The sequence below is a fragment of the Bythopirellula polymerisocia genome, assembly GCF_007860015.1.
Lineage (GTDB): Bacteria > Planctomycetota > Planctomycetia > Pirellulales > Lacipirellulaceae > Bythopirellula > Bythopirellula polymerisocia.
In genome coordinates this window covers 230,687-288,357 of the sequence record NZ_SJPS01000005.1, presented here as the reverse complement: position 1 = coordinate 288,357, position 57,671 = coordinate 230,687, and the positions used below count along the sequence as shown (strand labels likewise).

Annotated in this window: 47 protein-coding genes and 1 tRNA gene (1 of these 48 cut by a window edge); 27 read left to right on the top strand and 21 right to left on the bottom strand. The window is 52.2% G+C overall.

The genetic code is table 11. The features are described from left to right. Together Pla144_RS17040 and Pla144_RS17035 are read left to right on the top strand one after the other, a co-directional pair. On the top strand, nt 1–275 hold the end of the coding sequence (locus Pla144_RS17040; RefSeq protein WP_146451900.1) for a glycosyltransferase. It extends 1,132 nt beyond the left edge of the window; 275 of the gene's 1,407 nt are visible here — the last part of the coding sequence; the start codon falls outside the window, past its left edge; the stop codon is at nt 273–275. An 84-nt stretch (nt 276–359) separates the two neighbouring features. Beyond that, nucleotides 360–1,256 (top strand): FkbM family methyltransferase, encoded by an 897-nt coding sequence (locus Pla144_RS17035; protein ID WP_146451899.1) that lies wholly within the window; start codon nt 360–362, stop codon nt 1,254–1,256. A gap of 23 nt (nt 1,257–1,279) precedes the next feature. Here the strand turns inward: Pla144_RS17035 and Pla144_RS17030 are convergent, their stop codons facing one another. Beyond that, a complete protein-coding gene (locus Pla144_RS17030; protein WP_146451898.1) occupies nt 1,280–4,903 on the bottom strand; it encodes a S8 family serine peptidase in 3,624 nt (1,207 codons plus the stop codon). Nucleotides 4,904–5,420: 517 nt separating this feature from the next. On the opposite strand from Pla144_RS17030, the gene Pla144_RS17025 reads away from it, so the two are divergent. Continuing rightward, entirely contained in the window at nt 5,421–7,166 is a 1,746-nt protein-coding gene (locus tag Pla144_RS17025; protein ID WP_146451897.1) for a serine/threonine-protein kinase, read from the top strand. Between the two features lie 5 nt (nt 7,167–7,171). Here the strand turns inward: Pla144_RS17025 and Pla144_RS17020 are convergent, their stop codons facing one another. Both Pla144_RS17020 and Pla144_RS17015 read right to left on the bottom strand, forming a co-directional pair. Beyond that, entirely contained in the window at nt 7,172–7,366 is a 195-nt protein-coding gene (locus tag Pla144_RS17020) for a hypothetical protein (protein WP_197530765.1), read from the bottom strand. A gap of 68 nt (nt 7,367–7,434) precedes the next feature. Next, nucleotides 7,435–8,259 (bottom strand): rhomboid family intramembrane serine protease, encoded by an 825-nt coding sequence (locus tag Pla144_RS17015; RefSeq protein ID WP_146451896.1) that lies wholly within the window; start codon nt 8,257–8,259, stop codon nt 7,435–7,437. A gap of 186 nt (nt 8,260–8,445) precedes the next feature. On the opposite strand from Pla144_RS17015, the gene Pla144_RS17010 reads away from it, so the two are divergent. The 5 genes from Pla144_RS17010 to Pla144_RS16990 all read left to right on the top strand — a co-directional run bounded on the left by Pla144_RS17010 (nt 8,446) and on the right by Pla144_RS16990 (nt 14,203). After that, nucleotides 8,446–9,507 (top strand): ABC transporter ATP-binding protein, encoded by a 1,062-nt coding sequence (locus Pla144_RS17010; protein WP_146451895.1) that lies wholly within the window; start codon nt 8,446–8,448, stop codon nt 9,505–9,507. 91 nt (nt 9,508–9,598) lie between these two features. Further along, nucleotides 9,599–10,414, top strand: a complete 816-nt coding sequence (locus Pla144_RS17005) for an ABC transporter permease (protein WP_146451894.1) — start codon at nt 9,599–9,601, stop codon at nt 10,412–10,414. Between the two features lie 86 nt (nt 10,415–10,500). Further along, nucleotides 10,501–11,322 carry an ABC transporter permease gene (locus Pla144_RS17000; RefSeq protein WP_146452016.1) on the top strand — a complete coding sequence of 274 codons (822 nt, stop codon included), beginning with the start codon at nt 10,501–10,503 and terminating at the stop codon, nt 11,320–11,322. Nucleotides 11,323–11,333: 11 nt separating this feature from the next. Beyond that, complete coding sequence (locus Pla144_RS16995; protein ID WP_146451893.1) at nt 11,334–12,017, top strand: FAD-dependent oxidoreductase; 684 nt, start codon at nt 11,334–11,336, stop codon at nt 12,015–12,017. Between the two features lie 20 nt (nt 12,018–12,037). Continuing rightward, complete coding sequence (locus Pla144_RS16990; protein WP_146451892.1) at nt 12,038–14,203, top strand: prolyl oligopeptidase family serine peptidase; 2,166 nt, start codon at nt 12,038–12,040, stop codon at nt 14,201–14,203. A 78-nt stretch (nt 14,204–14,281) separates the two neighbouring features. Here the strand turns inward: Pla144_RS16990 and ispH are convergent, their stop codons facing one another. The 3 genes from ispH to Pla144_RS16975 form a co-directional block, all read right to left on the bottom strand. Next, the gene (gene ispH / locus Pla144_RS16985; RefSeq protein WP_146451891.1) at nt 14,282–15,214 is read right to left on the bottom strand and encodes a 4-hydroxy-3-methylbut-2-enyl diphosphate reductase; all 933 of its coding nucleotides are present in this window, start codon (nt 15,212–15,214) and stop codon (nt 14,282–14,284) included. 98 nt (nt 15,215–15,312) lie between these two features. Then, nucleotides 15,313–15,528: a hypothetical protein gene (locus Pla144_RS16980; protein ID WP_146451890.1), complete on the bottom strand. Its 216-nt coding sequence runs from the start codon at nt 15,526–15,528 to the stop codon at nt 15,313–15,315. 219 nt (nt 15,529–15,747) lie between these two features. Next, on the bottom strand, nt 15,748–16,809 hold the full coding sequence (locus Pla144_RS16975; RefSeq protein ID WP_146451889.1) for an EF-hand domain-containing protein: 1,062 nt from the start codon (nt 16,807–16,809) through the stop codon (nt 15,748–15,750). Nucleotides 16,810–17,079: 270 nt separating this feature from the next. Between Pla144_RS16975 and Pla144_RS16970 the strand changes: the two genes are divergently transcribed. The 4 genes from Pla144_RS16970 to Pla144_RS16955 all read left to right on the top strand — a co-directional run bounded on the left by Pla144_RS16970 (nt 17,080) and on the right by Pla144_RS16955 (nt 22,677). Beyond that, complete coding sequence (locus Pla144_RS16970; RefSeq protein WP_146451888.1) at nt 17,080–17,535, top strand: hypothetical protein; 456 nt, start codon at nt 17,080–17,082, stop codon at nt 17,533–17,535. Nucleotides 17,536–17,885: 350 nt separating this feature from the next. Further along, entirely contained in the window at nt 17,886–18,989 is a 1,104-nt protein-coding gene (locus Pla144_RS16965) for a hypothetical protein (protein ID WP_146451887.1), read from the top strand. Between the two features lie 186 nt (nt 18,990–19,175). Next, nucleotides 19,176–20,195 carry a hypothetical protein gene (locus Pla144_RS16960; RefSeq protein ID WP_146451886.1) on the top strand — a complete coding sequence of 340 codons (1,020 nt, stop codon included), beginning with the start codon at nt 19,176–19,178 and terminating at the stop codon, nt 20,193–20,195. Between the two features lie 277 nt (nt 20,196–20,472). Beyond that, a complete protein-coding gene (locus tag Pla144_RS16955) occupies nt 20,473–22,677 on the top strand; it encodes a carboxy terminal-processing peptidase (RefSeq protein ID WP_197530764.1) in 2,205 nt (734 codons plus the stop codon). Nucleotides 22,678–22,720: 43 nt separating this feature from the next. Here Pla144_RS16955 and Pla144_RS16950 read toward each other — a convergent pair whose 3' ends face one another. Continuing rightward, the gene (locus Pla144_RS16950) at nt 22,721–23,527 is read right to left on the bottom strand and encodes an MBL fold metallo-hydrolase (protein ID WP_231936416.1); all 807 of its coding nucleotides are present in this window, start codon (nt 23,525–23,527) and stop codon (nt 22,721–22,723) included. A gap of 32 nt (nt 23,528–23,559) precedes the next feature. Beyond that, nucleotides 23,560–24,588 (bottom strand): anthranilate phosphoribosyltransferase, encoded by a 1,029-nt coding sequence (gene trpD, locus Pla144_RS16945; protein ID WP_231936415.1) that lies wholly within the window; start codon nt 24,586–24,588, stop codon nt 23,560–23,562. A gap of 171 nt (nt 24,589–24,759) precedes the next feature. Between trpD and Pla144_RS16940 the strand changes: the two genes are divergently transcribed. Then, nucleotides 24,760–25,680, top strand: a complete 921-nt coding sequence (locus Pla144_RS16940) for a nucleoside hydrolase (protein WP_146451884.1) — start codon at nt 24,760–24,762, stop codon at nt 25,678–25,680. Nucleotides 25,681–25,703: 23 nt separating this feature from the next. Here the strand turns inward: Pla144_RS16940 and Pla144_RS16935 are convergent, their stop codons facing one another. Then, nucleotides 25,704–26,840: a S1C family serine protease gene (locus Pla144_RS16935; RefSeq protein ID WP_146451883.1), complete on the bottom strand. Its 1,137-nt coding sequence runs from the start codon at nt 26,838–26,840 to the stop codon at nt 25,704–25,706. 81 nt (nt 26,841–26,921) lie between these two features. Beyond that, nucleotides 26,922–27,335: a TraR/DksA family transcriptional regulator gene (locus Pla144_RS16930; protein ID WP_146451882.1), complete on the bottom strand. Its 414-nt coding sequence runs from the start codon at nt 27,333–27,335 to the stop codon at nt 26,922–26,924. A 795-nt stretch (nt 27,336–28,130) separates the two neighbouring features. Here Pla144_RS16930 and Pla144_RS16925 point away from each other — a divergent pair. Continuing rightward, complete coding sequence (locus Pla144_RS16925) at nt 28,131–32,183, top strand: FHA domain-containing protein (RefSeq protein WP_146451881.1); 4,053 nt, start codon at nt 28,131–28,133, stop codon at nt 32,181–32,183. Here the strand turns inward: Pla144_RS16925 and Pla144_RS16920 are convergent. After that, on the bottom strand, nt 32,180–33,193 hold the full coding sequence (locus Pla144_RS16920) for a sugar phosphate isomerase/epimerase family protein (protein ID WP_146451880.1): 1,014 nt from the start codon (nt 33,191–33,193) through the stop codon (nt 32,180–32,182). The genes Pla144_RS16925 and Pla144_RS16920 overlap by 4 nt on opposite strands. 69 nt (nt 33,194–33,262) lie before the next feature. Then, nucleotides 33,263–33,619: a preQ(1) synthase gene (queF, locus tag Pla144_RS16915; RefSeq protein WP_146451879.1), complete on the bottom strand. Its 357-nt coding sequence runs from the start codon at nt 33,617–33,619 to the stop codon at nt 33,263–33,265. A 112-nt stretch (nt 33,620–33,731) separates the two neighbouring features. On the opposite strand from queF, the gene queC reads away from it, so the two are divergent. Further along, the gene (gene queC / locus Pla144_RS16910; RefSeq protein ID WP_197530763.1) at nt 33,732–34,427 is read left to right on the top strand and encodes a 7-cyano-7-deazaguanine synthase QueC; all 696 of its coding nucleotides are present in this window, start codon (nt 33,732–33,734) and stop codon (nt 34,425–34,427) included. Then, nucleotides 34,424–35,110: a 7-carboxy-7-deazaguanine synthase QueE gene (locus Pla144_RS16905; RefSeq protein WP_146451878.1), complete on the top strand. Its 687-nt coding sequence runs from the start codon at nt 34,424–34,426 to the stop codon at nt 35,108–35,110. The genes queC and Pla144_RS16905 overlap by 4 nt, the downstream gene beginning before the upstream one ends. A gap of 67 nt (nt 35,111–35,177) precedes the next feature. Here Pla144_RS16905 and Pla144_RS16900 read toward each other — a convergent pair whose 3' ends face one another. Further along, complete coding sequence (locus tag Pla144_RS16900) at nt 35,178–35,579, bottom strand: 6-pyruvoyl trahydropterin synthase family protein (protein WP_146451877.1); 402 nt, start codon at nt 35,577–35,579, stop codon at nt 35,178–35,180. A gap of 175 nt (nt 35,580–35,754) precedes the next feature. Between Pla144_RS16900 and Pla144_RS16895 the strand changes: the two genes are divergently transcribed. From Pla144_RS16895 to Pla144_RS16875, 5 genes are all read left to right on the top strand, one after another. Then, on the top strand, nt 35,755–36,846 hold the full coding sequence (locus tag Pla144_RS16895) for a M24 family metallopeptidase (protein ID WP_146451876.1): 1,092 nt from the start codon (nt 35,755–35,757) through the stop codon (nt 36,844–36,846). A 96-nt stretch (nt 36,847–36,942) separates the two neighbouring features. Beyond that, nucleotides 36,943–37,431 (top strand): acetyl-CoA carboxylase biotin carboxyl carrier protein, encoded by a 489-nt coding sequence (gene accB / locus Pla144_RS16890; protein WP_146451875.1) that lies wholly within the window; start codon nt 36,943–36,945, stop codon nt 37,429–37,431. 72 nt (nt 37,432–37,503) lie between these two features. After that, complete coding sequence (gene accC / locus Pla144_RS16885; RefSeq protein ID WP_146451874.1) at nt 37,504–38,850, top strand: acetyl-CoA carboxylase biotin carboxylase subunit; 1,347 nt, start codon at nt 37,504–37,506, stop codon at nt 38,848–38,850. 171 nt (nt 38,851–39,021) lie between these two features. Then, nucleotides 39,022–40,350: a 6-phosphofructokinase gene (locus Pla144_RS16880; RefSeq protein ID WP_146451873.1), complete on the top strand. Its 1,329-nt coding sequence runs from the start codon at nt 39,022–39,024 to the stop codon at nt 40,348–40,350. A gap of 27 nt (nt 40,351–40,377) precedes the next feature. Further along, nucleotides 40,378–40,989 carry an inorganic pyrophosphatase gene (locus tag Pla144_RS16875; protein ID WP_146451872.1) on the top strand — a complete coding sequence of 204 codons (612 nt, stop codon included), beginning with the start codon at nt 40,378–40,380 and terminating at the stop codon, nt 40,987–40,989. A gap of 51 nt (nt 40,990–41,040) precedes the next feature. On the opposite strand, the gene Pla144_RS16870 is transcribed toward Pla144_RS16875, so the two are convergent. The 5 genes from Pla144_RS16870 to Pla144_RS16850 all read right to left on the bottom strand — a co-directional run bounded on the left by Pla144_RS16870 (nt 41,041) and on the right by Pla144_RS16850 (nt 46,046). Further along, entirely contained in the window at nt 41,041–42,168 is a 1,128-nt protein-coding gene (locus Pla144_RS16870) for a lactonase family protein (RefSeq protein ID WP_146451871.1), read from the bottom strand. A 125-nt stretch (nt 42,169–42,293) separates the two neighbouring features. Next, nucleotides 42,294–42,366, bottom strand: a tRNA-Glu gene (locus Pla144_RS16865). Between the two features lie 123 nt (nt 42,367–42,489). Further along, nucleotides 42,490–43,416, bottom strand: coding sequence for an ABC transporter ATP-binding protein (locus Pla144_RS16860; protein WP_146451870.1), 927 nt, complete (start codon nt 43,414–43,416; stop codon nt 42,490–42,492). 66 nt (nt 43,417–43,482) lie between these two features. Beyond that, entirely contained in the window at nt 43,483–45,729 is a 2,247-nt protein-coding gene (locus tag Pla144_RS16855) for a hypothetical protein (protein ID WP_146451869.1), read from the bottom strand. Continuing rightward, the gene (locus tag Pla144_RS16850) at nt 45,726–46,046 is read right to left on the bottom strand and encodes a MazG nucleotide pyrophosphohydrolase domain-containing protein (RefSeq protein ID WP_146451868.1); all 321 of its coding nucleotides are present in this window, start codon (nt 46,044–46,046) and stop codon (nt 45,726–45,728) included. Before Pla144_RS16850 ends, Pla144_RS16855 begins: the two co-directional genes overlap by 4 nt. A gap of 208 nt (nt 46,047–46,254) precedes the next feature. Between Pla144_RS16850 and Pla144_RS16845 the strand changes: the two genes are divergently transcribed. Further along, nucleotides 46,255–46,593, top strand: coding sequence for a Rieske (2Fe-2S) protein (locus Pla144_RS16845; protein ID WP_146451867.1), 339 nt, complete (start codon nt 46,255–46,257; stop codon nt 46,591–46,593). On the opposite strand, the gene Pla144_RS16840 is transcribed toward Pla144_RS16845, so the two are convergent. Both Pla144_RS16840 and Pla144_RS16835 read right to left on the bottom strand, forming a co-directional pair. Continuing rightward, entirely contained in the window at nt 46,594–47,499 is a 906-nt protein-coding gene (locus Pla144_RS16840; protein ID WP_146451866.1) for a hypothetical protein, read from the bottom strand. Between the two features lie 3 nt (nt 47,500–47,502). After that, on the bottom strand, nt 47,503–48,921 hold the full coding sequence (locus tag Pla144_RS16835) for a glucose-6-phosphate isomerase (RefSeq protein ID WP_146451865.1): 1,419 nt from the start codon (nt 48,919–48,921) through the stop codon (nt 47,503–47,505). A 178-nt stretch (nt 48,922–49,099) separates the two neighbouring features. On the opposite strand from Pla144_RS16835, the gene Pla144_RS16830 reads away from it, so the two are divergent. The 5 genes from Pla144_RS16830 (at nt 49,100) to Pla144_RS16810 (ending at nt 56,470) form a co-directional block, all read left to right on the top strand. Next, on the top strand, nt 49,100–49,363 hold the full coding sequence (locus tag Pla144_RS16830; protein ID WP_146451864.1) for a DUF4404 family protein: 264 nt from the start codon (nt 49,100–49,102) through the stop codon (nt 49,361–49,363). Nucleotides 49,364–49,425: 62 nt separating this feature from the next. Continuing rightward, on the top strand, nt 49,426–50,898 hold the full coding sequence (cls, locus tag Pla144_RS16825; protein ID WP_146451863.1) for a cardiolipin synthase: 1,473 nt from the start codon (nt 49,426–49,428) through the stop codon (nt 50,896–50,898). 159 nt (nt 50,899–51,057) lie between these two features. Next, nucleotides 51,058–53,418, top strand: a complete 2,361-nt coding sequence (locus tag Pla144_RS16820) for a hypothetical protein (protein WP_146451862.1) — start codon at nt 51,058–51,060, stop codon at nt 53,416–53,418. Between the two features lie 213 nt (nt 53,419–53,631). Then, entirely contained in the window at nt 53,632–55,398 is a 1,767-nt protein-coding gene (locus Pla144_RS16815; RefSeq protein ID WP_146451861.1) for a DUF7453 family protein, read from the top strand. Between the two features lie 112 nt (nt 55,399–55,510). Then, the gene (locus Pla144_RS16810) at nt 55,511–56,470 is read left to right on the top strand and encodes an alpha/beta hydrolase (protein ID WP_146451860.1); all 960 of its coding nucleotides are present in this window, start codon (nt 55,511–55,513) and stop codon (nt 56,468–56,470) included. 43 nt (nt 56,471–56,513) lie between these two features. On the opposite strand, the gene xerD is transcribed toward Pla144_RS16810, so the two are convergent. After that, nucleotides 56,514–57,452 (bottom strand): site-specific tyrosine recombinase XerD, encoded by a 939-nt coding sequence (xerD, locus tag Pla144_RS16805; RefSeq protein WP_146451859.1) that lies wholly within the window; start codon nt 57,450–57,452, stop codon nt 56,514–56,516. Between the last annotated feature and the right edge of the window lie 219 nt (nt 57,453–57,671).

Sequence of the window (57,671 nt, the reverse complement as noted above, 5' to 3'; positions counted from 1 at the left end):
CCGCTGGAGTTGTGGTGTCGACGAATCAAGTGACTTCAATTGCCGAAGCGATCCGGGAAAACTGTCTCGAAGACAAGATTCGACTCAAGTGTGGACTCCACGGTCGAGCTTGGGCAAAGCGCTGGGGTGATATTCATCAAGAACGAGAGCGATTTCGCCAAGCATTGGTTAATGCCTTAAAAATCGACAGGAGCCTTGAAATTAAACAATCTACTCTCCGCATGACACCATTCAACAAGGATCACTCAATTGCGTGGCGCTCAAGGGCGAGTTAGATTTCGTTTCAATGTATCGACGACGCCTGGAGTTCCGGGCGTGATCAGATAGGAAATACATCAATCTCACGAAAGGATCGAATCATGGATCTTGCTTGGAAAATGCTTGAACGGGTGCCACCATCTTTAAAGGCTTCAGTGAAACGCTGCACGAGTACCGAATTGAGACTCTGGCTGCGGGATCGTCTCGGCGTAAGTGATCGCTCAATTCCTGATAAGATTGTAACAGTGAAAGATGGGCGCCGATTTCATATCGGTCCCGACTATATCTACCTGCCACTATTCGTATCAGGCGAATTCGAGCCTGCCGCTACAACTGTAGTCAAGAGATTGCTCCGAAAGGGCGATCATGTTGTCGACGCCGGCGCGAACTATGGTTGGTATACCACGCTTTGTGCAGAAATTGTTGGATCTAAGGGCTCCGTCTACGCTTTCGAGCCAGTTCCCTCAACTTTCGATCGCCTGAATGAACACATCACACTCAATAGCAATAGTGACTGTGTAGTGGCAGAACAACTCGCACTAGGAATAGAGCAGGGTGAGACCTACGTCCACCTCTTCAACGATCTATCTCACTCAAGGTCGTCGATTTCCAACTTGGGAAGAAATCATTTTGTCGTTCATTGTGTGCCTATGACAGATCTCAAATCTTATTTGGAATCCCGTCGAGTCGATCACATTGATTTTCTCAAATGTGATGTAGAAGGATCGGAATTGATGGTACTGCAAGGTGCAGGTGAAATCCTTGATAGAGTCAATGCTCCAATAATACTAATTGAGCTCAATGAGGAAACCGCACCAGAGTTTGGATATCAACCCATCGATATCGTCAACTATTTACGAGACCGAGGATACGATTCCTTTTACGGTATCGAAGCAAAGAATACTATCTGTCGGATCAAGGATCCGCAAAAAGTTGCTAAGCTCAATCCTCTGTTGTGCTGCAAAGGCGATCGTATTGAGAAACGCATGGGTAGCTGAATGGAATTACTCCCCAGTAATGCTCAACTACCAATCTGTGTAAACAGATAGTCAACCGCGTTGAGATCAACCGTGTCTGTTCCCCCGTTTTCAAAGTGAGCTTGCACACTTTCGAAACCGGTTGCAAGGTTTCTAAAGTTCGTTCCCGTAAGTCGAGCAAGATTCCCTTCACCATAGAATAGATCATTGCCCGCTGAATCGAACAAGTCAGCGGTGTCGTTCCCTCCAGCAGTGGCATATGCGTACACGCCATCGAAACCTTCAACGTAATTGTAATAGGTTCCTGCCTGGTCACGCATGACTCCATGGGAAGCGTATCCACTGAAGATATCATTCCCCACCGAGTCATATAGGGTGGCGTAGTCAATACCTCCTGCGGTGGAATAAGCTCTTACTGAGTCAAATGATTTGGCATAGTTGTAGAACTCTCCCGTCAAGCTCCGCATCAGTCCGTACGTAGGCCCAGAGATGAAGCGGTCGTTCGTCGCACCATCATATAGAAACGCTTCGTCAAATCCGAGACTAGCATAGCCAAATACTTCGTCGAAATTATCGGCATTGTTCTGGTAAGAATTATTGACAGCTTGCATGACTGCGGTGGTGGGAGTAGCGGTAAACTGGTCGTTCCCTGCCGAGTCGAACATTTGGGCACTATCAAACCCTTGCGAAGCATAGCCAAAGGCCTGCTTGAATCCCAACGCGTTGTTGTAAAACCCATCCCCGGACAGAATCGCTCGATCTGAATAAGCTCTGAAAAGATCGTTCCCGTTGGAATCGTAGAGATGGGCCTGATCTGTTCCACCGTTGATGCTATAAGCATAATTTTGAGCAAATCCGCTGACTGTATTTGAGAAGGTACCCACACTATCTTCCATGCGACTGTAGTCGCTTCGCCCCGTAAAAATGTCGTTGGCAGTCGAGTCGTAGAGGGTGGCGTAATCAAACCCCCCGTTTGATGATATCGCCGAGACCGAGTCAAAGCCATTGACATAATTCAAGTAAGAACCGATTGTGCTTCGCATAAAGGCAGAGGTGCTCTGCGCGTAATACCTGTCATCGGTCGCTCCATCGGTCAGATAGGCTTCGTCGCTGCCAAGGCTTGCATATGCGTACACTGTGTCAAAGCTATCAGCTTGATTAAAGTAAGCACCGTTTGTTGCCTGCATGCTGCTTGTTACTGGTCCGGCATCGAAGCGGTCATTACCAGCCGAATCGAAGTGAAAAACTACGTCATTACCTTGAGAAGCATATCCGTAGGTGGATTCAAATCCAGCGGCAAAATTTAGAAAGCCTGTTCCCGAGAGAATCACCCGATCAGAATAAGTTCGGTAGAGGTCATTTCCTGCCGAGTCGTACATATTGGCTCGGTCCACCCCGCCAGAACTGGCGTATGCATAAGTTTGGGAAAAATTGTAGGCCGAATTCTGGTATCCTGTTCCCGACATGGTTACGTGATTCGAGAATGTCTCATACAGATCGGCCCCAATCGAATCGTAAATATACGCGATGTCACCTCCACCAGCCCCGTAAACGGTCGAGTTTTCTACGCCTGATGCAGCAACTTGATAGCCGATCCCTATAAGAGTTGTGGATGAGGAGGCGATAATCGCCGTCTCTTTGGCGTTTGTTCCGGTTAGTGCTATCGTATCTGTCCCACTTCCGCCATTGAAGACTATGTTCGTCACTGCAATTGAAGCAAAGTTGTGCGTCACACCGTTTACGACAACCTGATGTGTGCTGCCTGCGGAAAATGTGAAAGTGTCATTGCCGGCAGTCCCTTTAACATTGACCGTCGTGCCCGTCACCGAGACCAAATTACTTAGTCGATAGTCGACATTGCTGTTGGTTCCTTGAACACAGACGAAGAACTCTTCACCCGCGGTTGCCAAGGCATCGACTCGCGTCGTGCCGTTGACGGCATTGCCGGTGGTTACCAGTTGCAGGTTAGAATCGTAGAGTTTCAGATTTACTTGTCCGCCCTGTGCGGCAAATGCACCTTCAACTGTCAAGTATCCTGCTTGACTGGATTGGACGCGATACCAACTCTCTCCTGCCACAGAGAGGCCGTTGAGTTGTGCGTAGGAAACGGTTCCCCAATCGGTGTAAGTAAAGTTGTTGCTGGATTCGAAGAACGCATTGAGATTGTAATGTCCTAGTCCGCCACTGGACGAGAAGCCGACTGTGTAAGTCTGTCCGGCAACTACGTCAAATGAAACCTCTTCACCTTGATTGCCAGTGACAGTGCCCGTGGCACCCGAAACCGTCCAAGCTGCCTGTAGCTCGTGGGTCATCCCGTTGGAGTCGAAGGTGACCGTGCCATTGCTGCCGGCGGTGAATTTAAAGTAGTCGATATCGTTGAGCGTGCTGATGATTCCGCTCTGGCTTGCGGTGGTCGTAAGCGTTCCCAAGTTGAAGGCTGTAGCCAAGGTTGAGCCGTAGTCGTCCGCCGGCATGAGTGCATCGATGGCCGCTTCGAGGTTCAGGCGTTTGAATGTTAGGTTGGTGGCCGAGTCAACAAACGAAGTTGCGGTCGCCATCATGTGGTTGTAGATAGTGTCCTGAGTTATCCCCGTGTAACCAGAAAATTCCATGGCCTGGCGGATGAGAACGCTTGCTCCGGCGATGTAGGGTGAAGCCATGCTCGTGCCGGACATGTAGGCATAGTCATCGTCAATGCCGTTGTTATTTCCCTTGTAATCAGGGACCGTACTGCGGATCGAGGAACCCGGGGCGGCAATCGCGCGAACATCGCGTTGGCTATATCCGGCAAGCGAACCATTGTCATTGACCGACATCACTGGCACCACGGAAGGGCTGGCGGCAGGATATCCCAGGCCGGGTGCATTGTAGGTAGCATAGGCATTGCCAGCAGAGACAGCGACGAAAATACCATCCGCCTTGAGCAAGGCAAACTCGTCTTCCAAAGTTGACCAGACGGGGACGGTAGTGGAGTTCCAAGAAGCAACTCCTAACGACAGGTTGATCGCGGTGATAGGATTCTCGAAACTATTGCGATTGAAGTGAACCCACTGCAAGGCACTCTCGACCCAACTGAAGTAGCCGGCACCGGAGTCGTCGAACACTCGCAAGCCGACCAAGTCCACTCCGGATGCTACGCCATGATCGCTGCCAGCATTCCCTCCTACGATCCCGGCGACATGGGTTCCGTGTCCACCGGCAGTGCCATCGTCGTAGGGATTGGCATCATTCTCGGTAAAGTCATAGCCACCCACAACTCGATAATTTGCTCCCAGACCTCCGCCGAGGGCAAAATGGTTGTAGGCGATACCACTATCGATGATTGCGACGGTTTGGCCTTTCCCGGTGAAGCCGTAGTCGGCTAACACTTGATTGAGGCCAGTTGTAGTGTGGGCACTGGCGAGCGTTTGCTCGATCTCGCCAATCTGCTCAGAAATCGTATATGGATCCGTGGGATCAATCCAGAAATCCGGACCCGTATCGAGGTGATGCTCGATTGGCGGTGCCTCTTCCACCAATTCGTGATGAACGATTGTTTCGTCAAAAGAGTGGTGGACGATCCCTTCGCCAAGCAATCCACCTATTGGATCAGCGGACATGACCCGGCGGTCTTCCAATGTCTCTAAGTGGCCCTTCCAATCGAACTGCTTCATAAGTGGCTTGTGCATTCAGTGGTGCCTCGTCAGCAACTCGTTTGGATAGCTGCCTGACAATCAACGCGCGAAACGTGATCGCAGACACAAGCAAATGAGTTGATATCCAGATTGGATGAACCGATGTTGTGGTCGCCGAGGAGAAACGACCTGGAAATGAAAAGTGGTGAAAAGCATGTGTGAGCCGAAGGGAATCACACTTAAAGCCTAGTTCATAAAGTCCAGGCCTAGAGGAAACTTTTCACAACAAGGCAGTCCGACCACCGACCGGGTCCAGTTCCGAGGTTCCTTCCGCAGAGCATGTTGCTGGCCATCCACTTTGCCGCTGAACGCGCTGGTTTTGGGCAACATCTTGTTGCACCTTTGCATCACCAAGTTACTAGTACGCTGTCCGGTTCAATCCGTTCGGGAGGGGGCCAAATAGCCGGACTTTTCTCATAGCCAGCATTCGCCCCTGCCCCCGAAAGGCCATCTGGAGTACCATGATAGGAATATCACTCAGCAACAGGACATTGTCCAGCAGTGAAAAAACATGGATCCAACAATCATCAATTCCGCCCCTCCGTCTGCCAACTCGCCGAGTCCCGACTCACCCAGTCTCGATTCGCCCAGTTATGCCGAGACGATTGAGTCGCCACTCTCGCTCCTAGAATTGTCAGATGCGACGCAGCCAAATCTGCGGGTTCCGGTTCGGCGAAATATTGCCCTGGTGGAGGGTAGCGCACCTGAATTAACCCAGGAAACACTGGATGTGTTGCGAGATCGGTTGCGGATAGTGTCCCTGCTTTTGTGTGGGGGATTTGCGGTCTTTCTGGCTAGGGCCATACTGTCGCCGACGCAGTATTTTGCCAGCCATTCGCTGACAACCCTCTGGTGCCAAGCCGGAGTGACCGCTCTGCTGGCATTGATAGCACAACGGATGTGTACTCGTTGCGATTTCGTGGTCAAGCATTTGCGTCTCACCGAATTGCTCGTCTTTGGTGCCCCTGCGTTGTTCTTTTTGTTATTGAACTACGAGCAACTTATCCAATGTTCGGAGTTAACAGATGGCCATTCGCATATTCCCAATATCACTGGAGTTTGGCTGCTGCTGATCTTCACCTACTCGGTTTTCATCCCCAACAGATGGCAACGTGCTGCGGTTGTGCTGTGTCTCATGGGCCTGGCTCCATTGTTGATGCTTTTGATTGTGTACTTCAGTTCACCTGCATTTGCGGAGTTGAGCCATATGGCACCCTTTCGAGGTGTATTTGTAGAACAGACGCTGGCGATACTTCTCATGGTCGTAGTGGGTACTGTCGGGGTAAAGACGATCGGCAATCTGCGGCAGGAGGCCTTCGCCGCCAAGCAACTTGGACAGTATCGCCTGCGGCAAATGCTGGGGAGCGGCGGCATGGGCGAGGTGTATCTGGCTGAGCACCACATGATGAAACGACCATGTGCGATAAAGATTATTCGCCCCGAAAAGACTCGCGATCCCAAGGTGTTAGCCCGTTTCGAGCGCGAGGTGCAAGCCACCGCCAAGCTCTCGCACTGGAATTCGATCGACATCTATGACTATGGTCGTACCGATGATGGTACTTTCTACTATGTGATGGAATTTCTGCCGGGCCACAACATTGGCGAAATGGTGAGTAACTACGGAGCCATACCTTCTGGTCGGGTGGTGTACTTGATGAAGCAGGTCTGCGACGCACTCGCTGAAGCTCACTCTCAAGGGTTGGTCCACCGTGATATCAAGCCAGCCAATATCTTCTGCGCCTACCGAGGGGGACAGTTCGACGTAGCAAAGCTCTTGGATTTCGGACTCGCCAAACCGACCAAGGAAGCCGATGACGTGGAATTGACCCAAGAAGGTTCGATTACCGGTTCGCCGCTCTACATGTCACCCGAACAGGCGACGGGCACTACTGAGGTCGATGAGCGAAGTGATATCTATTCGCTCGGGGCGGTCATGTATTTGATGGTAACCGGGCATCCACCGTTTGATTACCCTCAGCCAATCAAAGTGCTGATTGCCCACGCCAGCGAAGCCCCCGTCGCACCGCGGGAATGGAATTCGTCAATTCCGGTTGAACTCGAAGAAATCATTCTCCGCTGCCTCGAAAAACAACCAGAGGATCGTTTTCAGACCGTTGATGCTCTCCGAGACCAGTTAGATCAAGTCCCGCTGAATGAACCGTGGTCAAGCCGTGAGGCGTCCGATTGGTGGAACTGCAATGGGTGCCCCAAACGGAAGAAGCTCGCCGCGGAGCTTGTCGAAATGGCTGCTGGATAGAGTGCCTAGGATAGTTCACCCGGCGTTCGAGTCATGGCAAAGTAAATGACGTAAAACCAGGTGAGTACTCCAGCCAGAATCGCCCACAGAATCGATCGGTTTCGCTGCCAGGAACAAACGACGGCAATTGCAGAACCCAGGCCAATTCCTGATTGGGTAACTGTGTGTGTGGCCTCGGTAACCATATGAGCTAGGAGCATTGTTTCCTCCGTGTCTGTGCTAATTATCTCAAGCCGAATTGTACGGCAATTGATCCGCAGAACGCAACCTACGAACTAGCAGTCACTTCGACGACATGCTCATGATCCTGAATGTGCTCAGGACAATAACAGCATTGTCCATCACACTTGGAGCAATAGCGGAACGAAGTCTTCGGCGACGCATTGCTGTCGAGGCCACAGATGCGGCACTTGTGAACGGGGGCCTGACCAGCTTTTTCAGTTCGGGCTTGGTAAGAGCGACGGCGCTCTGCTTGCTTCAAGTCTCGCCAATGATCGCGGCCGAAAAATACCAGGTAGTTGAACACGGAGGCGACAATCAACAATCGCTGCATCCAGTCGCCGACGACTATGCCATAACCCAAACTTATCCACATCAAGAGGGCAAGCCATTTGATTTGGATTGGCAAGACAAAGAAAATGTTGATAACGAATTTTGGGAATAATCGCGCGAATGCCAAGAAAACTGTGCTGTACAGAAATTCGTTGCTGGCAACTTCTAAGGCACCGAATCGCCAGGCCACGAACGCAGCGAGAATATTGGCGATGAGACCAATTAATAGGAATACATTGTAGCGAGAAGCCCCCCATTGGTTCTCAAGAGTCGTGCCGCATAGATAAAAGATCATCCAATAGAAGAACGCCCATATCATGGCCATTTGTGGTGGGACAAATGCGAAAGTGAATAGTCGCCAGACTTCGCCCTGTAGCACCATGCCTGGATCAAGATAGATTTTTGCGAGAGCGTCAACTCCGAGATTGCCACCTGCCCTGGCCATCTGCACCAAATACAATAGCGCCTGACCAGCGATGAGGATCACAGTCAGGTTGGGGATGGCCCAGGGGCGTAAGAGAGATTCGAGGCGCTTGAGCATAGGTGGTGGGTGGTTCCTGGATGGTGGCTGGTGGTTCGTGGAAAGCGAGCATCTAGTTTAGACGTGGAACGACTATTGACCAACCGCCATTACCCAACCACTGACCACCAACCACAAGCACCAAGTACCAACTACCAATGAGAGGCTCTGTCCGATGAGGGAAAGAGGGCCTATAATCGCTAACCTATGAACGCCATCGAAATTCGCCAGCTCCAGAAGTCCTACCGCGTCTATCAGAAAAACGAAGGGCTGATGGCCTCCGTCCGAGGGCTGTTCCACCGCGAGTACCGTGAAGTGGCCGCTGTGAAGGCGATCGATCTTGACGTAGAGCAGGGTGAGTTTGTGGCCTTTCTAGGACCCAATGGCGCTGGAAAGACTACGACTCTCAAGTTGCTCTCCGGCGTAATCAGCCCCACGGGGGGTGAGGCCCGGGTGCTGGGGCACGTTCCATGGCTCCGAGAAAATGACTATCGCCGCCGCTTTGCCCTGGTAATGGGCCAGAAGAATCAGCTCTGGTGGGATCTCCCGGCGCAGGAATCATTCACACTCCACGAAAAAATTTATCGGATCGAACACGACAAATTTGTGCGGACTCGCGATGAGTTGTGTGATCTGCTCAATGTGGGGCACCTTCTCGGTCGCCCGGTCCGCGAACTCTCGCTGGGCGAGCGGATGAAGATGGAACTGACTGCCGCACTGTTGCATTCTCCAGATGTGTTATTCCTCGACGAACCAACCATTGGTCTGGACGTGATCGCACAGCACAACATTCAGAAGTTCTTGAAGTTCTATCAGCAGGAGCGGAAAATTACGATTTTGTTGACAAGCCACTATATGAAGGACGTGGCTGCTCTCTGCAAGCGGGTAGTAATCATCGCGCAGGGAGAAATCATTTACGATGGTTCACTGGCCGGGATTATCGACAAATTCAGCGGCCACAAAATCCTCTCGCTGCTTTTTTCGGATGGTCGAATGCCGAGCGACCTAGCCCGCTATGGTGATGTGCTCGAGATAGTCGAACCAAAAGCCAGATTACGAGTCGATCGCGGGAAGATTTCGCAGGTACTTTCCTCGGTGCTGGCGAACCACACGCTTGAAGATATCAGCGTGGAAGATCCTCCCCTGGAGGAAGTGATCGCCGAGTTGTTTTCGCACTCAGCCGAGGAGAGCGAGCGAGGAAAGACGGCCGAGGAGATACGGAATGGGGAAATGCGAACCGCGGGGGTAAGCGAGCGGAGCAATAAATGAGCTTCGAGTTTTGAGTCGCGGGTGAATAATCTATTTGCCCGTAACTCGCGCCTCGAAACTTGAAATTTTACAATTCGATAACTACCTAAATATGCTTGCACGTGCTGAAACTTGGTGGACGATCCTGAAGATCTGCGTCGAAGAACGCCTGGTCTATCGGGGGGACTTTGCGCTGGGGACCTTGATGCGGTTTCTCCCGATCGTAACGCAGATTTTTCTGTGGACGGCGGTGTTCGCGTCAGCCGGCAGCGGTCTCATCAAGGGTTTTACTCGCAACGACATCGTGGCTTACTATCTGCTCACCATGCTCGCACGCGCCTTCTCAAGTATGCCAGGGTTAGCTTCAGGAATTGCCCGACAGGTGCGGGAAGGGGAAATCAAGAAGTTCCTCGTCCAGCCAATCGACCTGATCGGCTATCTGCTGCTCGCCCGTATCGCCCACAAGGTGGTTTACTACTCGGTTGCGGCGGGGCCGTTTGCCTTGGTCTACTATATCTGCCGAAGTTACTTTCCAGGGTGGCCGCCAACTGAGGTGATGGTCGCCTTTCTGTTGTCGCTGGTGCTGGCTTTCTTGCTCGGCTTTTTCCTGGAAGCGACGATGGGAATGATTTCCTTCTGGTTTTTGGAGGTTTCTTCACTGCTCTTCGTTTACATGTTGTTTACATTCTTCTTCTCCGGACACATGTTCCCTTTAGAAATATTGCCAGAACCATGGAGGACGATCGTGGATTTCCTGCCGTTCAAATACATGGCCTATTTCCCGGCAGCGGTTTTTTTGGGCAAGGTGCAGGGTACGGAATTGGTTCACGGCCTGATGATTCAGACTGCGTGGGTATTGGGGTTTATCGTGCTGTGTCGCATGACAATGCAAGCTGGTTTCAATCGCTACAGCGGGTATGGAGGCTAAATGCAGCGATGAGTAACGAATAAGGCGTGGTGAATTTGCAATTTCTTTTGCCCATCACTCCTAGCTTTACACTCATCAATTCACTCATGTCCCATCATCCTTCCTATCTTGGTGTATTCCTCACGTTTGTCCGCAACAGTTTGGTGCGGGATATGACGTTCCGCGCGAATTTTTTGATCGACACGTTCTCGTCGATGTCGTGGATGATCATGAACCTGGGATTCTACGTACTCGTTTATCAGTTCACACCGAACATTGCCGGCTGGGGCAAGTTTGAGTTCTTTGTATTTATCGCCACGACGATGTTCGTAAACAGTCTGGTACAAGCGTTCTTCATGCCGAACGCCGAAGAACTTAGCGAACAAGTCCGCACGGGAGGACTCGACTTTGCCCTGCTGAAGCCCATTGATACGCAGTTTCTGGTTTCACTTCGGCGGATCAGTTGGTCGTCGCTAGGAAACTTTTTCGTTGCGATGTTGCTACTCTTTTATTCCGTTCCGCGAATCGAAGGGCTCGAACTCTCATTCTGGCAAGTACTGCTGTATCCCGTGTACATTTTGATGGGAGTCCTGATCTTGTACAGCGTTATGATAGCCTTGGCGGCGACAAGTATTTGGCTCGGGCGCAATCAGTCGCTCTACGATTTTTGGTTCTACATCACGAACTTCTCACGGTATCCGATGGAGATCTACCAAGGAACCTGGGGCACGCCTCTCAGGCAATTGTTCACTTTTGTGATCCCAATTCTGGTGGTGATTAATGTGCCAGCCCGACTCATTGCCAAACCATTGTCTTGGGAACATTCGTGGCTGGCGGCCTTCGGAGTGGTTGCTACATTGGGTAGTTTGCTGGGGAGCCGCTGGGTCTTTAAACGGGCTCTGTGGAGCTACCGTAGCGCGAGCAGCTAGGGAACTGATCAATGGACGACGATTCTCAACCACGGGTAGTGATTCTGGGAGCCGGGCCGATTGGGTTGGAGACGGCACTCTATGCCCGCTATCTGGGGTACAGCGCCGAAGTGATTGAACGGAGCGTGCAACCAGCGCAGAGTATGCATGATGCTGGTGAAATCTTGCTGAATGGCTCATTCGGTGAGCATGCTTCCACTTTGGGAGTTGCGGCGCTCAAGGCGCAGGATTCCAAGTGGCATTGTCCGGCAGGTTCGGCGAAGCTCTCAGCCTCGGAGTATTGTCAGTGTTATCTTAGGCCCCTGGCTGAATCAGATTTGTTAGCGGACTCGCTGCACCTGGGAATGGAAGTCCAGAGAATTAGCCATGACGATGAGGATGGATGGCGGATTAGCTGCCATAGTTCTAGCGGACACGAATCGGTTTTCACTTCGGAGGTTGTGCTCGACATTTCAGGGACAGACAGCGATCATTTTGTCAAAGTCGAAGGAGAAGACCAAGTTGACGAGTCGACCGAGCCACTGAGCTTTCTCAATCCGGCCCCAGATTACTACGTCTTAGGGAGCAAAAGTCGCCAGTCCAGTTTTGAATTTCGATTCGTTGAGGGTCTAGCGCAAATACGCGAGCTATTCGCCATACTCGGAGAGCGAGAAGACCTGGATGTTTATACTACAATGCCGCCGATTGCAGGATAGTTTCAAAGGAGAATTTGTATATGGAATGTTTGAGAAATGCAGTGATTGTGGCGATGGTGGCCTCATCTTGGGTGGTCGTTGATATTTCAAATGCAAAGGAGTCGAGGTTGGTGTATCCCGATGCGAGGCGAGGGGATCAGGTAGACACATTTCACGGTGTCGATGTGCCGGATCCTTATCGCTGGATGGAGGAGGATGTTCGAACTTCTGAGGAAGTGGCTGACTGGGTGGCTGCTGAAAATATAATTACTCGCAAGTATCTGGATGGAATTCCCGAGCGGGGTGCCATCGAAGAACGACTCACAAAGCTCTGGAACTTTGAACGCTTCTCAGTGCCCACGAAGACTGCGGGAAAGTATTTTTTTCTGAAAAACGATGGCCTACAAAATCAGGCCGTACTTTATGTGGCTGACACCGATGATGGCGCAGGTCGCGTTCTGATTGATCCGAATCAATGGTCAGAAGATGGAACGATCTCACTAGGCTTCATGGCAGAGAGTGATGACGCCAAGCATCTGGCCTACGGTCGCAAAGACGCAGGATCCGATTGGTCGACGATCTATGTGATGGACATCTCCACGGGAGAGCAACTACCCGACAAACTCGAATGGACTCGTTGGGGTGGCATCCAGTGGAATGCTGTGGGGACTGGATTTTTCTATACCCGGTACCCCGAACCGAAGGCCGAAGAACAACATCAGGCTCTGGCGATCAATCCAGCAATCTACTTTCATCAGCTAGGTGATTCGCAGTCAGAAGACACGCTCGTCTACAAGCGGCCTGATGAACCGACCTGGAGCTTTGAGATACGTCGATCCGACGACAACCAGTTCTTGGTACTCATGATCTCGCGTAGCACGGATCCGCAAAATCAGGTTTTCTTTCGAAGGGTGAATGATTCACTCGACGCGCCTTTTCGACCGCTTGTCGAGGATTTCGAGAATCAATTCTGGTTCCTGGGTAATGTTGATGAACAATTGTATTTCCTCACAGATTTAGAGGCTCCGACAAAACGAGTCGTTGCGCTCGATGTGGACAGCCTGGAAGGGGGCAAGTCGATCCGCGAGCAAATGACCGAAATTGTTCCAGCTACAGAAGCAACACTTGAAGGTGTAACTCTTTTCGAAGATCAAATCGTTGCCAAGTACCTCAAAGATGTGGTCTCACAAGTAATGGCGTTTGAGCTCGATGGGACGCCGATGCATGCGATTGGACTACCAGGGATTGGCTCCGCAGACGGATTCTCAGGGCGCCAAAGCGATTCCGTGACATTTTTTTCGTTCACGAGCTATGTTGCCCCGGCGAGCATATTTCGACTCGATCTCGAGACCGGCAAGAGCACGTTGATACGCCAGCCGGAAGTGGAGTTCGATCGTTCTCTCTTTGAATCGCGTCAGGCTTTCTACACAAGCAAAGATGGCACACGTGTGCCCATCATCGTATCGCATCGAAAGGGCTTGGAACACAATGGGCAATTGCCGACGCTGCTCTATGGCTACGGTGGGTTCGACATTTCTCTCTCGCCATATTTCTCGGTAGCTTATGCCACTTGGATGGAGATGGGAGGTGTCGTGGCCGTGCCAAATCTGCGAGGCGGGGGGGAGTATGGCGAAGCGTGGCATCAGGCGGGAAAGAAATTGAAAAAACAGAATGTATTCGACGATTTTATTGCGGCAGCCGATTGGTTAATTTCAGAGAAGTACACTTCAATGCCCAAGCTGGCGATCATGGGGGGGAGCAATGGTGGGCTACTTGTGGGAGCAGCCCTCACTCAACGGCCAGATCTGTTTGGTGCTTGCCTGCCGGCAGTGGGGGTATTGGACATGCTCCGCTATCAAAATTTTACCGCCGGGCATTTCTGGCGTGACGAATACGGAACGGTCGACGACCCCGACGAATTCCGCGCATTGCTGGCTTACTCACCCTATCACAACGTTCGACCAGGAACCGAATACCCTGCTACGATGATTTTAACCGCAGATACCGACGACCGTGTCGTGCCGATGCACAGTTTCAAATTCGGTGCGGCACTCCAATCAGCCCAAGCGGGCCCGGCGCCAATCCTCATGCGGATCGAAACGCGTGCTGGTCATGGTGCGGGAACTCCGACAACCAAGAAGATCGAAGAAACCGCCGACTGTTGGGCATTTCTGTGGAAGAATCTGGGGATGAGTGCAGGGGAGTGAGTGCTTTCGGCGACACAGTCAGCTTGACGAGAATTCCGCAATCGACCTCAACGAGAAACGGCGTCGAGACGAAACCCGCTAACTCGAAACCACTCGCAATTCGCGCGGCAGGGGAAAGGACACGTCCTCTGTGCGGAGGGAATGGACTTCGACGGTGGCATGAAAATGCTCTCGGAGGAAATCCAGCACCGCTTCGACGACCACTTCAGGAGCGCTTGCTCCAGCGGTTACGAGCACGGTTTCGACATGTTCGAACCAAGCTGGGTCGATGTCTTGGGCACCGTCGATCAGGTGGGCCGTCACGCCGCGTTCGCGGGAGAGTTCAGCCAGCCGCTGGCTATTGGAGCTGTTCTGACTACCTAGGACCAAGGTGAGGTCAACCGAGGAGGCTAAGACAGATACTGCCTCCTGGCGATTCTGGGTCGCGTAGCAGATATCGTCCTTGGGAGGGGATACAACCTGGGGAAATCGCTCTCGGATGCGCGAGATAATGCGGTTTGCGTCGTCGACACTAAGCGTGGTTTGTGTGAGATAGGCAACTTTGGACTCGTCGGCGACATCGAGTTGGGCGACATCATCGGGAGATTCTACGAGTATGATGGCTTCCGGCGCCTCGCCCATCGTTCCAATCACTTCGTCATGCCCTTCATGGCCGATGAGAAAGATCGTGTAGCCAAGGTTGGCATACTTGATGGCTTCGAGATGAACCTTAGTCACAAGTGGGCACGTGGCATCAATTGTCCTCAAATTGCGTCCTCGAGCTAATTGGCGGACTTCTGGAGAGACGCCGTGAGCAGAAAACAAGAGCGTTGAACCCTCGGGCACATCAGTCAAGGAGTCTACGAACACCACCCCCTGAGAGCGAAACCGGTCCACAACGTACTTGTTGTGGACGATTTCGTGATACACATAGATGGGGCCCGGTAGCGACTCAATTGCTAGCTCCAAGGCCTCAATCGCCATATTTACCCCCGCACAGAAGCCGCGTGGGCTAGCCAATAATACCCGCATTCAGTCGATACCTGGGGTTTGGGGAAGGGCAGAGTTAAAACTCCACTCATCATAACCGCAGGGTGGTTCGCTCGACAACTTGCCTGCAAGAACGCCACTCAGCGAGGCTTGCGAGATGCCTGTTGCCAGGTATCCCGGAAGTAGGGAATCTTGTGCTTGTCTGTGGCCCCATACCGCGTCTCCAAACGCTTGAGAGCCCGATTCAACTTCAAGCTGAATTCAAACAGGGCGTGACCGTCAACGGTTACCGGAGGTAACTCGTGACGCGAGTCAGCCGAACTGGGAGCCGGTGTGGGAGATTGTGAATTTGCCATTGTTTGCCTCCTCTTGACCGGACTTGCCGATCGTGCCAGGGACCTTGACCTGTTCCGCCGATCCCTCGTGCCTAAGGCGAACTATCCAGCTCGCGTGCCTTAATTCCATATTACGCGAGACACGCAAAAAGTGTTCACGGTTCAGGCGGAAAAATCGATCTCATTACATGCCAAGCGGGAGAATGGCGAGAATGTAACGCCCTAATATGAAGAAATCGTTTAGTTTTTGGGGCGTATGGAGGAATTCGTACGATCTTCGTTGGTTGGACGAGAAGCTTTCGCAGAAACGCTTTGTAACATAAGTAACTGAGACAGTTCCTGGTGATTCAGGAGCCCATCGCCATTGGAATCGACTTTGTCAAACCGCTCGGCAATAAATGGGGGCGCCTCTCGACGCGTGAGTTGCCCATCGCCATTGCGGTCGGCGCGTCGGAGTAGTTGGGCAACTCGCCTGGCTGACTGGGGACGCACGGGTTTATTTGCTGTCATTTTCGCCGCTTGTCCTCTGAAACTTAAAAACTCTTCCTCGGTGATACGTTGGTCGCTATTGTGATCGGCCCGCTCGAGCATCTCCGCGAAGCGTTCCCGCGGACCTTCGGGTAAATCAGCAATCAGAATCACTCCGTCTCCGTCCTGATCCAGTCGGGCAAAAAGGGCTTCTGCGTTGTCAGCACTCGCTAGGGCTTGGCCGGGCTCTACATTCTTGCGCAGACGCTCAACCATGGCGTGTTGTTGATCCGAAAGGAGCGACAATTCCAGCTCGACATCAATTTTCTGTCGTTGGGAATATCGCAACGCTTGTTGGGCAAAACCTGGAGACTGTTGTTGGAGTTGCCGCACACGAAATTGGCTGGAGTCCTTGGATTTGAGTTGCTGTTGAACTTGATCATAAAAGGGCTTGAGATGGGGAGGAACTTCCTCGGCTTTGATGGTTAGGTCGGAATTCTCATCCATCCAAGCCAAAATTAAAAGCAAAGCATCAGCACCGGGGAACTCGGCATTGCCCTTCTCAGTCAGCGGTTTTTCGGGACGTGTCGGAGAAATCCCTTCGCGAAACTCCTTAGCCGAAAGCAGCCCGTCAGAGTTTGCGTCGGCAGTTCTCAGGAGACGTCGGAAAAGAGTTGCGTGCTCGTCGGGTATCTCGGAAGTTGCGATTTGGCCGTCGCCATCCGTATCGAGCCTTGCAAATAGATCGGATTCTGCATTCACAGGGCTTGTCGACAACGCGAGCGCAAGGAGTACTGCGACAATTGCCCGAGTTCTAGTGGGGTAAGCTGGCATGCGATTGAATGTAAAAGAATACTTGCTTTGGGGAGCCTATGCGGCAGAACTGCTATCATACCAAACCCCGCTATTCATGGTGAAGTTTCGCATTTTCTCGGCTTTGCACCGATATTTGAGCATCTACCAGATTCATCGGTTCGCAATGGGGAAAACCACTCTGGACGCTGTTTGCGAGATTTGGAACACTTCCCTCCCAGATTAAGGCAAAGGGAAGGGGGCCCTTGGACAATTTCGCACACTCCGGCCTCAGGATGGGAGTAGACCGGCATGACTTATCCTCGATTTTTGACAATGACGTCCCTAGGCGTTGCGCTAACTCTCGGACAATTAGCGCAGGCTCAGATACTGAACTCGCAACCTAGTGGCACACATAAGTCCGTGGGTGGAGCCCCACAAATGCATCAGGACTCAGAAGTTCGCCAATCCAGTTGGCCATCGATTCCTCTGCCCAAGATTACCATGCCAAAAGTCTCCATGCCCAACATGTCCTCTCTAACAAATCCAGTAAAATCAGGATTTCAAAAGGTGAGTTCAGGCACCAAAAAAGCATGGGAAGGGACTAAGGAGATGTTTACCTTCGGTGGTGAGGAAGCGCCTGCTGCCCAGAATTCTTCCCAAGAGAAGCAAGGATTCTGGAGTAGTATCTTTTCGTCGGAACCTGAGCAACCCAGTGGCCCACAAACAGTGGGTGAGTGGATGGCACAACCACGCCTTGAACACTAAACGGCCTCTTGCGGCGTAGAGATGATTCAGGGGTAAACCGGGAGCAATATGCAAAAGCGGAATTGGACAATGGTTGTTGCTCTTCTGGCGTGGAATCTAGTGACTGGTTGCACCAGCTGGCAAAACTCTTCACCGCCAGGGCTAGGCAATTGGAGCAATGAACGCCGAACACTCCAGGAAGCCAAGAACGATCCCTTTCCTTCCCCTGGGCAGGTCGGAATCAAATAATCGGGCTCCCTCGCGTCCACTCATTGACAGCGATCTCCAGCCGGCAGTAGTAGAATCGGCATTCTCGGAGTAAGATGTAAGATAATGCGGACTTCTCCCGCTCACTCCGTCTTGAAAAAACTATGAAATCTGATTCCCCTTTTCCCAAACTCCCGTCCCTCGGCGAACTATTGAACCATCCGACCGTGGCCCGGGTGGTCAAGCGGGTGAACCAAACCACGATTGCGCAGCGCGCAACCGGCTTCTTGGAAGAGTTGCAGACAAGCATTCTTCAACGTGCAGACGGGGGGAGTGTGCCGTCGTTGGGCCAATTGGCAGAACGGTTGGCTAGACGCCTTCTGGGCCCTGCCGAGTTTTCTACCCCATGCGTCAACGCATCAGGAGTTCTCCTGGGAGACCGGTGGCCGGCTTTGCCACTTGCGGAGGCGGCAGTGGATGAACTCGTGAGAATCACCACCGAATATCTGGCTCAAGATCCCACTCTAGCTGAAAGAGCCACTGCAGCTCTTGTGGAATCCACAGGCGCAGAGAGTGCCTGGATCTCACATAGCTTTGCCGTGGCCGAGAAGACTGCCCAATCCGTCGGTGGCAAGGTCGTGGTCTCACGTTATGCAGGACTGCTGAACCCAGGCGACTTCGGACTGGCACATTTCGAGACCATTCCTCGGCGACTGGAAGAGGCGGACATGGTTGTTGTCGACGGGGCGGGACTACTCGGTGGTCCCCCTTGCGGGATCGTGTTGGGCAAACGCGTAAAGATTGACGAGTGCATTCGCCATGCTCCTGTTGACGAGTGTTCCGCCAACGATCTAACCCTGGCAGGACTCTGGGCCACGATGAACATCTATCAATCTGGCGACCGTGTCATTCACCATTTACCGCTTTGGCAACTCCTGACGACTCCGTTAGGCAACCTCGAACAACGCGCGCAACGCTTGGCCACTCTGCTCGCGGCAAGTAAACGAGTTGCTTCAGCCCAACCAACTCAATGCACTTCCGTCTGGTGCGAATCCGAAGCAGTCCGCCTGGCCGACGCTTCCTGGGCAATAGTGATTCAACCCGCCGAGGAATCAGGCGAAGACCTCGCCAGGGCATTTGAAGAAGCGACACCGCGCGTGATTTCTCGCCAGCAGCAAGTCAAGCAACAGAGCAACGAGTTGTGGCTCGATTTACGCGGAGTCTTTCCCCGCTGGGATCAGCATCTTGTGGCCGCGTGCGATTCGTAGTGCACTGGTCCTCCGTTGCGACAAATTGAGTCTTTTTGTGATGAAGTCCGCCGGTCCCAGGGACTAGTAAAGATCGCATTAGCAATTATTATGGGTTCTTCGGACCTCTGTACGTGCAGCTGGTATCCGTCATGTTATTGACTTTTCGAAGATAGCCTTTTCTAACCGACACTTGGAAGTCCTAGATTGCTGAAGCTTTATTCCACAACGATTGGACTCTTGGTGCTATGCGGGGCGATGACTCCAATCGCCACATTGCATGCCAAGGAAAAGCTTCCCGCTGAGCAGGTGTCGGCCGGCACTTCGGCCGCTGAAACTCGTCTTCAGTTGAATGCAAGATTGGAAACAGCATCAGAGACAACGGCATCGAAATCGGAGTTATCGCGCAATCCCCAACCTACACCTGCGCTTCCTGAAGGGGAGCAGGCGACGACAACCCCTTCCTCGAACGCATTGCCGGAGACACCTCAAGAGCAATTCGCATTTCCCGCCAGCCATCATCCTTGGGCAAAGTTTCCAATTGGTTCTTGGCGAGAAATTGAGATCGTCACCGAAACATTTGACGAATCAGGAAAAGTGTATGGCCGCAGTGTCACCACGCAAAAAGAGGTCTTAAAGGCCCTGGCTGACGACAGCTATGTGCTGGATATTCAAGCGACTGTCAACGTATCAGGAAAGCAGATTGTCGGACCCGTGAATACGAGGATATTAAGGCTCCTGACAGATCAGTCCGGAGTCGTGTTCTCGACGACTCGATCAGATGACGAAACAATCTTGCTCGACGACCAATCCTTCAAATGCCAGGTATGGGACGTGCTCTACGGTGAAGAAACTCGGAATCTGCGAGATCGCCTTTATTACTCTTCTGAATTATTCCCGCATATTCTTCGTCGGGAGACATTTGAAGTGACGGAGCATCTGCCAGTCGAAACACTACCTACAGATATTTCCAGCGTGGTCGCACGAAACATTCCCCTTCCAGTCGATAACCAAATCATTCCGTGTGTCTGTGAAAAGACTACTCGCCTGCGCGATAAAGGGGGCATCCAGATCATCCGTATGGTGTCTCCGAGTGTCCCTGGCGGGGAGGTCCAGAGTTGGTCCACGGATTTCAATGCCAAGTCCGAACCGAATCGCTGGAGTGTGCAAAAATTGCTGAAATTCGAGGTGAACACCACTGGAGCAGACCACGTAGAAAGCAAGTGAAGTGGCGATTCTTGCGGAGCGCTGCGACGCGATTGCAGGCCCGAATTGGGCCTGATTGTAGTGCCGGAAGTTGTTATATAGCTAAATGTTGCGGCTTCTGGGCTTGGACGTCGATCTTGTCCGCATTGGAACTGCCTTGTACTATGACAACAATCAAAATTGGCATTAGCCTATCTGCGTCTGTTCGCCAGGAATGCAATCTCTACTGATTCACCAGGCATATCAGAATGACCAGACGTGGTAGTTTATCTGGCGTAACAATAAGAGAGGGATGGACATGTTATTTGACGGAGAGCGTTTCGGTCTGTCGCGGCAATCACGCAACATGGTGTTGGTCCTGTTAGCCATTGTCTGCTCAGTAGTAGGCTTGTCGGTTCCGACCGTCGTTGCCAGACCAACCGACCCCACACGGGTAGATCGCCACATAGCAATCATGGTTGCTGCCTTGATGGATCGCAGGCATCTCTCCGAAATGCAAATGAACGACGAGATTTCTCATCGTGCCCTTGACATGTTTCTCAAGAGCCTCGATCGAATGAAGTTATTCTTCCTCCAGAGCGACGTCGATGAATTCATGGCTGAACGGGACAATCTTGATGATTATGTGAAAGCGGGCGACGTGAGGATCGCAAAGCGCATTTTTGATCGGTTTCTTGAACGTGTGAACGAGCGAGTCGCTGTCGCACAAGAATACATTGATGCTGAACATGACTTTTCTCTTGATGAAACCATGATCCGAGACCCAGAGAAATGGGACTACGCGAAAACCGAAGAAGAACTCAACGAGCGGTGGCGCAAGCGTGTGAAGTACGACTTGCTACTGGAAATAGCTGACGAGGTGCCTCATGACGAGGCGGTAGAGAAACTACACAAACGTTACCGAGGCATCCAACGAAACTGGGAACAGCACAGCAACGACGAATTGCTGGAGGACTTCCTAACGGCGATTACCACCAGTTTCGACCCCCATTCCAGTTACATGTCACCGAGCAATTTGGATAATTTTACAATCCAAATGCGACTGGAACTGGATGGCATCGGCGCGTCCCTCGAATCTAAATATGGTGAAACGATTGTCCGCCGGATTGTTCCCGGGGGTGCTGCTGATAAGGATGGCCGCCTGAAGATTGAAGATGTCATTGTTGGTGTTGCAGAAGGCAAAGAGGGTGAATTCGTCGACATCGTCGACATGAAGATCAACGATGTCGTTCAATTGATTCGTGGAAAACCGAACACCATTGTTCGTCTCGAGGTCATGCCCGCCGACAAATCAGGGCGCAAGATCTACGATATAACTCGTGCTCGGATTGAACTTAAGGACAGTGAGGCAAGAAGCGAAATCCTTGATCGCCCTGTAACCATGCCGAAAGCTGACGAACCCACTGTTCCCGGTGATCATACACACGTACTAGACTCGACTCCCCTAGTTAGTGAGCCCGTCGAAGAGGTAACGGGGAAGATCCTGGAACAGCAGAAGGGACCCAACGGTCCTGCACGTCGCATCGGCGTGATAAGTCTGCCGAGCTTCTACATGGACATGGAAGGCCGTCGTGCTGGCAAAGCCGATTTCAAGAGCACAACTCGAGATGTACGCCGATTGCTTGAAGAATTTAACCAACAGAATGTCGATCTGGTCGTTATGGATTTACGTTTTAATGGCGGCGGTTCTCTTCCTGAGTCCGTGGAAGCCACCGGCCTATTCATCGATAAGGGCCCTGTGGTCCAAGTGAAAGGTCCAGATGGCCGTGTGCAACCCTATCCCGACGAAGAAGCAGGTGAAGTCTGGTCGGGACCACTAATCGTTCTAATCAATCGGTTTAGTGCCAGCGCCAGCGAGATTTTTGCCGGAGCGATTCAAGATTACGGTCGCGGTCTTATTATCGGAGACAAATCGACCCATGGAAAAGGAACCGTTCAACAACTATTTGAACTAGGAACGCAGATTTTGCCACTCCAAGAGGCTCCCAATCTTGGTGCCCTGAAGATGACCATTCAGCAGTTCTACCGACCTAGTGGAGACAGTACCCAAAACCGAGGCGTCGTTTCTGATGTCGAAATTCCCTATCGCACAAGCCATTGGGAAGGGATCGGCGAGGCTGATTTGGATTATGCCCTGAAGTTCGATCAGGTCGCTCCACAGCCGCATGACAACTATCGTGCTGTGACGGCCCCGATGGTTGAGCAATTGCGTCAACGTTCGGCCGCACGTGAAGCCAAGACGGATTTCTTTATCAAGGAAGACCAGAAGATAAAGGAGATCGTCAAACGTCAGCAGGAGCCGACCGTAACTCTCAATAAGGAAAAATTCCTCGCCGAGCGTGCGGAAGTCAATTCCGATAAAGATCAAGAAGAGATGTTTGAGAATTTGGAAAACAATGATCGGCCAGTGTTTCCCATGACGCCGTACAATGAGGAAGTCATGGCGATCGCTCTCGATTATCTGGAACTCCTGAACGAAGCCAATGTTGCGTTGGCAAAGTAGTGCAGTGAATCAGATTGATTTCCGTTGAAGTCAGTCAGTCGCATTAAACTAGTGGAACTTCTAAGCCATCGTAGGCTAGCTCCACACCGTCAGGGAGTCTTGCGCTGACCGTGGCGTGGTCCAGCTCGTGCGAGATGTGCGTCAGCAGTGTCCTGCGCGGAGCTAGTTCTTCTGCGATCGCCAATGCTTCATCAAGACTTAGATGGGTTATGTGCGGCTTCAGCCGCAGGCAGTCAAGGATCAACACGTCCAAATTACAAAGTCTTTCCTTACTCTCTGCCGGGATGTAATTGGTATCGGTGCAATAGGCTACGTCGCCAAAGCGGAAGCCCAGCACTTTACAATGAGGACCGTGTTCCAAACGGAGGGGAACTACCGGTGTGTCTAGCACTTCAAACGGTTCGAGTCCTATTCGCTCCATCCGCAATTGAGGAACTGCCCCGGCGTGCAATCCGCTGGAGTCCTTAAAGGCATAGTCGAACGACTTGCGGATTCGTTCTTCCACCTGCAACTCGCAGTAGAGAGGAACTGGGCCTCCTAGATAAAACTGCATTAGTCGCAGATCATCGAGCCCAAAGATATGGTCTGCATGTTCGTGAGTGTAGAGTACCGCATGAACGATGCCAATTTGCTCCCGCAGAAGTTGCATTCGCAGGTCGGGCGAAGTATCGATCAGCAGATTTCCTGAATCGAGCCCCAACACCAAACTGCAACGGGTCCGTTTGTTGCGCGGATCTGAGCTTGCACAAACTTCGCACGCACATCCGATAGCCGGTACTCCTACCGACGTACCGGTCCCGAGGAAAACCAATTGGCCTCGGATATCACGACTTATTGGCAAACGTGTCAATTGAATGGTCCTAATTCATACAGTTTCACAAGCTATTGAGCCGGTTCGTGAGACAATCGCACAAGCTGATCAAGCAACTCAACGACCGCGCCGCGATCGATCGCTTCAGCCGCCACGGTAGCCGCTTCCCTTGGCGTTGCAGAGTGGCCGATCACGATTAGGCCCGCTGCGGCGTTCATTATCACGATATCACGTGCCGGGCCTGGCTCTCCATTCAAGACACTACGAACCATCTGGACGCTCTCGTCGGGCCCTGAGATTTGCAGGGCATCAAGTTCCCGACGTGCAATGACAAAGTCTTCCGGCTCCCAAGAGAATTCAGTTTCTCCGGTCGGATTTACCTCGGTGACGTGGGTTGTGCCAGCTAGCGTCAATTCTCCCAGACCGTCATGTCCACTAACGACAAATGATCGCTCGGTACCTAGCATCCTTAGTGCCGAGGCAATAAGCGGTCTGATTTCTGGCCTGCCCACGCCGAGCAGTTGAAAAGCTGCCCCAGCCGGATTTGCCAAGGGACCAAGGAGATTGAAAATCGTGCGAATGCCCAACTGCTTGCGGACTGCGGCAACATGTTTCATGGCTGGGTGCATGAGGGGTGCAAAGCAGAAGCAGATCCCCAACTCGTTCAGGCAACGTTCTACCTGTGGAACTGTGGCTTGTATGTTCACCCCCAAACCCGCCAAGACGTCCGCTGAGCCACTTTTGCTGGTGACGCTACGATTGCCATGTTTGGCGACAGGAACGCCCGCAGCAGCGATCACAAGTGCGGCTGTAGTGCTAATGTTAAAAGTGGAGCTACCGCCGCCCCCTGTGCCGCAGGTATCGAGCAACTTCTTGTGCCGGCTAAGAATAGGAGTCATATTAGCTCTCATCGCCGCAGCAGCCCCTGCAACTTCTGCTACGGTTTCCCCCTTCTGGGCCAAGGCCGTTAGAAACGTGCCGATCTCTAGGTCGGTGCAGCCACCTGTCATGATTTGGCTAATGGCAGCTTTCATTTGGCTAGCAGAGAGATCCTCCTCGGCCACCAATTGGGACCTCATTGTGTCGAAAGTGTCTGCCATGCTGGTTGTTTCTTGCCGAAATGGGCTTTACAATAATCAAGATATGACTGGGCCGGGACGTGGTCGGAAGCTCTCCGCAGTGCGAGCTTTTCCATCAACAAACTACGCTCCCTTATTCTGGCAGGAGTGCCTCACTTCTCCTAGGTAAAAAAAGGATCGGCAAGACGCCAAATGGCCAGAAAAGTAATTCTTGACTTGGACCCCGGCATTGGTGACGCAGTTGCGCTTTGCATGGCATTGTTCGAACCGCAGCTGGACGTGGTCTCAGTCACCGCCACGGGGGGTAATGTGGGCCCCAAGCAAGCCACGCTCAATGTTCAGGCACTTGTCGAGCAACTTGATCCACAACGCTGGCCACGCGTGGGGGCAGCCGATCCGGATCAATTGCTGGTGACTGATTGTCGTGATCTTTGGGGTGAAGATGGTCTTTGCGGTGCCGACTTTCGCGTTGCGGAACTCCACCACAGGCATTCCGCCGTGAAACTCATCTCAGATGAGATTAAAGCATCCCCTGGAGAAATCACGATCGTGGCAGGGGGGCCACTTAGCAATATTGCAACGGCTCTTCAGCGCGAACCTGATTTGGCAATGCAAGTTGGCCACTTGTTCATCGTCGGCGGAACGCTTGCAGGGCCTGGTAACGTCGCCCCGGCTGCCGAGTTCAACATCTATTGCGACGCAGAATCCGCCCGTTCTGTTTTTCTTCTTCCGGTAACAAAGACTTTGCTTCCACTGGATATCAGCTCAAAGGTCGTGTTGCGCTATGATCTACTCGACCGTCTGCCGGAAGTTAAGACGAATCGAGGTCGAGTGCTTCGCGCCCTCCTGCCCAGTGCATTCCTGGCAACACACGAACGCTTGGGAGTCGAGGGGCTAATTGTTTCTGAGGCGGTTGCGATTGCCGGTATCCTGCACCCCGAATTGCTGACCACAGAACGCTTGTATTGCGACGTAGAGACCAGCGGCGAGTTAACCCGGGGCATGACCGTGATTGATCGCCGCCGCAACTCGCCTCATCAACCAAATATGGACGTGGTAGTCGACATCAACGTCGAAGCGACTGTGGACTGCATCTTGCGGGGATTGCAGTAGGCAACTTCATAGTCTGCTAGCGTCTAACGAACAGTCGGCTCAGGAGTTTTCCACTTCACGATATTGACATAAACTGTCAGCATCTGCCCGGAGCGAAAAAGTTCCATAGGAACTTTTCTCCCGACTTCGGTTCGTTTGACGAGATTGATCAAATGTTCGTCGTTGTCAATCAACATGCCGTCAAAACGCAGGATAATGTCGTCCGTTTGGATATCCGCCTCACTGGCAGGCGAGGCATTAGTAATGCTCGTCACTCTGGCACCTGTTAGCCGGGTCAAGCCGACACGGCGTGCCGTGGCATCGTCAAAGCTGCGGTCTAGGGCTACGCCCAAGAACCCTCTCTCAACTTCGCCCGCGTCGATCAACTGACGCATGATTCGGACCGCGATGTTGATGGGTATAGAAAATCCGATTCCCTCGTTACCGCCTGAATTACTGGCGATGGCTGTGTTCATACCGATGACCTCGCCACGCAAGTTGACCAGGGGGCCGCCACTATTACCAGGATTGATAGCCGCGTCGGTTTGAAGGAAATTCTGGTACATCACTTCCCCCTCACCAAGGTCTAGATTCGAGCGGCCTTTGGCACTGATTATTCCTCGGGTAACGCTCCTCTGTAGATTGAATGGGCTGCCGAAAGCAAGCACAATTTCACCAATCTCCATCTGCTCGCTATTTCCAATGCGAGCTGGGACGAGATTCTCGGCTTCAATCAGCATTACCGCTACATCGGTCTCACGATCCTCCCAAATCTTCTTCGGGCGGAGTTGTCTACCATCAGACAATTCCAGGGAAATCAGGCTGGCGTCAGAATGTTTGATCACATGGCGATTGGTCAGGACATAGTCAGCACCGCGATACCGCACAAGGACGGCAGAGCCAGCCTCTTCGGCATCTCTACGTAGACGATACTGCGGACGAGGCGTCGCTTCCACATGGACCACAGACGGCGAAACGAGCCGGACGACACGCTTATAAATGCCTAGCTGGGCATCAAGAGAATCCACGTCCCGGTCCAACTCGGCGAACGCTTGTTCGCGTGAACCAGGGGCAGACAATTCTTGCAATTGCTGTGAAATAGCTGGAGTCACCGCAACCCAGCACATCAACACGATACCGGCAAGCAATGCGGTGCAAAAGTGCTTCGCACAAAGCAACATGGTCAGATTCTCCGGGGAAGGGATGTGCGATTATGGCAAAACAGTTCGACCCGTGCAAATCCGATGCTTCGAATGGTAGGTTCAATCAGTGTAGCTAAAGTCGCTATCGACCAAACTGCCCCAATTGCTACTTGTCGATGCAGATCCTCCGGTCTCGGACGCACGCTGGCAGTCAATGCAGGTAATGGCATAGGGAAGGGCATTCAAGCGAGCCAGGGGAATCTTCCCGTCACAAATTTCGCATTGACCGTAGGTACCTTGGCGCATCCGCTCCAAAGAATTTTCGATTTGAGCAAGCTCTCGACTCTCTACTTCGGCCAATTGGGAACTGATTTCATCTTGGGCGGCATCGAGTGCTGCGTCGACGACGTCTCCCCCAGTTTGTTCTGGCAGCGACTTCAGCATACTTAGATCACCGGCCAACGCCCTACGTAAGGCATCACGTCGATAGACCAAGAGTTCGCGCAACTTCAATATTGAATCTTTTCGAGCCATAGTGTTCACCTTACCGATCAGGCCACGACGACCAGTTTCCCTTTGCTTTCCTCAAGACGAGTTTTTCAACAGTTGTCGCGGTTGCCAATTTCCTCTGTTCCGCTCTGGAAGAAGCCGATCCGACCGACAAAAAACCAGAGAACCTGTTGCATTTGCTTGCCCCCCACTTTGGGGGACATTTAGCGAGACGCAACGTAACTATAGTACGCATCCGGCTGAGGTTAGGTCGCAGGAAGTCAAAAACTCGCCGCAAAACACCAAGTTCAATCAGCATTGACACCTAAGTCCTTACTGGTAAAAGGATTAGGATTATCGTCACCTGGTTGAAAATCCAGCGGAATTGTTGTTCCTTGCTCGCGGAATTTGGACAAAATGCCAACAATTAGGAAAACCGCCCAGTTTCCTATTTAAGGTCCGTTAGTCGAGTTACTTCTTAGCACTGTCGATCATCGGCCTTTCTAGGAGTCCTATACACCAAATTTTTGTCCCAATCGTTAAAATATGTAACTTTGCAATTCACTGAGCCAAATAAGCCACCCGATAGTTTCTATTTGAAGGCTTCTTTTTGCACTCATCCATATGTTTTCCGAAGAGTTTCTCTGATCGCAGGAACCTTTGAAAACGCGTCTTTCAGACTTGGGCCACTGGCACCAGAACTCGGGGATTTCCAACATTTCTCGGGATGAATTGGACAATTATGACCTAATCTTGGGTACATCATAGTCTCGTCGATCCCCTTGGGAGCGAATTGAGATTTCCCATGATTCAATAAATGGCATTCTCCGGTTAGGCACTATGACCACTTTGCAAACAGAAAAACCTGAAGCTCCGAGCTGTTCATCTTCAAATCCCATTAAGCTCAAGCTGGACATCTTCACAGGAGACCAGTGGACTCATTCTTTGGATTTGCCAGCCGGCAAATGCACCATAGGTTCGAGCCCCAGTTGCCAGATCCGCCTTCCTGAGGGTCAAGTTCGCCCGCTTCATTGTCTTCTCGTAAGCAATGAAGAGGGGATTTCCGCCACTAGTTGGGCACCAGGAGTCTTACTCAACGAACAAGAGTTTTCCTCCGCACCAGTCTACGCAGGGGACGTTCTCTCGATCGGCAACTTACAGCTAAAGCTGACACTCACTGATTCCCATGGTTCTGATTATTGCAAACAAGATACCGAGGGCGATTCTGACCTAATTGAGGCTTTTGAAGATCAAGGACCAACTTCTGACCCACACCCTAGCCACTCAGCCGAATCGTCGAACACGGTAGAGTTGAATGAATTACCGTCGGACAATCAAGACGAAGCTTCCGAGGGTAACTACCTCAAAACTACCATAGCGAGTCAGCAGGCGCGAGCACGATGCCGTCGGATCATAAAAGGGCTACGAAGTGAACGGGTCCAATTAGCAAATTCCCAACAAAAAGCTGCCGTTCATGCAGACCGAATGCAAGCAGCGGTGCATGAACGAGATTTGCTTGCTGACGAACTAGAGAAATTAAGAAACAGCTCCGCAGGGGAAATCCTAGATCTCACCGAACGACTCCAGGCGTCTGAGGGAGAAAGAGAGACCATCTCAACTGCACTTGAGCAGCTCCAAATTCGCAGTCAATCTGAGGCTAGCAGTTTTGTCGATCAAATCCAGGCACTGCAAAGTGATCGCGATCATCTTACATCCGAACTTGATCAACTGCGTATTGACAACGCCGAACAGACTCACAGTCTTACCGAGCAACTCCAGACTGCCAATCGCGAACTAGAGAGACATACTGCCGAATTGCAGCAGTCCCAAGCTCATGCTCAAAATGAAGCTAGAAGCCTTGCTGACCAGATCCAGGCTGCTCAAAGTGAACGCGATACGCTTACAGCTGAACTTGATCATGTTCGCAACGAAAATGCTGAACACACTCAAAGTATTACCGAACAACTTCAAGCTGCCAACTCTGAACGAGAGAGACTATCGGCCGAGCTTGAGCAGTTACAAGTCCGCGCTCAAACAGAAGCCAACAGCTTTGCCAATAAGATCCAAGCTCTGCAAAGCGAACGCGAAACGCTTGCAGCCGAACTCGATCACGAGCGCGGCGAGAACGCTCAACAAACTCAAGGTTTAACCGAACAACTTCAAGCTGCAAATTGTGAACGAGAGAGGCTTTCGACCGAGTTGGAGCAACTTCACACCAACTTAGCCGATCGCGATGCCCATCACTCCGCCGAAGTCGATCGCATCCTGGGCGAACTTGCCGAAGCCTACGATAAGTCGAACCACACCGATGCAGTACTGCAAGAGACTCAAGTCCAATGCTCGGAACTTCAGCTTCGAATCGACGAAATTGCTGCAGAGCGCGAGCAGCTCATGGAAAATTACCGGACAATTGAAAATGAGAAAGCGCAGGCTACTGAGGCACTTACGGAGCGAGATGCTCGACTTCGAGACATTGAACTTGAGCTTCAAGTTGCCAAAGATGCAGCGCAGGGCGCCGAAGACAAGCTAGCAGAACAGTATCACATCCGGGAAGAACTAAGTTCCGAGTTAAATAGTGTTCGAGATAATCATGCAGAATCCGCTGCTGAGATTGATCGACTTAAATGTGAATATGCTGAAATGCAACATGATTTCCCTGCTCTGCAAGAGAAACTACAGGCAAACGAGACATCGTTGCTGGCAAGCAACGAACAAATTGAGCGGCTGAACTCAGAACTAGATTCACTCCACAGTGAGCTGGACGCGTTGCGATCCGAACGTGATCAGCTGACAACTGAAAAGGAGAATCTTACCACTGAGAATGCCGAACAACGCAATCGCAATGAACTCTTGGTAATCGACGTAAAAAGCCTCAAAAACGAATGGCAGCAAGCACATGCTGACGTAGCACGTCTTAAGGAAGCACGGCTTGCAGCCGAATCTCGTGTCGAGCAACTCAAAGCTGAAAATGCTGAATTTGATAAGGAAGCGTTTGAGGCTGTCTCGTCGGAACGCACTCAGCTCTCAGAACAGGTACAGTCACTCCGAGGAGACCTTACTGCTCGCGAAGAGGTCCTGCAAGCCTCAGAGGCGCGACTTGAAGAGCTCCAGGCGATTGTCTTCCAAAGTGAAGTTGAACAAGCCTCGCTGACCGAAGAACTCGCCAGTCGTGTTGGCCAAATAGAACACTTGTCGAGGGAATTGGAAAGTGTCAAAGAAGATGTTGCTAAGCATACCGAAGAACGCAATCTTTTCGAAGAGCAATGCAACGACCATGAGAAGACCATCGAAGAGCTTCGATCTCAAATCGATGAGTTGAAGTCGAATATCACACAAGTTGAGCAAGAGCGAAATGAAACCGCACTGACCTTCACGACTCAAGAGGCAAAGTATGCCGAGCTGAAAGAAGAGTTCGAAGCCCAACGCACCAATGCTTCGCAACGTGAAGCAGAATGGGAACAGTACAGCTTAGAGCTCTCGGACAAGGAGTCTCAGATAGCTCAGTTAACCAACGAACTCGACATTTTCAGGTCGAGAATATCAGAAGTCGAACAAGAGCGAGACGAAATATCAGCACGAATTGCAACTCAAGAATTGCACATTGCCAATTTGAGTGAAGAATTGGAATCTGTGCGTTCCAAAGAATCCACTTTGGAAGAAGAACACGAAGAATATGCCCAGTGCATTGCCACTCAAGTTGACCAGATTGAGCAGCTCACTCTACAGCTCGATTCTATTCGAGAAAAGGTTTCTCTTGTTGAGCAAGAACGTGATCACGTCACCGACCGCTTAGCCTCTCGTGATGCAGATGTAGAGAAACTTTCAGCCGATCTCGACGAATCACGGGAGTTGTTGGCCGACTGCGCTCAACAGGCTCAAGATGTAAAAACTGCCTACGAAGCGACCCTGGAAGAACTTGAGCAGGCTCGTGGATCGAATCAAGCGACGCCAACATATGGGGTTGAAGAAGTAAATGTCGAGCCACTCAGTGATGCTGAAGATTTCATGGAGGATACTTCCAGTGATAAGGAACGAGAAGTCACTGAAACGGTTGTACTTTTGAACGGTGCTGCAGATCTCGCTGACGATGTCGAAGAAGATCGCCACGAGGTTGCCAAACCAGATTTTCAACCAACTTCGTTCATCGACAAGTACAGCCACTTGCTCGATGAGAATCACCAAGGGCAGGAAGAGAATCTCCTGGAGACGTTAAGTACTCCAGCAGTTCGTTCGCCAGAAATTGCACCTCCAAGTGAAGCCTTATATGGCGAAGGAGACGACGGCGACTTAGAGGCTTATATGTCGAGTCTCATGAAAAGGGTGAGAGGTGACTCCACAAGCGATTCGTCTAGTCAACAAGCGCGGAAGGAATGTGAAACCAACGCAAATCGAGATTCCAGCAATTTGAATGTGGGCAAGAATTCATACGACAAGGAGGTAAAGGAAACCACGGCCATTTCCTCCCCCGAACATCTGGGGTTGTTGGATATGGCTGAATTGAAAGCAAACTGTACAGGAACCGCGCAGCCGATCGACTTGGCGGCAATGCGCGAACTGGCAAATAGTTCCGCCCGCTCGGCGATTGCAAAGCACCGCAAGCAACGACACTTTGAAGGAGCATTGGGCAAGTTTCTAGTGACTGCGGCTGCCGGAGTAACTGCGGCCAGCATGATCTTATCTGCCGACAACTATTTCCATCCGCTCTTTCTAGGAGGGTGTGCCGTCGGGGTCATAAGTGTTATCTGGGGTTTAAAACTCGCAGGAACTTTTTTGGAGATGATCCGCGACGGCGGCGACAAGACCGAAGTAATCTCGGCCGGGATCGCCGATGAACGTGACTCACTACCGATCGATGGCTCGGTGGATCTTCCCAATCAACGCTCGGCAGACTAAAACCCGCGATCGGCGCAGACGTCGCGAAAGTCGCGGAGATGGTATTCAATCCCTACGTAGTCGAGGATGCGAGTGAGGCCCTTGAGGGCGACTGCAACTCCGTCGGGACCGCTGAACCCACCGAACTGGCCACCTCCCTTGAGATGTGGTTCTAAATCCAGAAAGACTCCTGGTATTCCTCGTCGCCGTAGACGGCGTTCCAGTTTCGGCAGTTCGGTAGAAAAGTCTTTGAAAATGTGGTCGTGGCCACTGTCGCCAATATCTGCGGGAACAAAATTCTTCAGTTTATCTTCGTCGACGTGGGACTGCCGTGATTGGAGCTGGGGATCGTGGTAATCCTTAATGTGGAACCAGCCGATGCTTGGTTTCATGGCCTGGTATTGCTCATAGGTTTCCTGAGTTGAGAACCCCTGGCTGACGATATTGCCACCGTCAAAGATGGTAACTAGGGCAGGGTGATTCACGCGGCGATGCAGCTCAGCCATCAACGGCCCCGTTTGTCCGACAAGGTTGGCTTCTATCTCCAGACCAAACGTCAAATCACTGCGATGGCACATCTCGGCGATCTCGCCCAGTTGATCGACGGCCTGTGGCAGATGGTCCCAGGGATCGGTTCCTTTGGGATGGTAAAACGAAAAACCTCGGATGAGTTTTGTCTCGAAGGCGTGTGCCATCGCACAAGCCTTGGCCACATCGCTTGCTAAGTATTTCTTGAACGGCACAAAGCGATTCGAAGTGCCATCGTCACCACTGACAAGTTTAACTTTACCAATTGGTGACCCGATCGAAGCTACGTTGAGGCCAAAATCGCCTTCCAAATGACGCAGCTTGGTAATCTCAGCCTTCGTAAGATTCATCACGTTCTTGATACCGTTGCCTACGTCGATAAATCTCAAGCTGTAGTATTCGAGCCCCAAGGCAGCCAACGCGGAATACTGCTCCCAAGCCGTTTTGTGGATGGCAGCTTCGTCGCCGAAGGATGAGATAATGACTCGTGGAGCAGCGGGCATGAAATTTTCCTACAAGATATAGGTTGCGATTGATGATAACGCCGGGAGATTACAATCACCCAGCTTTGCTTACTTTGCCGAGGCGAACTCGGCTGTCACGGTCTCGGTGATTCCACCTCGCGCGCTGAACGCCGCCACGATCTTCAACCATCGGGGAGACAAGACGGCTGTTAAATCGTCGAGAATCACATTAGTAATGTTTTCGTAAAAAATCCCCTCATTGCGGTAACTCTGGAGATAGAGCTTCAAACTCTTCAGTTCGACGCACAATTTGTGGGGAATATAGGTAAACGTAATCGTGGCAAAATCGGGCTGCCCCGTCTTGGGGCATAGCGATGTGAACTCGGGGCATACAATCTCGATGCGGTAATCCCGCTCGGGAAACTGATTTTCGAAGGTTTCCAGCTTCGTACGGAAGTCACTCATGGGGCCTCTCCTTTCGGCGAATTTGTGATTGTGGCATGATAAGGAGCGGGCGCAAAGTGGCCCTTTACGGAGCCTTCAAAGAATTGGTACAGGTTACAGTGGTTTCGGACGCATGACAGACATCCCCAAAAACGCCGTGGTGCTACTTTCCGGCGGGCTCGACTCGGCCACGACCGCCGCGATTGCACTCAGTCAGGGGTTTCACGTCCATGCCCTGAGCATCGACTATGGCCAGCGGCATCGGTTCGAACTTGAGTCGGCCCGCCGGGTGGCTGATTCTTTGAGAATTAAGAATCGCAAGTTTGTGAGCATCGATTTGGCCAGTTTAGGTGGGAGTGCCCTGACGGCAGACATCGAAGTTCCCCAGGGTCGTAGCGGCGATGAAATGTCAGCGGGTATCCCCGTCACTTATGTACCGGCGCGCAATACAGTAATGCTCTCGTTGGCACTGGGCTATGCGGAAGTGTTAGGAGCCGCTGATATCTTCGTCGGCGTCAATGCAGTCGACTACAGCGGCTACCCTGACTGCCGACCAGAATTTATCGCAGCGTTTGAGCAGCTTGCCAATCTAGCCACTAAGGCGGGTGTAGAGGGTACAAGCAAATTCTCCATCCACGCGCCGCTGATTCTGATGACCAAAGCGGAAATCATTCAACAAGGCACGAAGCTAGGGGTCGACTACAGCTTAACCCACACCTGTTACTCGCCAAACGAGGCAGGCATTGCCTGCGGCGCGTGTGACGCCTGTCAGTTGCGCAAACAAGGCTTTGCTAATGCGGGGCTTACGGATCCCATCGAGTATTTATGAAGATTGCAGAAATCTACAAATCGGTGCAAGGGGAAGGCCTGCTCACAGGCACACCCAGTGTGTTCGTCCGCGCGAGCGGCTGCAATCTGCGCTGTTGGTTTTGTGATACTCCTTTTGCGTCTTGGCAGCCCGAGGGAACCGACTACGCCGTCGACGAAATCGTCGCTGAGATCGAAGAATGGGACTGCAGGCATGTTGTTCTCACCGGCGGGGAACCGATGTTATTCGCCGAATTGATACCCCTCACCGAGGCTTTGCGAGCTAGTGGTCGATATATCACTGTGGAGACAGCAGGAACCTTGTTCCTACCCATTGAGTGCGATCTGATGTCGATCAGCCCCAAGTTTTCCGCCAGCGGTCCAGACCCCGCCCGCTTTCCTCATTGGCACCGCCGTCATGCGCGGCAGCGTTTCCAGCCCGAAGTGATTGCGCAATTTCTCGCACGGTACGAATACCAACTCAAATTTGTGATCGATCGCGCTTCGGAAATCGACGAAGTCGATCAGTTCCTTGGTAAATTTTTAAACATTCAGAGTGACCGCGTGTTGCTGATGCCTCAGGGAACCACGCAAGAAGAACTAGCTGTGCGTAGCGAGTGGCTCGAGCCGATCTGCCAAGAACGTGGCTGGACTTTTTGCCCTCGCAAGCAAATTGAGTGGTTTGGTCCTGTGCGCGGAACGTAAGCCGCTTCAAGCCGGCCTCCGATTGTTTTTTACTATCAGACCGGGGTCGAGGACGACCCGGCTCTCATTAAGGTGCGTACGTTGCAAAACACCGAGGAGTCTCCCACAGCCGGACTTCGATAATGGGCACGTCTTGTGCCATAGTCTGGTCGTAGATTAGCTTCGCGATGTTCTCTGCGGTTGGATTTTCGTCTAACAAGTAGAGAGGCTCCCCCATTTCTTCAAGGATTGGCACTACGGGATCCTGACGGCAAAGTATCATGCGATGGTCCAGGTTCTCATCAATCCAGGTACTTACGGTCTTCTTAATGTCGCTGAAATCCAAAACCATCCCTCGCGAGTCCAGCTCGGCTCCTTCTATGCTGATCACGGCGCGCCCATTGTGGCCATGCAGAAAGCGGCACTTTCCGTCGTAATTAAGCAGACGGTGGCCGTAACAAAAATCGATTTCTCGAGTGACACGAAACATCGCAGGAAACCTCGGACGGTGGGATTCGATGAAGAAATCAGCCTAGCAGATGGTCCGCGAAGTGCAATCGTGCTTGTTAGAGTCGCTCTTGCCAGAGGTTGCCCGGTGTCCGATATTGGGCACAGACAGCCCCCAGATCAAATGACACCCGTTTAGACTGCCGAGACTCCAATCGATGTCAAACTTCACCCAACGCCGCAGGAAGATTGCAAGCCAGCTTCGTAAAGAAGGGACCGACGCCCTGTTGGTCACTAACTTTATTAACGTCACCTATCTTACGGGTTTCACCGGGGACGATAGCTATCTACTGGTCACGCCGAAAAAGGCGATCCTGATTAGCGATGAGCGCTATTCGACACAGCTTGGAGAGGAATGCCCCGACCTCGACTTAGAGATACGCGGTCCAGGTATCCAAATGCTCCCCTGGGTTGCCAAAGTGCTGACCAAAGCCAAAGTTAAGCGGCTTTCGGTCGAGGCGAATTCTATGACGCTCGGACTCCATGCCGGGCTACAAAAGGAACTTCCTGGTTGCGAATTGATTCCTTGCACAGGGTGGGTTGAAGAACTGCGTTTGATAAAAGATCGCACGGAGATTGACCGGACCCGTGTCGCTTGTGAGCAGGCGCGGCGAGCGTTCGAAGTGGTCCGAGCAGGGCTGCGACCTGAAATGACCGAGTTGGAAGTCGCTACCGAATTAGAGTATCAGGCACGCCGTTTTGGAGGAAAGTGCCTGAGTTTTCCGGCAATTGTCGCTGTTGGATACCGATCCGCACTGCCTCATGCCAGTCCGACAAGTCGGCAATTGGGTGAGGCTGACTTCACGCTGATTGATTGGGGAGTGAATGACGGCCTCTACATGAGCGACTTGACCCGTGTGTTGGTGACCGGTAAACTCTCGCCTAAATTACGCAAAATCTACGAAGTGGTGTTGAAGGCACAATTGGCCGCGATCGCTGCGATCCGACCGGGCGTCACTTGCGAAGCTGTGGATAAGGTCGCTAGGGATATCATCGTCAAGGCGGGCTACGGCAAGCAATTTGGCCACGGACTAGGACATGGGACTGGACTGGAGATCCATGAGGCTCCTCGGTTGGCTCAAGGTCAATCAAGGATGTTGGCGGCGGGGATGATCGTGACCGTCGAACCAGGTATTTATCTGGAAGGTTGGGGTGGAGTCCGAATCGAGGATGACATCCTCGTCACCCGCGAGGGCCATGAAGTGCTTACTTCCGTTCCAAAACAAATTGACGAATGCGTGGTTGGTTAAGCCCACCGGCATGAAGCCGATCACCCAATAGGAAACACACCGATGGCTGGTCGGTCAGGGAAACGTACCCATAAGAAAGACAGCGGGAGACGCGATATGACTAACGGAGGATCCGGTGACGTATTCGATGTCCGCAAAGTACGGCGGCTCGTCGAATTGATGAACGAACACGAACTGGCGGAGGTTGATCTCCGGCAGGGGGACCAGCGAATACGGCTTCGTCGCGGTCAAGAACCGGTCGTCACGATGGGTGGTGCCCCGGTTCCTATGGCGCCTGCTCCCGCTCCTGCTGTTGCTCCGCCTGCCACAGCAGTTGCTCCAGCCGCTGCCGCCGAAGAGGCCAACGTTGCCTTCGTAACGAGCCCGATGGTGGGCACCTTTTATCTTGCCTCGAGCCCTGAATCCCCGCCACTAGTGAGTGTAGGAGACTCGGTTGGTTCTGACACCATCGTCTGTATTATTGAAGCCATGAAGGTGTTCAACGAAATTCCCGCGGAATGCTCTGGCAAGATCCTGGCGCGGTTGGTAGAGAACGGTGATCCGGTTGAGTATGGTCAGAAACTGTTCAAAGTTCATCGTGGCTAAAACATCCAGTCGTCTGCAACTTCAACTTTCGCCTTAATCTTCAGTCGCTCCTGATTTAGCGATTGCCAAAAAATGTATCAAAGAATTCTCATAGCTAACCGAGGGGAAATTGCTCTGCGGGTAATCCGCGCCTGCCGGGAGCTAGGGATCGAAACGGTTGCCATCTACAGCGAAGGAGATCGCGGGGCCCATTATCTCGATCTGGCCGACGAGGCCTACTGCGTTGGCCCTCCTCGGGCTGCCGACAGTTATCTGCGAATTGCCAATGTGATCAGCGCTGCTGAAGTGGGTAACGTGCAGGCCATTCACCCTGGCTACGGGTTTTTGTCAGAAAACGCCCATTTCAACGAGATTTGTCGAAGCTGCAATATCGATTTCATCGGCCCCAAACCTGAAGCGATGGCCAAGCTTGGTGACAAGAACGCAGCCCGCGCCTTGGCAATGAAGGCTGAAGTGCCGGTTGTGCCAGGGAGCGATGGAATCGTTGAATCCGTCGACAAGGCTTTGCACTTTGCCCACAAAGTGGGGTTCCCGGTATTAATCAAGGCAGTTGCCGGGGGTGGGGGTCGGGGCATGAGAGTCGCGGCAAATGACTTGGCGCTCAAGACGGCTTTCAATCAAGCGAAAACTGAAGCCGAGGCCGCCTTTGGAAATGGAGATGTTTACCTCGAAAAATACATTGAGCAACCGCACCACGTGGAGGTGCAAGTGCTGGCCGATCATCATGGCAACGTGGTACATCTCTGGGAGCGTGATTGCTCGGTACAACGTCGCCACCAAAAGCTTATCGAGGAAAGCCCCAGCACCAGCGTCAATCAAGAAACCCGCAATTCCATGTGCATTGCGGCTCGAAGGCTGATTTCGGAAGCTGAATACACTAACGCAGCAACGGTGGAATTCATCGTAGATAAAGAGGGAAATTACTACTTCATTGAGGTGAATGCCCGCATCCAGGTCGAACATCCTGTCACCGAAATGGTCACTGGCATTGACCTGATCAAGCAACAAATATTGATCGCTTCAGGGGAAAAACTCTCTATCAGTCAGGACGACATCAAGCAAACCGGTGCTTCGATCGAGTGCCGGATAAACGCCGAAGATCCACGCAATAATTTCCGTCCTTCCCCAGGCAGAATCGAGCGTCTGATCGTTCCCGGCGGTTTTGGGGTACGGTTCGATTCCCATGCGCACAGTGGATACGTAGTGCCCCCTTACTATGACTCGATGATTGGAAAGCTCCTCGTACATCAACCTACTCGGGTCGAGGCGATCCGCACTATGTTACGGGCGCTTTCAGAACTGCGGGTCGACGGGATTCATACGACTGCCGGACTGCATCAAGAAATTCTCAGTCATAGCGCCTTTGCCGAAGGTCGCATCGATACTACGTTCATCGAGCGGGAATTCTCGTTCGGCTAAAAATTGGTGGGTGATTCCAGCCTGGTTTTTGCATTGGCGGCGAGGATGACTGCCCCACTGCGAGAGACCATTTTCTAGCTCCCACACGTAGGCTACAATGCATTGCCACGGATTTGGCGGCGGCCCCACTATCCCAATACCTGACACCCAGAAACTTGAGAACGATACATTATGGCTGATAATACTCTTTCGCGTCCTGAGAAAATGATGCACAACTTCCGCCGGGCTGCGATCTTGTTTGCCGGTGGACCCGCACCTGCCGCCAACGCAGTCATCTCGGCGGCGGCTACTGCTTTTTTAAGGAACGATATCGAAGTGGTCGGCATCAAGCATGGCTACTCCGGCTTGGTGGAGTACAGTCCTTCTAATCCGCTTGTCGAAGGTCGTGACTATGTGATGGTCAATCACAAAATGCTAGGACGTACTCGCAATTCTTCTGGAATCATGATTGGTACAGCCCGTACTAATCCTGGGAGGCTGGTCTCTCATCCATCTCACCTGGCCGATCCAGAGAAAAGTGCTCCGCTCAAAACTGTCTACGAAGCACTCCGCTCGATTGGAGTTGATGTTCTGATCTCGATCGGTGGCGATGACACACTCAAGACCGCCAATAAATTTAAGATGTTTCAGGAGCGGCTTCCCCTGGATGCCCACCGCATCCCGATCGTCCATTTGCCCAAGACCATCGATAACGATTATCGGGGCATCGATTTTACGTTCGGATATTTCACTGCGGTTGATTTCCTCGCCGCAGAGGTCCGCAACTTGTTGGCTGATGCCGAAGCTAACCGCAATTACTTCCTCTGCGAATCTATGGGACGTAGCGCGGGTTGGCTTGCCTACGGAGTGGCAATCGCGGGTGAGGCAAGCCTGGTGGTGAGTGTTGAAGATGTGGTAGGAAAGTACCGCGCCACCGAAGAAACTGTCGATCCGTCTACGGGCGAGAGTAGTAGCCGCACTGTAATGAATATGGAAGCGGTCATCCCCCGTATCGTTGCGACCATGACAGCTCGTGAACGCGAGGGGAAAGAGTACGGAGTGATTGTGATCGCCGAGGGACTCGCTGAATTCCTCCCCAGCAAGTATCTCGAAGGAATAGGTCGTGATGATCACGGTCATATTAATATCTCTGCGGTCAACTTACACGACGTATTCGCCGACCTGATCTCTAAGGAATACGCCCGACAAACCGGCAAGAAGCGCAAAGTGAATGCCATCCAACTCGGCTACGAAGCCCGCTGTGCGAGGCCGCATGCCTTCGACGTCATGCTCGGTAGCCAATTAGGCGTAGGTGCCTATCGGGCACTTGTCGAAAAAAGGCTCAATGGAGTAATGGTCTCCATATCTGGACAACTCCAGTTGGAATATGTCCCATTTGAAGATCTGGTCGATCCGGAGACTCTCGTGACGGTCGTCCGCTACATTGAACGAGATAGTGATTTCCAGAAATTGACCCGTTTCCTTGAAACTTACGTCGACGATGGTGAAGTCCATCGCTAGTTGAACCCCAACATTCTGGAACAATCTATGAGCTTCCCCGCTCCGTTTTTTAAGTGGCGCCCCCACCCCTGGCATGGTCTCGACGTGGGCCCCGATCCGCCACGGCTCGTGTATGCCTACATCGAACTTACCCCCTACGATCGGGTAAAATACGAACTCGATAAGCAGACCGGCTACTTGCGAGTGGATCGACCCAATCGCACTTCCTCCTTTGCACCAACGCTTTACGGTTTTATTCCTAAGACTTATTGTGGGGAACGCGTGAAAGCTATGATGCCTGGCGCAAAAACTGGGGATGGTGACCCGCTGGATATCTGTGTTATCAGCGAGCGACCTATCAACGTTGGCGAAGTGATTCTCAAGGCTCGTGTAGTTGGGGGACTCCCTATGCTCGACAACCACGAGGCAGACGACAAGATAATCGCCATCCTCGACAACGACGCCATGTGGGAAGGGGTCCAGGACGTCTCTCATCTGCCAGTGATTATGGTCAATCGTTTGCGGCACTACTTCAGCACCTACAAAATGCTCACGCCGGATGACCCACCCGTAAAAGTCGGGGAAGCTTACAGCCGTGATCATGCTGAACAAGTGATCGAAGCCGCGCTGGCCGACTATGCCGAGCAGTTTGGGGAATAGCAAATCTGCAGAAGATTGCTTTTGGGTTTTACGCCCCTTTGTGGTGTGTTCCTAATACGTTTGCGGCTGGAATAGAATACAGATCGGAGACGGGGAATTGACTGTCTGTCCCGTATACTCAAGTCGCCCGTTATCTTGATCGATTTTGAAGACGGAAATCGAATTCGAGTCTCGACCTGCAGCTAGCAACCATTTACCCGTGGGGTCGAGATTGAAATTCCTGGGATGCTCGCCGTGAGCTGGTATGGCTTCGATGAACGAAAGCTTGCCACCTTCGGGATCAACACTGAATACAGTAATCGAATCGTGGACGCGATTGGCTACATACAGAAATCGACCGCTGGGATGCATACGGATTTCCGAGCAGTTGCTCGCGGGAATTCGAAGTTCTTTTGGAAGCGTTGGAATCGTTTGAATCGACTCTAGTGCGCCGGCTTGAGAATCGTATTTGAATACTGTCACAGAGAGACCCATCTCGTTGGCGACGTAGGCAAACTTGCCGTTAGGCGAGAAAGTCATGTGGCGGGGGCCACCCCCCGGAGGAGAATTACCATGGCCGTGCTTTTCAACGCTCCCAGTTTCCGGGTCTGTTCGATAAATCACAATCTCATCCGTGCCTAAGTCGGGAACCAAGAGAAAGTTATTCTTAGCCGCCGGGTTTACTGAATGGGGATGAGGGCTTTCTTGCCGTGCTTTGTCGGGGCCCGCACCAGTGTGTTTTATGAGCGCTGCACGAGGCTCAATGCTCCCAGCCTCAGCCAAGGGAAAAGTGGCAATAGTGCCGTCACCATATTGCGCACTAAACAAGCAGCGAGACGTAGGATCTAGGGCGACATGACATGCGGCGCCTCCGCCGAGAGACTGGGAATTAAAATGGCGGAGTGATTTGTCATCTGCAGTGATCTCAAATGCTGCAATTCCTGCTTCGCCACCTGGGAGTCGGCACGCCGCGTACAGACATTTGCCATCAGAACGGATCGCCAAAAATTCAGGCTCGGCGACTTCCACAGCCAACTGAGGTGGCTCAAGCTTGCCCGTTTCTTGGTCCAGCATCGCACGATAGATGCCCGCCGTTTCGCCGTTCTGTGGCGAACCCATGCCTATCCAAACGGCAACATTCTCTCCGAGCGCACTTTGGGAAACGGCAAAAAACAATAGGCAAGCAGCTAAAGAGGGCATAAAAGAGTCCCAATGTTAGAGAAGACATAGGAATTACATAGGCGAATATGAAATTCATAAAAAAAGCCCGGGAAAACCGGGCTCAAATCTTCGCCCAAGGCACTATCGCTAGGCGAATCAAAAAGTACCCCGTAGGGGAGTCGAACCCCTGTCTCCGCCGTGAGAGGGCGGTGTCCTGGGCCACTAGACGAACGGGGCGGATCAACTGATAACCAAAGTCTAAATACCCAATGACGATTCAAGCGAACCAGTATCCGAAATTATCGCTCCATCGGCAAGGCCCAGAGGATATTGGCTGCCAGGATGGCTACCCCAAGAGGATCACGACGTAATTCCCTTGGTAAGCGTCATGAAGGCCGTTTCCAGGTTGATCTCTTCTTCTCCGAGCCGCGTTAGAGAGAGGCCATTATCCAAGATCAAGCGGGCTAGCTGGCTATAGTCGTGATCCCCGGCGGTGAGAGTGACACGAAGGCCTTGCTTGTCGACTTCCACCGTCTCTACGATTTCGTGTTGTTCGAGCAGCTTGGCGGCCTTCTCGCGGTCATCAGAGACGTCGATCTTGAGGACCGTCTGCTGGCGGACCTGCTTCATTACATCGGCTACGTCGGCGTTGACGATCAATTCCCCCCGTTCGATGATGCCAATCTTGTTGCAGATATCGGCCAGTTCCGGCAGGATATGGCTGGAAACCATGATCGTTTTTCCCATGTTGCGGAGTTCCTTGAGCAGTCCACGAATTTCAATTCGTGCTCGGGGATCAAGGCCGCTAGCCGGTTCGTCGAGGAGCAACACTTGAGGATCGTGGAGCAGTACTCGCGCGAGGCCGAGCCGCTGGGTCATGCCGCGCGAGAGACTGGTTACGAGTTCATTGCGTTTGTAGCCAAGGTCGACCAGATCAAGTACTTCGTTACAGATCTTGCGGCGTTCAGGTCCCTTGATGCGATATGCTGCAGCAAAGAACTCCAGATACTCGATCACCTGCATGTTGTCGTAAACGCCGAAGAAATCGGGCATATAGCCGATGATGCGGCGGATTTCTTTGGGCTTGGTGTAAATCGAATAGCCACCGACGTAGGCCTCACCCCAGGTGGGGTTGAGGAGCGTAGCCAGGATCCGCATAGTGGTCGTCTTACCGGCCCCATTAGGACCGATGAATCCGAACACGTCACCTCGGTCGAGTTTGAGCTCGATCTTATTGATGGCGTATAAATCGCCATATTTCTTGGTTAAGTCGTGGACTTTTATCACGGGAGTTTGCGGTGGTTAGTGGCTGGTGGTTGGTTGTCAGCGAGCCGGATGCGTAAGCTTCCGGAACTATTGTTCCGATGTCAGTTTTTCGTTTTCTAAAGCTGGCCCCACGGGCAAAAGATACCGATTGTAGACCCAGTTGCGATCTTCATCGCCGCCAAGTGGTTTATCACCATTGAGCCACTGGCCTCCTTGGTCACCTCCTTTGGTAACCAGAACCGCCAAATCGGGTTGATCGAGAAAATGGCTCATGTCTAGAAAGGATTGATACCGGTCTAACATGCCAGTATAGCGATCTCCACTGAGCGCGTGAAAAAACATCATCGTCTTGGCAAGACGAGTTACGTCTTCTTGCGCTAGCCGAAACGGCACTGTCCCGTCAGCCGCCGTATTCGTGATGGTCACATCCCCGGCTGTCGCGCTGGTAAGCAGCGTTTTTACCATGCGTGGCTGTTTGGCCGTGCTCAGGTCGACCGTCGTTCCTGCTGGCATTTGCCCTAGGTCCCAGGCCCATTGCCCATAAAGAAGTACACAGTCGGCAAGGGCCATATCCGATTGATTTGCGATCGACCCAGCGAGCAATTGATCGTCGGTCCGAGACAGGGACAGCCCCAGGGGCACAGGGGTCTTAGAAACCCAACGGGCGATAATAGTTTTCGTGGACCACAACTGGACGGGGACATCATTCATTGCATCTAGTGCTGGGGAAAATTCATAGCCTCGATCGAAGAGCGAAGTTTGTCCGCTGCTCGATTGCATCCCCCCCAAGGCGTATCCGGGCTGTCCAAGCCAAGCGACCAAGGGTAGGCCTTGAACCGCTGTTGAATCTGGGAGCGGAGGGCGAAATGAGAGATTGAACTTCGCGACTTGTGGCGTGAAGAAGTGGGTCCACGCCGTACCACGCACTGTGTTGGTGGTCGCATCGAAGTCCACGAATACGACTTGATTCACGCGCAACTGGTCTCCCTTTTGCCAGTTGGCATACCAATAGGCACCTGCCGATACACCGGCCACCATCAATGGGAAACTTATCCAGGTGAATTCCGGTCGCTTGAGAATCTTATTCACGAGATAAAAGTCGCCTGGGCCAATCAGGAGGATGTAACCCACCACAAGAAAAGCAACTAAGGCAAAGGGCACAACGGTCACACCCACAAACGATTGGTCGAGCACATTACGAACTTGGGTAACAATGTCTTCACCCGTTTGCACGATTGTCTCATTGCTCCCTTGCTGAGAGGTACGACTATCTCCCAATTCCAACGCACGTTGCAGAAAGCCAACGCGACCCGGCCACGCGCGCAGCGGTGGCTTGTCGAAATCGAGTCCGACGAACGTCAATTCTCCAAAACCTAGGTAGGAGCGAATTACCAATGGAACTTCGAGAGTTCCTCGTCGGGCAACCGCCTCGGATCTGCCACGAATCCCAGTAAATACTGGAACCTGGAAGTTGACCCGTCGATCGGACGTGATTGCTTGTTCTGATCCACTGAAAGTTTCGAGTGGTTGCGATTGCTGGATATCGACGATTTCAGTGAACTTGCCTGGAACCAACTCAGTCAGGGCACCGTTAGCTCCCATTAATTCCTCGGCCTGGGATCCACAGAAAACGACAAGCTTCCCCCCCAATTCAACCCATTTTCGGAGTGCCTCGACTCTGGCGGCGTTCTGAATCAGAGGGCGATACACTTCGGGCTGTGATGTAGTGAGGATGAGTGTTTCGACTCCCTCATAACCTTGCCATTCTGTCGGCAGCTCGGCCGTGGATTGTAGTTGGACGAGATGGGTTCGAGACAACTCATCGACCGATTCGTTGGCCAACAGATCGCCGAGTCCCAATGCAGGGCCCAGGGCGACGATCAGCCGATTAGTAGCCGGCAACCCTCCAGCAATCACACCGTCGCCAGATTCGGGTCCAGCAAAAAAGGTGCGTGAAACACTGTTCTTGCGATCGGCAGTAATAAACTTCGCTTCCAACGGGGCGGCTGACTGCCCCACTCGAATGAATAAATTGACGGTCGTTGTACGTCCCGGTTCGATTCCAACGGGCCGATTGAACGGGCTGATTACAGTGGTCGGTACCCCATCGCCATCAGGAACGGTAACCTGTACCACTCCCGTCAGAGGTATCGATCCCCCTTCTAGGATTACTTGCACCGGAGTCCAGCACCCTAACTTGTAGGCACCGTCAAATCCGATTTCCACGTCGGTAATCCGCGGTTTTTCATCCTGGGCATGCAGTTCACCTCCGACGAGCAGCACGCAGACTAGCGCCAGATGTAGATTGCAGATTTTCCGGAGAACAAAAATCACGGCTTCTCCGTGTCGTCGCATGTGCAAACCAATAAGCCACAACCCGGACATCCCGAGCCATACTTTTCAGCAACCGCCGCTGATAGATCGACGCCCGCCACATTGGCAATCGTGGTTAGCCAGGCGAGAACATCTGCAAACTCGGCAGCCTGCTCGGCAGGAGTTCCTTCTCGCAACGAGGCTGCCAACTCCCCCACCTCTTCCATCAGCCACATGAAAGTACCATCGATGCCCCGTGCGACGTCTTTCTCAAGATACATCTCTCGAATGAGATGCTGAAAATCGTGGAGAGAGATAGAAGGATCGGTTGCTGGCATAGTAGAGTCTGTTGTCGAAGAAGAAACTGGGAAACTCGTCTTTCCAGGATAATCGGCTTCGGGCGATTCAGCCAGGGCTCCTAATGCCGCTGACGGCTATTCTCAGTCATTGAGTCGCATGAAATTCACCGCTGGAAGTAAAGGAGTAATGCCAGTATCCTGATAAGTTCAAACGGCGCAAAAGGTTTTGAAATTGGAGATGCCATCGATGTCTGATTTTATTACGGTGGCTAAAGTCGGTGCGATCCTTGAAGGGCAGGGGGGGACCTTTGCCATCGGCGACAAGCTTGTGGCTGTGTTCAATCGGGGTGGCACCTATCATGCCATCGACGATCTCTGCCCGCATATGGGGGCCTCTCTGGGGGCTGGCTGCCTCGATGAGGAGGGGGCCGTCACGTGCCCCTGGCACGCCTGGAGATTCGATATCTGCGATGGCACCTGGCGAGACAACCCCCGCCTGAAAATACCTTCCTATCCCGTACGTATCCACGGTGATAAAATCCAGGTACAGCTTGTCGATCAGAATGCCAAGCCAATTGAGGGGTAATCACTGGGAAGCATCAGACAGCGAACGAAACTCGACGCTCTGCTGGAGTCTCATTGTTTCTCCCCCACTTGCTTCTGGCTGGCTGGCCTGAGGGACAATCTCAACCTGATAACTCAGAGTAGATTTCTCGGGGCGGCCTGCACTCACATCAAACTGCACGACTCCTGTGGAGACTTGTTCCTTCAAGACAAGCGATGTTTCTCCTTCGCTCGCTTCTAGAGATAAATGCATTGCTTGATCGATGCTGAGAGGCTTGTCATCTTGCATTTGCTTAACAAGATAACTGAATTCAACGGTTGCATTACCTAATGGCGGGATATCAATCTCAGAAGTATCCGTCCACCCTTTTCCCTCACTGATCGCTTCCGAAGGCAGCGTCAATGGAGCACCCAAGCGTGCTAAGGATTCGAAGCTCCCCTCGCCCCCATCTTTGGCAAAAAGTTTGCCGCCCGGTACCGACTTCACCGCTTCAGCCAAGTCAGCAGGCAGGTCAAGGAGTTTCACTTCGCCACGGGGAGTCATCGAGAGTCGTACTTCTTCCTCACTCAATCGGCGACCAATTGGCAGCAACATCGCCGCATACCCTTGAGGATCCTCGCTGGAAGATGAGTCGAATGCTACTTCCTGTCCTCCAGGTCCGGTCGCAGTCAATGAAAATGTGTTCACTTTGATTGAAATCGTCGCAGTACCATCGGCATTGACTTCAATTACTTTCCAGGTGAAGTCAATCTGTTGGACAATATCGGCAATGAGTGTAGCAGCGTTCTCTACTCCAGAATCGAGTCGGGCTGTTTGAGTCAGTCGATAATCCTGGGTTTCACCGGGAGCGAATTTCCACTCTAGCACGGTCTGCGCCTGCGAGACCGCAAGCGGCGTAAGTGCCAAAAACAATAGCAATATCTTCACTGTTCACATCCCCCGCAAAATTGCGTTCATGTTCTTTTTGTAGGCTTCGACACCTGGTTGGCCATAGGGGTTTGTCCCTACCAGTCGACCTTCTACAACCGTGGCCAACATAAACATCTGAAATAGCTGGCCCATGACGAATTCGTTAATCGCTGGTAAGCGAAGATCAGCCGTCGGTCGATTGTCGTCGCGATAGGCCTTATTCGTGCCCTGAGTAGCGGCGGCGAGCACCTCGGGGATGGTTTTCTCAGCCAACTCATTCAGACCGTCTTGGTTGAATTCGCTTGTCCCGATGGGAATTGGCGTCGGCGTGCCCTCGTCGACGATAATGTTTGTAATCAATTTGTCGCGTTTGCCTTCTTGGTGTTGCTGCCCACGGGAATGGAGATCACGAGTATTCACAACGGTAAGCGGCATGGCTCCACGTTCTCGCTTGCCAAGGCTCTCGGAAAGCAACTGATCGTACCATAATCCCAGAGCTTCGAGTCGCTTGCCCCAGGTCGAAAGCAGGCGGATGTCACATCCCCGTTGTTTTTCCATTAAGTGGCAGATGCCTGTGTAATCAAGTACCACATTCTTGCCGACCTGTTCTGAGCGGAAGTGATCATTCATTGCGGCAGCACCTTCCAAGAGCTGCACGATATCAAGCCCCATTATCGCAGCGGGTAAAAGGCCGACTGCCGACAAAACAGAGAATCGCCCCCCCACACCATCGGGCACCGGAAAAATCTCGCGACAGCCGAGTTCGGTTGCCAAATCGAACAATTTGCCACTCGTACCTGTCACCGGCACAACTAATTCGGCAAGCTGCGTATGATTGGCTCCCAGCGATTTCTGGAGTCGATTTAAGAGAATTCGAAAGGCAGCCGCCGTTTCCAGCGTGCCACCACTCTTGCTGATAACTACAATACCCCAACGGTCGGCTACATCGCTGTTCGACATAGCCGAGGGGAGCAAGTCGCAGAGCCCCTGCAAAGAATCATTATCGACATTATTGCCCTCGAAGCTCACTCGAGGGCGATTGTCACGAAGTTGCCGAGGAAGCTCGTTGTAATAGGGATGGCAACACGACTCCAGCAGGGCTCGCGCTCCCATGTAAGAACCACCTATTCCCAGCAAGACTACGCGATCGACGACCGCAGCTAAACGGTTTGCGGTGGCGATAATTCGACCAACTTCACTTTCCGACCCATTCGACTGGTAATCGGCTAGCAGTCGCTCGGGGAGATGATGAAAACCTGCATCGAGGGGCTCCTTGTTGGAGGGTGGAGTCACCCCGTCTGCCCACAACTGTGCATCCGCAAGCACTTCGCTGCGAGCCGCTGTCAATTGAGAAGAGAACTTGGTCAGTTCATCGGGAGCTAATCCGTGCTCCGGCAAGTAGGTCCCTTGGGGATCGTATGTGATAGTTACAGCAGACATGGGAATCCTTTTCAATCAATAACAGGAGAAATTCCATTAGGTCGAGGCCAATTCTAGCAGTCAACCGCAGGGGAGGGGAATCGTCAATCTGCAGGACATAGGTTATCATAAGGTTTGGGCAGCGATGTCCGGCACAAAATTTAACTTTCCCTTGTTAGCTTATCTGTGAAAGCCCGGCATGAAGAAGACAATTCTACTGGAGAAACTTGAGCGATTGCGGGCAGATCTGGCGGCGTCTCCGGCGCTCGACGATAGTTCTCACGAGCAATTGCAAAAGCTGATCAATGAAATTGAACGTGCTGTTGAGGAGCCTCCTCAAGAGGAAGAGGGGCTCTTATCCGGCGAAGTACATGATCTGGTTCTCAAAATCGAGGCAGACCACCCCCAAATTACCAGTGCCTTAAACCAATTAGCATCCGCGCTTGCGAATCTGGGAATCTAATTGCAGAAATCTGAAGGCACTCCGGCGCATTTCACAGCCGATCTCGAGGCATACTGAATTCCATGCTTGAATACCTCAAACATGTGCACTGGCCTGTCTACCTGCTTCTTATACTAGCTCACCTTGCGGTCCAGGTCATGCTAGCGCTTCGCATGGTGATGCGACGACGACCAGTAGGCGAAACGCTGTCCTGGGTCCTGATTATTTTCGGTTTTCCTGTCATCGGTCCCGCTTTGTACGTCATCCTGGGTGAGCTCAAACTGGGCCAGCACCGAGTACTACGATCTGAGAAGCTGCTGACCCCGTTTCGCGACTGGCTAGCAGGACTGGAGAACCGCTTCGAAGACGACCAATTGCGGCTCACAACGGAGCACAAGCAACTAGCGCAACTCGGTCAGCGGGCATTCGGATTACCGGTCTTGCCAGGAAACCAAATCGAATTGATCGACAACTGGCAAGCTGTATTCGAGCATTTAATTTCAGACATCGACACTGCCCAAAGCACTTGTCATCTGGAATTCTACATCTGGCACTTAGGAGGCGAGGCCAACAAGGTAGCAGAGGCCTTGATTCGCGCCAGCCAGCGAGGAGTAGACTGCCGCGTGCTATTGGACGCGATGGGAAGTCGGCCGTTTCTCCGAAGTCCCCTGGCAAATGAAATGCGTGAAGCGGGTGTCCACATTCAAGAGGCACTAGCTGGTGGGCTTATGCGCGTGGCCTTCGTGCGTCTGGATATTCGATTGCATCGCAAGATCGTTGTAATCGATGGAAAGGTCGCATATACGGGAAGCTTGAATCTCGTAGATCCTCGCTACTTCAAAAAGGACTCGGGCGTTGGGCAATGGGTCGACGCCATGGTCCGTTTGCAAGGTCCTACCGTCGAACCCCTCGCAATTACTTTCTTAAGCGACTGGTTCGTTGAATCCAGCGAACAACTCGAAGACCTGCAGAACAACGGAGACGCCTCGCCTCAGCCCAAAATTGCTGAGGCGGCCGTGCAGATTCTTCCCTCCGGTCCCGGCCACACGGGAGGTTCCATCGAACAAGTGCTCGTGACGGCCGTCTATGCTGCGCAGAAAGAATTGATTCTTACAACGCCCTATTTTGTGCCGGACGATTCACTGCTGATGGGCCTCGCTTCGGCAGCCGAGCGAGGTGTTAAGGTAATCCTCATCGTTCCAAAAAAAGTGGACTCTCGACTGGTCCGCTATGCCAGCCAAGCCTTCAAGGGAGATTTGCTCAAAGCCGGCGTGCGCATAGCCAACTTTGGGGGGGGGCTTCTGCATACCAAAAGCGTCACAGTGGACGGAGAATTCAGCCTCTTCGGATCACTAAATCTCGATCCACGGAGCTTGCGAGTAAACTTCGAGATTTCTCTCGCAATTTACAACCGGGAGTTTACTGTTCAACTCCGAAAACTGCAGCAAGAATACCTCGATCAATCAGAACTGATGGACCTCGCCGCCTGGGAAAATCGACCGACCAGACAGCGAGTAGCAGAAAATTTCGCTCGTCTGGTAGGGCCCTTGCTGTAGAAGCGGGTCGGCTGGCGTGTTCAATATTCCCAGACAGAGATCGCGGTTTTTCCTTGTTTTCTATCCCACTACGTGCTTTGCATGCTGCAATCAAATACAATGCTTATATAGTATAGCGTTTTTTAACCATCGGATTATTCACTGATAGGGAACGTACAAATGACCCTCTCTAAACGATTTCTGGCTTGCCGTGAATTGACCTTTCCGGGAATGGCAATTCTTGCATGGGGATGCCTAGGGATCGCCTATAGTATGGGAGTGACGGTCACATGGACTGGGTTGGGGGTCAACGACTATTGGAATAATAGCGCCAATTGGTCGAACCCACCGGGCAACCCTCCTAACTTTATGGACGAGGCCATCGTCGGCTTACCCGCTCCTACAGTTCTCAACGTGAATGGTCTAGTGCAGACCCTCGTCGTGACCGACGGTGGTACGATCAACATGCTCGGCGGAAATGATCTGACTATAACTAGCGGAGTGCTAACGAACTTTGGCGAGATTGTTGTCAACAGCGACCAGCTCGACGACCTGACAACCATCCTTCTCAGCACAACTACGACGATTAGTGGCAAAGGCAAGATTGTCTTAAACAAGCCTTTTTTCTCTGGAACTCCTCCGTTCACAATGACCCGCGGTGCGACTATCGAGTCCTCCTCACAAATCAATCATGGCTCCAATCACACGATCGAAGGGACGGGGCAAATCAACGCGGCTTTGAATAATGAGGGGACGATTCGGGCGCTAAATCCTAATGGAGCAGGAGTCCTCCCGTTGATCCTGGCTGGAAATCAGCAGTTCAATGAGAATTTGTTGACCTCTTCCCCCTCAGGACAGTTGGATGTAAAGACATCTCTCATCACACAAGGGACTGCAGGGCGAATCGTGGCGGATACCGGCTTTATCACACTTGATGGCACAAAGATTATAGGTGGGAAGCTGGAATCCAATTCAGGTGGACAGATCAGCGTCGTCGGCACCAATGGTGCCCGCTTTCGAGAGGTTCTTAATGAAGCTACTGTCAACGCCGGGGTATTCCTGGGGATTGAAGGGGCAAATTTCACCAATAACGGAACCATTAGTGGAGGAACAATTCGCTTTGACGACTCGATGACTCTCAATGGGACTGGAGAAATAATCCTCAACAATGGAACTCTTCAGACACTCTCACCTGCTGTGTTGACTCAAGGCGCTACTCACGTGATTCGCGGTAAGGGAATCCTCTCCGCAGAGCTGGTAAACAACGGCATAATCGAAGTGAGCCCAGCTTCGGGCGTACCTACACCCACGCTGACGCTTTCAGGGTTTTCAAAAGCCAACAATCACATTATCCGCGCATTGCCGGGCACCGTATTGGACATTGCCACAGGGATCTCTCTCAACCAAGACACCGCCTCCGGTCGCTTGATTGCTGAAGATAGCCTCATCCAATTCAACTCCGGTAGCGGACTGAATCGTGGACGCGTCGAGACCTCGGGGACGGGTCGCATAGAAGTTCGAGGTACAGTTACGTTTACCGATGTCACGATTGAGGGTGCATTGAATGTCCGTGCTCAACCGACCGTACAGCTCACTGTTCACGGCAGTTCTCTTGCAAACAATGGCCTCATGACAGTGAATCCTCAATTCGCCAATGTTTCCCACACGATTCTCTTTGATGGAGACAATTCGATGTCATTAGCCGGAAACGGCATGATTGATCTGAACAACACGCAACATCGCGCCCAGATCACAATTGCTGCGGGCAAGTCGCTTACACAGCAGGCCAATCACAAGATCACCGGCATCGGCCAGATCAATGGCAATCTTATAAATCTTGGCGAGATTGTGGGAGATGGTCCGGCCAATCTCATTGATATCAACGGAACTCTTTCGGGCACTAATAATCTCAAGAACGTGCGAATCAATGGCAACCACTTGATTGGCCTCGGCAACATCCACTCGGTGCCGACGTTTGGCACATATCAATTAACTGACTCTTCCACGGTCGAGTTTGAAATTGGGGGCACACATACCAATTTATTCGACAAGATCTTTGGCGAGACGGTCAATGTCGATGGCATGCTTTCGATCGAACAGATAGATACTGGCGGCGGTGTCTTTCAACCCCAATTGGGGGATATGTTTGAAATCATCTATGCGACAAATATTACTGGAACTTTCGACGCAGTGAATATCATGGGCCTGAATCCAGCGATTGACTATAAAATTCTTTATGCGACCAATAGCGTCACTCTCGAAGCGATACGCAAATACAGTGCCGACTTCGATTTCGATGGGGACGTTGATGCTGCCGATCTCACCCGATGGCAAGCTGGATACGGCATGAACAGTGCCACATACATGGACGGAGATGCCGATGAAGATGGCGACGTCGATGGTCAAGACTTTCTCACTTGGCAGCGGGAGTTTGGACTAGGTGTGCCACTGACGGCTGCTGAGATAGCAGTTCCTGAACCGTCCATTCTGCGGTTGACCCTAATGCTCGGCTCCGTTGCTTTATTCTTCCTACGTGGTTGAATGTCCCCAGTGCTGCTTCAGGAGTTGGCAACTATCTCCACAAGTTCTTAACCTGCCAATAGATAGAGCTATCTTCCAACAGGACGCGGAGACGAGTTCAAGAATTATCTACTTTCACCAGATTTTCTTTTTGCAACCTGCAAGGGGTTTTCATACGATTGGTTACAACAAATTTGACGTCATCCGATTCATTCTTGCCTGGAGATTCACAACATGCGATCGATGTCTGTCCTCTTATTAGTTCTTCTCACGTTTTGCTCATCCTCTCATGCAGCCATTAGTACTGTCGCGATCAGTGGTGACAACGCGAGTGGTATTTTGGGTGCAAAGTTTGACTCCTTCACCCATCTGACTCTTAATTCCAACGGACAAGGAGCTTTCCTGGCTAGCCTGCAAAATTCCGTGGGAGGAGTTACGTCGGCCAACGATCAGGTGCTCTACACTTTCACTGGAAGCACGATTGCACTGCGGGCTCGGGAAGGCAGTGGTGGGGTTCCCAATGTAGCAAGTGCAAATTTCGCAAATTTCTCGGATGTGGCGATTGCCGATACTGGAGACGTACTTCTTCGGGGTTCACTCGCAGTCGGTCCTGGAGGGGTTGCTACCAGCACCGATCAAGGTTTGTGGCGATTCTCAACTGGAGGCGATACGCTATTGGCCCGCAAAGGCGCGGGGGACGCTCCCGGGGTCGTTGGTGGACAATTCTCTTCGATACCGAATGTGATCCGCACAACAGAGAACGGAGATTTGGCCTTTGATGCCCAACTCTCTGGAGGAACTGTCACGAATCTGAACGAGCGAGGGATCTGGTTTTATCAAGGCTCCGCTGGGAACCTGATAGTACGGGAAATGATTTCCGCAGTTCCTGGCGTTCCAAGTGCAACCTTTGAAGCATTCGGAAATCCGAGCATCAACAACCTCATCCAAGGAGTCGCAAAGGCAACCATGAAGATGGCTGGAGCGATAACTATAGACAATCGAAATGGGGTTTGGCGTTACACCGGCGCGACGGGCGAGTTACTCGCGCGACAAGGAGTAGGCATGGCGCCAGGCACGACCGGCAGTTTTGGCTTGTTTGGCAATCCCGTCATCAATAATTCTAGCCAGGTCGCATTTCGGGCTGACCATTCAACTAGCGGCGAAGGACTTTGGAGGTACGACACGACAGGGGAGCTCGTGGCAGTTGCCAATACGGTAAGTGTCCCTGATGTCCCAGGAGCGAGCTTTTCCTCCTTTGATGATCCCTATATTGCTGATAACGGGGCGCTCATTGTCTCGGCAACAATGAACACGAGCTCGGGGGGAGTCACCACGCAAAACGCCAGAGGGATATGGTCTTTTGCCACCGGTTCTGACCAATTGCTGCTACGTACCGGCAGTGGAGGTGTTTCAGGAGTCGCCGGAGCGAATTTTGCAACGTTCGACGAACTCACTGCCAATGCCACCGGCAGTGCCGTCGTCGTGGCAACTCTGGAGTTAGGGCCTGGTGGTGTTGGTTCTGCTAATAACACAGGCATTTGGATCTTGCCCTCTGCTGGGTCTCCACAACTCATCGCTCGCAAAGGTGACCAGCTTGCAGGACGTACTATCGCAGCATTGAGTTTGCTGTCCGACGATTTCGTCAATCGACCCGTGCGCGGTTTTAACAATCAGAACCAGCTACTCTTTCGAGCCGACTTTACGAACGGAGATGCAGGCCTCTTCCTCTTTGGCCCAAGCGGCAACTCGTCGGCGGATTTTAACTCGGATACCTTCGTCGACGCCACAGACTTGGGATTTTGGCAAGCCGCTTACGGTTCAACCTCTGGAGGAGATGCCGATTCGGATGGCGATTCGGATGGTAACGATTTTCTCGCCTGGCAGCGTCAGTTCACGGGTCTTAGTGCGTCAGCTTTCAGTCTGACTGTTCCAGAACCAGCCAGCCTCGGATTTTTGCTTGCCTTTTTCGTCTTGGTGCTGCCTTGTCGGCCGGCTTGCTGATCTATAATCTCGGTATAAAACATGCCACACTCACAGGCGGTCCGGGATTGTGCTTCCTCAACTCGGGGCGTCGATATGAAGTATCTACCCAGACTTTCATCCCGGAAATAACATGATTTCTCGACGCACAGCCCTAGTCGCTTCGGCTGCTTTCCTCACAACTGCCGTTTCAGGGCAATTGGCCAGAGCTGCCGTTACTAGCCGGTACCGCAGAGGTCGCGCGCGGCTTCCCAGCGGATGCGTTCTTAGCTATTGCGAATTCGGCGAGCCATCCGGTCCGCTGGTCTTTTACTTCCACGGCACACCAGGTTCTTGCATTGAAGCAGGGCTAATCGAGGAGGAAGCTTGCCAGACAGGGATCCGACTCATCGCGATAGACCGGCCCGGCATCGGAAGTTCGACATACCTGCCGCAACGCTGCATTTTGGATTGGCCTCGACAGGTCGTCCAGTTGGCTGACTGCTTGGGATACTCCAACTCTTCGTTTGGAGTTCTTGGCCTCTCTGGAGGCGCGCCCTACGCAACTGCCTGTGCACTGAAAATTCCCGAGAGGCTTACGCATGTTGCGATCGTCTCGGGTCACACGCCGCCCAACGCTCCTGGCGTTTGCCCGGGGACGGCTGACAATTCGATCGCCTTTCTCGGCAATCACCCTCGGCTGGGACGATTTGGGGTGAGGTTGATCTCGCGTCGCCTTGATCGTCGGCCGGACAAGGTCGTCGACAAAGTTAGCAAGGATTGGACAGCCTCGGATAAGCAACTTATCCTCTGTAATCCTCGCTACTACAATCATTTGGTTACGATGCTAAGAGAAGCAACTCAGTGTGGGCCTGAAGGAGTGGTAACCGACGTTCAACTGTTGGGAAGTTGCTGGGGATTCGAACTCTGCTCAATCCAAGGAGTTAGCGTTTCGATCTGGCAGGGAGGCTGCGACCGAATTGCGCATCCAACCATGGGACACTATTTCAACCAACAGATTGCCGGCAGCGATCTCACGATTGATCCTCGCGCAGGGCACGTGACCGTACTCAAATGGCATGCCATGGAGATACTCTCACGATTCCACGTTTAGCAATTGAAGACATCTCCAGGCGATCACGCTTCTAGCTCGCTGGTTATGCCCTTGGGTGGAATTGTTGGTGTACTTTCTTGAGCCGGGTATGGTCCACATGGGTGTAAATCTGGGTCGTCGCGATACTGGCATGGCCAAGCATTTCCTGTACCTGTCGCAGATCAGCCCCTCCCGCAAGCAAGTGCGTAGCAAAGCTATGGCGGAGGGAGTGAGGGCTTATTTCACTCGGCACGCCTACCCGCAGGGCGTAGCGTTTAATAAGCTCCCAGATACGCTCGCGGCGTAATCCAGTGCCGCGTGGCGAAAGAATCAGGGCATCGCTCATCGCCTTGCCGCGTTCCGCTAGTTGTGGACGCTCATCTGCAAGATAGCGCTCCACCGCTTCAACGGCACGACGGCCCAGAGGTACGATCCGCTGTTTGTCCCCCTTGCCATGGCAGATACAATAGCGTTCAGCCCGATGCATATCCGCCAGCTTCAATGTGGCGAGTTCCGATACTCGGCAGCCCGTGGCATACAATAATTCCAAAATTGCCCGATCCCTGAGCCACCAGGGATCCGACTTCCGCGGCGCGCTGAGCAAGGATTCCACTTGCGAGACAGACAGTACTTGGGGAACCTTCTGCCAGAGTTTCTGCGTCCCCAATAGTTCCGCTTGATTGTCAGTCAAAGCACCTTCGAGTTGCACAAAACGAAAGAACACCTTCAGAGAGGCCACATGCCGCGTGATGCTCTTCGGGGATAACTGCTTCTCCCCCAGCCAGGCAGGGTATTCCGCCAGATCGTTAACCGACAGGCTCTGAAGGCGCCGTGATCCCAGCCAGCTAAAGAATCGAGCCAAATCTCGGCGGTAGGCCTCTACCGTATTTGCAGCCAGATGGCACTCAGTGCGAATATAGTCCGCAAAATCCTCCTGCCAGCGAACCGCCTGACGGTCGGCCCCTTCACGGCGTGGTCGGAGTACTTTTCGGGTAGCTTTCAAAACGAAGGACCTGACAGTTTTTCATTTCTCACGGCCAACAGCTGCAATCCTAGTATCGGCAGCCCGGCGCAAGGCACTCCCTGAGTTGCACTAGAAAAAACATCGAATTCCAGGTTATTCTAGCGTCACACCCTCAATAACAGCCCCCTCCCCGCTGAGTAGTAGACTTTACTGACTGGGGAAAGTTAATCACATTTGTCGCATTAGACGGGTTTCACG

What these genes read in the sequence shown, in the direction of transcription:
- trpD (WP_231936415.1), bottom strand. Translation starts at nt 24,588, where the DNA reads ATGGCAGACACTTTCGACACAATGAGGTCCCAATTGGTGGCCGAGGAG.
- Pla144_RS16935 (WP_146451883.1), bottom strand. Translation starts at nt 26,840, where the DNA reads ATGTTGCTTTGTGCGAAGCACTTTTGCACCGCATTGCTTGCCGGTATC.
- Pla144_RS16970 (WP_146451888.1), top strand. Translation starts at nt 17,080, where the DNA reads ATGACTTATCCTCGATTTTTGACAATGACGTCCCTAGGCGTTGCGCTA.
- accB (WP_146451875.1), top strand. Translation starts at nt 36,943, where the DNA reads ATGACTAACGGAGGATCCGGTGACGTATTCGATGTCCGCAAAGTACGG.
- Pla144_RS16845 (WP_146451867.1), top strand. Translation starts at nt 46,255, where the DNA reads ATGTCTGATTTTATTACGGTGGCTAAAGTCGGTGCGATCCTTGAAGGG.
- cls (WP_146451863.1), top strand. Translation starts at nt 49,426, where the DNA reads ATGCTTGAATACCTCAAACATGTGCACTGGCCTGTCTACCTGCTTCTT.
- Pla144_RS16965 (WP_146451887.1), top strand. Translation starts at nt 17,886, where the DNA reads ATGAAATCTGATTCCCCTTTTCCCAAACTCCCGTCCCTCGGCGAACTA.
- Pla144_RS16870 (WP_146451871.1), bottom strand. Translation starts at nt 42,168, where the DNA reads ATGCCCTCTTTAGCTGCTTGCCTATTGTTTTTTGCCGTTTCCCAAAGT.
- Pla144_RS17010 (WP_146451895.1), top strand. Translation starts at nt 8,446, where the DNA reads ATGAACGCCATCGAAATTCGCCAGCTCCAGAAGTCCTACCGCGTCTAT.
- Pla144_RS16925 (WP_146451881.1), top strand. Translation starts at nt 28,131, where the DNA reads ATGACCACTTTGCAAACAGAAAAACCTGAAGCTCCGAGCTGTTCATCT.
- queC (WP_197530763.1), top strand. Translation starts at nt 33,732, where the DNA reads ATGACAGACATCCCCAAAAACGCCGTGGTGCTACTTTCCGGCGGGCTC.
- Pla144_RS16940 (WP_146451884.1), top strand. Translation starts at nt 24,760, where the DNA reads ATGGCCAGAAAAGTAATTCTTGACTTGGACCCCGGCATTGGTGACGCA.
- Pla144_RS16905 (WP_146451878.1), top strand. Translation starts at nt 34,424, where the DNA reads ATGAAGATTGCAGAAATCTACAAATCGGTGCAAGGGGAAGGCCTGCTC.
- Pla144_RS16920 (WP_146451880.1), bottom strand. Translation starts at nt 33,193, where the DNA reads ATGCCCGCTGCTCCACGAGTCATTATCTCATCCTTCGGCGACGAAGCT.
- Pla144_RS16900 (WP_146451877.1), bottom strand. Translation starts at nt 35,579, where the DNA reads ATGTTTCGTGTCACTCGAGAAATCGATTTTTGTTACGGCCACCGTCTG.
- Pla144_RS16930 (WP_146451882.1), bottom strand. Translation starts at nt 27,335, where the DNA reads ATGGCTCGAAAAGATTCAATATTGAAGTTGCGCGAACTCTTGGTCTAT.
- Pla144_RS16990 (WP_146451892.1), top strand. Translation starts at nt 12,038, where the DNA reads ATGGAATGTTTGAGAAATGCAGTGATTGTGGCGATGGTGGCCTCATCT.
- ispH (WP_146451891.1), bottom strand. Translation starts at nt 15,214, where the DNA reads ATGCGGGTATTATTGGCTAGCCCACGCGGCTTCTGTGCGGGGGTAAAT.
- Pla144_RS16830 (WP_146451864.1), top strand. Translation starts at nt 49,100, where the DNA reads ATGAAGAAGACAATTCTACTGGAGAAACTTGAGCGATTGCGGGCAGAT.
- Pla144_RS16955 (WP_197530764.1), top strand. Translation starts at nt 20,473, where the DNA reads ATGTTATTTGACGGAGAGCGTTTCGGTCTGTCGCGGCAATCACGCAAC.
- Pla144_RS17035 (WP_146451899.1), top strand. Translation starts at nt 360, where the DNA reads ATGGATCTTGCTTGGAAAATGCTTGAACGGGTGCCACCATCTTTAAAG.
- Pla144_RS17015 (WP_146451896.1), bottom strand. Translation starts at nt 8,259, where the DNA reads ATGCTCAAGCGCCTCGAATCTCTCTTACGCCCCTGGGCCATCCCCAAC.
- Pla144_RS16835 (WP_146451865.1), bottom strand. Translation starts at nt 48,921, where the DNA reads ATGTCTGCTGTAACTATCACATACGATCCCCAAGGGACCTACTTGCCG.
- Pla144_RS16995 (WP_146451893.1), top strand. Translation starts at nt 11,334, where the DNA reads ATGGACGACGATTCTCAACCACGGGTAGTGATTCTGGGAGCCGGGCCG.
- Pla144_RS17000 (WP_146452016.1), top strand. Translation starts at nt 10,501, where the DNA reads ATGTCCCATCATCCTTCCTATCTTGGTGTATTCCTCACGTTTGTCCGC.
- Pla144_RS16850 (WP_146451868.1), bottom strand. Translation starts at nt 46,046, where the DNA reads ATGCCAGCAACCGATCCTTCTATCTCTCTCCACGATTTTCAGCATCTC.
- Pla144_RS17025 (WP_146451897.1), top strand. Translation starts at nt 5,421, where the DNA reads ATGGATCCAACAATCATCAATTCCGCCCCTCCGTCTGCCAACTCGCCG.
- Pla144_RS16975 (WP_146451889.1), bottom strand. Translation starts at nt 16,809, where the DNA reads ATGCCAGCTTACCCCACTAGAACTCGGGCAATTGTCGCAGTACTCCTT.
- queF (WP_146451879.1), bottom strand. Translation starts at nt 33,619, where the DNA reads ATGAGTGACTTCCGTACGAAGCTGGAAACCTTCGAAAATCAGTTTCCC.
- Pla144_RS17020 (WP_197530765.1), bottom strand. Translation starts at nt 7,366, where the DNA reads ATGCTCCTAGCTCATATGGTTACCGAGGCCACACACACAGTTACCCAA.
- Pla144_RS16880 (WP_146451873.1), top strand. Translation starts at nt 39,022, where the DNA reads ATGGCTGATAATACTCTTTCGCGTCCTGAGAAAATGATGCACAACTTC.
- accC (WP_146451874.1), top strand. Translation starts at nt 37,504, where the DNA reads ATGTATCAAAGAATTCTCATAGCTAACCGAGGGGAAATTGCTCTGCGG.
- Pla144_RS17005 (WP_146451894.1), top strand. Translation starts at nt 9,599, where the DNA reads ATGCTTGCACGTGCTGAAACTTGGTGGACGATCCTGAAGATCTGCGTC.
- Pla144_RS16980 (WP_146451890.1), bottom strand. Translation starts at nt 15,528, where the DNA reads ATGGCAAATTCACAATCTCCCACACCGGCTCCCAGTTCGGCTGACTCG.
- Pla144_RS16895 (WP_146451876.1), top strand. Translation starts at nt 35,755, where the DNA reads ATGTCAAACTTCACCCAACGCCGCAGGAAGATTGCAAGCCAGCTTCGT.
- Pla144_RS16810 (WP_146451860.1), top strand. Translation starts at nt 55,511, where the DNA reads ATGATTTCTCGACGCACAGCCCTAGTCGCTTCGGCTGCTTTCCTCACA.
- Pla144_RS16815 (WP_146451861.1), top strand. Translation starts at nt 53,632, where the DNA reads ATGCGATCGATGTCTGTCCTCTTATTAGTTCTTCTCACGTTTTGCTCA.
- Pla144_RS17030 (WP_146451898.1), bottom strand. Translation starts at nt 4,903, where the DNA reads ATGCACAAGCCACTTATGAAGCAGTTCGATTGGAAGGGCCACTTAGAG.
- Pla144_RS16820 (WP_146451862.1), top strand. Translation starts at nt 51,058, where the DNA reads ATGACCCTCTCTAAACGATTTCTGGCTTGCCGTGAATTGACCTTTCCG.
- Pla144_RS16875 (WP_146451872.1), top strand. Translation starts at nt 40,378, where the DNA reads ATGAGCTTCCCCGCTCCGTTTTTTAAGTGGCGCCCCCACCCCTGGCAT.